General features: G+C 69.8%; 44 protein-coding genes and 2 pseudogenes (2 of these 46 cut by a window edge). 22 read left to right on the top strand and 24 right to left on the bottom strand.

Translation table 11 applies throughout. The annotated features are described in order from the left end of the window. The 3 genes from ABZS66_RS00425 to ABZS66_RS00415 form a co-directional block, all read left to right on the top strand. Nucleotides 1-624, top strand: partial view of an aldo/keto reductase gene (locus ABZS66_RS00425; RefSeq protein WP_354753697.1) — the 3' portion only. 429 nt of this gene lie to the left of the window's left edge; 624 of the gene's 1053 nt are visible here — the last part of the coding sequence; its start codon lies beyond the left edge, outside the window; the stop codon is at nucleotides 622-624. A 117-nt stretch (nucleotides 625-741) separates the two neighbouring features. Further along, the gene (locus ABZS66_RS00420; RefSeq protein ID WP_354753695.1) at nucleotides 742-1947 is read left to right on the top strand and encodes a cytochrome P450; all 1206 of its coding nucleotides are present in this window, start codon (nucleotides 742-744) and stop codon (nucleotides 1945-1947) included. 11 nt (nucleotides 1948-1958) lie between these two features. Further along, complete coding sequence (locus tag ABZS66_RS00415) at nucleotides 1959-2183, top strand: ferredoxin (RefSeq protein WP_238005693.1); 225 nt, start codon at nucleotides 1959-1961, stop codon at nucleotides 2181-2183. A gap of 54 nt (nucleotides 2184-2237) precedes the next feature. Here the strand turns inward: ABZS66_RS00415 and ABZS66_RS00410 are convergent, their stop codons facing one another. The 5 genes from ABZS66_RS00410 to ABZS66_RS00390 form a co-directional block, all read right to left on the bottom strand. Continuing rightward, nucleotides 2238-3860, bottom strand: a complete 1623-nt coding sequence (locus ABZS66_RS00410) for a GMC family oxidoreductase N-terminal domain-containing protein (protein ID WP_354753692.1) — start codon at nucleotides 3858-3860, stop codon at nucleotides 2238-2240. Between the two features lie 24 nt (nucleotides 3861-3884). After that, a complete protein-coding gene (locus ABZS66_RS00405) occupies nucleotides 3885-5066 on the bottom strand; it encodes an epoxide hydrolase family protein (protein ID WP_354753690.1) in 1182 nt (393 codons plus the stop codon). Then, nucleotides 5063-5263 (bottom strand): hypothetical protein, encoded by a 201-nt coding sequence (locus ABZS66_RS00400; protein ID WP_354753689.1) that lies wholly within the window; start codon nucleotides 5261-5263, stop codon nucleotides 5063-5065. The genes ABZS66_RS00405 and ABZS66_RS00400 overlap by 4 nt, the downstream gene beginning before the upstream one ends. Before the next feature lie 143 nt (nucleotides 5264-5406). After that, nucleotides 5407-7059, bottom strand: coding sequence for an NAD(P)/FAD-dependent oxidoreductase (locus ABZS66_RS00395; RefSeq protein ID WP_354753687.1), 1653 nt, complete (start codon nucleotides 7057-7059; stop codon nucleotides 5407-5409). A gap of 48 nt (nucleotides 7060-7107) precedes the next feature. Then, nucleotides 7108-7497, bottom strand: coding sequence for a beta-eliminating lyase-related protein (locus ABZS66_RS00390; protein ID WP_354753686.1), 390 nt, complete (start codon nucleotides 7495-7497; stop codon nucleotides 7108-7110). A 120-nt stretch (nucleotides 7498-7617) separates the two neighbouring features. On the opposite strand from ABZS66_RS00390, the gene ABZS66_RS00385 reads away from it, so the two are divergent. Next, complete coding sequence (locus tag ABZS66_RS00385; RefSeq protein WP_354753684.1) at nucleotides 7618-8484, top strand: methylenetetrahydrofolate reductase; 867 nt, start codon at nucleotides 7618-7620, stop codon at nucleotides 8482-8484. Here the strand turns inward: ABZS66_RS00385 and ABZS66_RS00380 are convergent. From ABZS66_RS00380 to ABZS66_RS00360, 5 genes are read right to left on the bottom strand one after another with little or no spacing between them, the layout of a single operon-like run. After that, complete coding sequence (locus ABZS66_RS00380; protein WP_354753683.1) at nucleotides 8473-9141, bottom strand: DUF1638 domain-containing protein; 669 nt, start codon at nucleotides 9139-9141, stop codon at nucleotides 8473-8475. The genes ABZS66_RS00385 and ABZS66_RS00380 overlap by 12 nt on opposite strands. Next, nucleotides 9074-10939 carry an ASKHA domain-containing protein gene (locus tag ABZS66_RS00375; protein WP_354753682.1) on the bottom strand — a complete coding sequence of 622 codons (1866 nt, stop codon included), beginning with the start codon at nucleotides 10937-10939 and terminating at the stop codon, nucleotides 9074-9076. The genes ABZS66_RS00380 and ABZS66_RS00375 overlap by 68 nt, the downstream gene beginning before the upstream one ends. Next, the gene (locus ABZS66_RS00370) at nucleotides 10936-11808 is read right to left on the bottom strand and encodes a dihydropteroate synthase (RefSeq protein WP_354753680.1); all 873 of its coding nucleotides are present in this window, start codon (nucleotides 11806-11808) and stop codon (nucleotides 10936-10938) included. Before ABZS66_RS00370 ends, ABZS66_RS00375 begins: the two co-directional genes overlap by 4 nt. After that, nucleotides 11805-12485 carry a corrinoid protein gene (locus ABZS66_RS00365; RefSeq protein ID WP_354753678.1) on the bottom strand — a complete coding sequence of 227 codons (681 nt, stop codon included), beginning with the start codon at nucleotides 12483-12485 and terminating at the stop codon, nucleotides 11805-11807. The genes ABZS66_RS00370 and ABZS66_RS00365 overlap by 4 nt, the downstream gene beginning before the upstream one ends. Beyond that, nucleotides 12482-13258 carry an IclR family transcriptional regulator gene (locus tag ABZS66_RS00360; protein ID WP_354753677.1) on the bottom strand — a complete coding sequence of 259 codons (777 nt, stop codon included), beginning with the start codon at nucleotides 13256-13258 and terminating at the stop codon, nucleotides 12482-12484. Before ABZS66_RS00360 ends, ABZS66_RS00365 begins: the two co-directional genes overlap by 4 nt. A 116-nt stretch (nucleotides 13259-13374) precedes the next feature. Here ABZS66_RS00360 and ABZS66_RS00355 point away from each other — a divergent pair, with 116 nt between their 5' ends. Further along, nucleotides 13375-14814, top strand: a complete 1440-nt coding sequence (locus tag ABZS66_RS00355) for a trimethylamine methyltransferase family protein (RefSeq protein WP_354753675.1) — start codon at nucleotides 13375-13377, stop codon at nucleotides 14812-14814. A gap of 71 nt (nucleotides 14815-14885) precedes the next feature. On the opposite strand, the gene purU is transcribed toward ABZS66_RS00355, so the two are convergent. Further along, nucleotides 14886-15737, bottom strand: coding sequence for a formyltetrahydrofolate deformylase (gene purU, locus ABZS66_RS00350; protein WP_354753673.1), 852 nt, complete (start codon nucleotides 15735-15737; stop codon nucleotides 14886-14888). A 187-nt stretch (nucleotides 15738-15924) separates the two neighbouring features. On the opposite strand from purU, the gene betA reads away from it, so the two are divergent. Genes betA through ABZS66_RS00330 form a run of 4 tightly spaced genes read left to right on the top strand, consistent with a single transcriptional unit; the run spans nucleotide 15925 to nucleotide 21727 of the window. Then, entirely contained in the window at nucleotides 15925-17628 is a 1704-nt protein-coding gene (betA, locus tag ABZS66_RS00345) for a choline dehydrogenase (protein ID WP_354753672.1), read from the top strand. 2 nt (nucleotides 17629-17630) lie between these two features. After that, nucleotides 17631-18737: a glycine betaine/L-proline ABC transporter ATP-binding protein gene (locus ABZS66_RS00340; RefSeq protein WP_354753925.1), complete on the top strand. Its 1107-nt coding sequence runs from the start codon at nucleotides 17631-17633 to the stop codon at nucleotides 18735-18737. Continuing rightward, entirely contained in the window at nucleotides 18734-20737 is a 2004-nt protein-coding gene (locus ABZS66_RS00335) for an ABC transporter permease subunit (protein WP_354753671.1), read from the top strand. Before ABZS66_RS00340 ends, ABZS66_RS00335 begins: the two co-directional genes overlap by 4 nt. A gap of 18 nt (nucleotides 20738-20755) precedes the next feature. Then, nucleotides 20756-21727, top strand: a complete 972-nt coding sequence (locus ABZS66_RS00330) for an ABC transporter substrate-binding protein (protein ID WP_354753669.1) — start codon at nucleotides 20756-20758, stop codon at nucleotides 21725-21727. Between the two features lie 84 nt (nucleotides 21728-21811). Here the strand turns inward: ABZS66_RS00330 and ABZS66_RS00325 are convergent, their stop codons facing one another. Then, nucleotides 21812-22618: an IclR family transcriptional regulator gene (locus tag ABZS66_RS00325; RefSeq protein WP_354753667.1), complete on the bottom strand. Its 807-nt coding sequence runs from the start codon at nucleotides 22616-22618 to the stop codon at nucleotides 21812-21814. Nucleotides 22619-22814: 196 nt separating this feature from the next. On the opposite strand from ABZS66_RS00325, the gene ABZS66_RS00320 reads away from it, so the two are divergent. The 10 genes and pseudogenes from ABZS66_RS00320 (at nucleotide 22815) to ABZS66_RS00275 (ending at nucleotide 35334) form a co-directional block, all read left to right on the top strand. Then, nucleotides 22815-25253, top strand: coding sequence for an FAD-dependent oxidoreductase (locus tag ABZS66_RS00320; protein WP_354753665.1), 2439 nt, complete (start codon nucleotides 22815-22817; stop codon nucleotides 25251-25253). Nucleotides 25254-25284: 31 nt separating this feature from the next. Beyond that, nucleotides 25285-25389, top strand: a pseudogene (locus tag ABZS66_RS00315) (bifunctional methylenetetrahydrofolate dehydrogenase/methenyltetrahydrofolate cyclohydrolase); the annotation flags it as partial. Between the two features lie 26 nt (nucleotides 25390-25415). After that, complete coding sequence (locus tag ABZS66_RS00310; RefSeq protein WP_354753663.1) at nucleotides 25416-25757, top strand: bifunctional 3-phenylpropionate/cinnamic acid dioxygenase ferredoxin subunit; 342 nt, start codon at nucleotides 25416-25418, stop codon at nucleotides 25755-25757. Next, nucleotides 25754-26914 carry an FAD-dependent oxidoreductase gene (locus tag ABZS66_RS00305; protein WP_354753661.1) on the top strand — a complete coding sequence of 387 codons (1161 nt, stop codon included), beginning with the start codon at nucleotides 25754-25756 and terminating at the stop codon, nucleotides 26912-26914. Before ABZS66_RS00310 ends, ABZS66_RS00305 begins: the two co-directional genes overlap by 4 nt. Beyond that, nucleotides 26911-28035, top strand: a complete 1125-nt coding sequence (locus tag ABZS66_RS00300) for an aromatic ring-hydroxylating dioxygenase subunit alpha (protein WP_354753660.1) — start codon at nucleotides 26911-26913, stop codon at nucleotides 28033-28035. Before ABZS66_RS00305 ends, ABZS66_RS00300 begins: the two co-directional genes overlap by 4 nt. Next, nucleotides 28035-29252 carry a sarcosine oxidase subunit beta family protein gene (locus ABZS66_RS00295; protein WP_354753658.1) on the top strand — a complete coding sequence of 406 codons (1218 nt, stop codon included), beginning with the start codon at nucleotides 28035-28037 and terminating at the stop codon, nucleotides 29250-29252. The genes ABZS66_RS00300 and ABZS66_RS00295 overlap by 1 nt, the downstream gene beginning before the upstream one ends. Before the next feature lie 21 nt (nucleotides 29253-29273). After that, complete coding sequence (locus ABZS66_RS00290) at nucleotides 29274-29537, top strand: sarcosine oxidase subunit delta (RefSeq protein ID WP_354753656.1); 264 nt, start codon at nucleotides 29274-29276, stop codon at nucleotides 29535-29537. Continuing rightward, the gene (locus ABZS66_RS00285) at nucleotides 29534-32422 is read left to right on the top strand and encodes a 2Fe-2S iron-sulfur cluster-binding protein (RefSeq protein ID WP_354753654.1); all 2889 of its coding nucleotides are present in this window, start codon (nucleotides 29534-29536) and stop codon (nucleotides 32420-32422) included. The genes ABZS66_RS00290 and ABZS66_RS00285 overlap by 4 nt, the downstream gene beginning before the upstream one ends. Continuing rightward, entirely contained in the window at nucleotides 32415-33023 is a 609-nt protein-coding gene (gene soxG / locus ABZS66_RS00280) for a sarcosine oxidase subunit gamma family protein (protein ID WP_354753652.1), read from the top strand. The genes ABZS66_RS00285 and soxG overlap by 8 nt, the downstream gene beginning before the upstream one ends. Before the next feature lie 13 nt (nucleotides 33024-33036). Then, a complete protein-coding gene (locus tag ABZS66_RS00275; RefSeq protein ID WP_354753650.1) occupies nucleotides 33037-35334 on the top strand; it encodes an FdhF/YdeP family oxidoreductase in 2298 nt (765 codons plus the stop codon). 676 nt (nucleotides 35335-36010) lie between these two features. Here ABZS66_RS00275 and ABZS66_RS00270 read toward each other — a convergent pair. The 3 genes and pseudogenes from ABZS66_RS00270 to ABZS66_RS00260 all read right to left on the bottom strand — a co-directional run. Further along, nucleotides 36011-36259: pseudogene (locus tag ABZS66_RS00270) on the bottom strand (transposase); the annotation flags it as partial. Between the two features lie 89 nt (nucleotides 36260-36348). Further along, on the bottom strand, nucleotides 36349-37038 hold the full coding sequence (locus ABZS66_RS00265) for a hypothetical protein (protein WP_354753648.1): 690 nt from the start codon (nucleotides 37036-37038) through the stop codon (nucleotides 36349-36351). Nucleotides 37039-37074: 36 nt separating this feature from the next. Continuing rightward, nucleotides 37075-37584: a SigE family RNA polymerase sigma factor gene (locus ABZS66_RS00260; protein WP_354753646.1), complete on the bottom strand. Its 510-nt coding sequence runs from the start codon at nucleotides 37582-37584 to the stop codon at nucleotides 37075-37077. 219 nt (nucleotides 37585-37803) lie between these two features. Between ABZS66_RS00260 and ABZS66_RS00255 the strand changes: the two genes are divergently transcribed. Further along, nucleotides 37804-38631 carry a polysaccharide deacetylase family protein gene (locus ABZS66_RS00255; protein WP_354753644.1) on the top strand — a complete coding sequence of 276 codons (828 nt, stop codon included), beginning with the start codon at nucleotides 37804-37806 and terminating at the stop codon, nucleotides 38629-38631. A gap of 106 nt (nucleotides 38632-38737) precedes the next feature. Beyond that, nucleotides 38738-39310 carry an IS6 family transposase gene (locus ABZS66_RS00250; protein ID WP_354753642.1) on the top strand — a complete coding sequence of 191 codons (573 nt, stop codon included), beginning with the start codon at nucleotides 38738-38740 and terminating at the stop codon, nucleotides 39308-39310. 308 nt (nucleotides 39311-39618) lie between these two features. Here ABZS66_RS00250 and ABZS66_RS00245 read toward each other — a convergent pair whose 3' ends face one another. Together ABZS66_RS00245 and ABZS66_RS00240 are read right to left on the bottom strand one after the other, a co-directional pair. Next, entirely contained in the window at nucleotides 39619-40143 is a 525-nt protein-coding gene (locus ABZS66_RS00245; protein ID WP_354753640.1) for a DUF6308 family protein, read from the bottom strand. A gap of 490 nt (nucleotides 40144-40633) precedes the next feature. Then, complete coding sequence (locus ABZS66_RS00240) at nucleotides 40634-40891, bottom strand: hypothetical protein (protein ID WP_354753638.1); 258 nt, start codon at nucleotides 40889-40891, stop codon at nucleotides 40634-40636. A gap of 183 nt (nucleotides 40892-41074) precedes the next feature. Between ABZS66_RS00240 and ABZS66_RS00235 the strand changes: the two genes are divergently transcribed. Continuing rightward, a complete protein-coding gene (locus ABZS66_RS00235) occupies nucleotides 41075-41485 on the top strand; it encodes a hypothetical protein (RefSeq protein WP_354753637.1) in 411 nt (136 codons plus the stop codon). A gap of 400 nt (nucleotides 41486-41885) precedes the next feature. Here ABZS66_RS00235 and ABZS66_RS00230 read toward each other — a convergent pair whose 3' ends face one another. From ABZS66_RS00230 to ABZS66_RS00200, 7 genes are all read right to left on the bottom strand, one after another. Continuing rightward, nucleotides 41886-42530: a hypothetical protein gene (locus tag ABZS66_RS00230; RefSeq protein ID WP_354753635.1), complete on the bottom strand. Its 645-nt coding sequence runs from the start codon at nucleotides 42528-42530 to the stop codon at nucleotides 41886-41888. 334 nt (nucleotides 42531-42864) lie between these two features. Beyond that, nucleotides 42865-44259 (bottom strand): hypothetical protein, encoded by a 1395-nt coding sequence (locus ABZS66_RS00225; RefSeq protein WP_354753633.1) that lies wholly within the window; start codon nucleotides 44257-44259, stop codon nucleotides 42865-42867. Then, the gene (locus ABZS66_RS00220) at nucleotides 44240-47677 is read right to left on the bottom strand and encodes an AAA domain-containing protein (protein WP_354753631.1); all 3438 of its coding nucleotides are present in this window, start codon (nucleotides 47675-47677) and stop codon (nucleotides 44240-44242) included. The genes ABZS66_RS00225 and ABZS66_RS00220 overlap by 20 nt, the downstream gene beginning before the upstream one ends. Nucleotides 47678-47968: 291 nt before the next feature. Then, nucleotides 47969-50089: a DEAD/DEAH box helicase gene (locus tag ABZS66_RS00215; RefSeq protein WP_354753629.1), complete on the bottom strand. Its 2121-nt coding sequence runs from the start codon at nucleotides 50087-50089 to the stop codon at nucleotides 47969-47971. After that, a complete protein-coding gene (brxD, locus tag ABZS66_RS00210; protein WP_354753627.1) occupies nucleotides 50086-51402 on the bottom strand; it encodes a BREX system ATP-binding protein BrxD in 1317 nt (438 codons plus the stop codon). The genes ABZS66_RS00215 and brxD overlap by 4 nt, the downstream gene beginning before the upstream one ends. Continuing rightward, nucleotides 51399-54197 (bottom strand): BREX-2 system phosphatase PglZ, encoded by a 2799-nt coding sequence (gene pglZ / locus ABZS66_RS00205; RefSeq protein ID WP_354753625.1) that lies wholly within the window; start codon nucleotides 54195-54197, stop codon nucleotides 51399-51401. The genes brxD and pglZ overlap by 4 nt, the downstream gene beginning before the upstream one ends. After that, on the bottom strand, nucleotides 54194-57671 hold the 3' portion of the coding sequence (locus tag ABZS66_RS00200) for a hypothetical protein (RefSeq protein WP_354753624.1). The gene runs 191 nt beyond the window's last position; 3478 of the gene's 3669 nt are visible here — the last part of the coding sequence; its start codon lies off the right edge, out of view; it ends in the stop codon at nucleotides 54194-54196. Before ABZS66_RS00200 ends, pglZ begins: the two co-directional genes overlap by 4 nt.

Genomic DNA, 57671 nt, shown 5'->3' with positions numbered 1-57671 from the left:
CTGGTCCGCGCGGGCAAGGTGCTGCACGTCGGGGTCTCCAACACGCCGGCCTGGGTGGTCGCCCAGGCCAACACGATGGCTGAGCTTCGCGGCTGGTCCCGCTACGTAGGCCTGCAGATCGAGTACAGCCTGCTCGGCCGCAGCGCCGAGGCGGAGTTCTTCCCGATGGCCCAGGAGTTCGGCTTGTCCGTGCTGGCCTGGTCGCCGCTCAAGAACGGCCTGCTCACCGGCAAGTATGCCGCGGGTGGGGGTGTGGGCTCACGCCTGTCCGCCGAGGTCTGGAGCTCGCCCACCATGGCCTGGAGCGGCCAGCACGGCGCCAGCGTCGAGACCGTGCTCGACGCGCTGGGCGCGCTGGCCGTCGAGCTCGACGTCACACCCGCTCAGCTCGCCCTCGCCTGGTTGCGGCATCGACCGGTCCACGTCATCCCGATCCTCGGCGCGACCAGCGTCGCCCAACTGGCCGAGAACCTCCGCAGCGCCGAGCTCGAGCTCACCGCCGGGCAGGTCGCCCGCCTCGACGAGGCCAGCGCCGTACCGCTCGCCTACCCGCACCCGTACCTGGCCAGCCCGATGGCTCGGTCGTTCCGCTCCGGTGGCATGTTCGAGCGGATCGCTCGCTGATGGCCTGCGTCGCGACCGGGATCGGCCAGAGCACCCCCAATGCGATAGCAAATGATGCTCATTGCGTCATACTCTGATGTTAGAATCCGTTGGGCAGTGGATGGAGAAGGTTCGGACATGACAACGATGCAGGAGCGCGCCGAGGCCCACGGCCTCCCGATCCACAAGCTGGACCTCGAGGGGGACGAGCGGCTCGGCGTCGACCCGTTCGCGGTGTGGGACGAGATGACCGATGTCGGCGGGTTGTTCTACAGCCCGGTCAACCGGGGCTATCTGGTGGCGGCCGACTACGACACGGTCAAGCACGTCCTGCAGGACCCGCACACCTGGTCCAACCTGCCGAGCTCGATCGTGTACACCAAGCAGGAGGTCATCCTCGACGTCCCGCCGATCACGATGGACCCGCCCGTGCACACCAAGTACCGCAGGGCCCTGGCACCGTTGTTCGGCCCGAAGGCCGTGGCCCACCTGGAGCCGCGGATCGGCGAGATCTGCCACGAGCTCATCGACGGAATCCTGGAGAAGGGCACCTGCGACTTCGCCAAGGACTTCGCGGCGAAGCTGCCGGCCTTGTTCTTCCTGGAATGGCTGGGGATCGGCACCGAGGACGTCGACCGGATGTTCCACCTGGCCGAGCGGGCCACCTTCGACTTCCCGACCCAGGAGGAGCGCAACGACATCGAGCGGCAGATCGACACGATCGTCCGCGGCGCGATGACCGACCGGCGGACCAACCCCAACCCGGGCGACCTGGCCACGGCATTCGTCACCATGGAGGTCGACGGCGAGCCGATTCCGGAGGACCTGCTGGTCGGCATGGCCAAGCTCGCCTTCATCGCCGGCCAGGAGACGACCTCGAGCCAGCTCGGGTTCATCATGTGGCACCTCGCCCGCAACAGGGACGACCGTCAGTTCCTGATCGAGGACACCAGCCGCATCCCCGGCGCGATCGAGGAGCTGATGCGCTTCTACAACACCGGTGGCTCGGCCGGACGCGTGGCCAGGCAGGACACCGAGCTCAACGGCTTCCCGGTGAAGGCCGGCGACCGGATCTTCATCGCCCGCTGCGGCGCCGACCGCCGGCTCGCCCCCGAAGTGCAGCTGTCGCGCACCGGCGTCCCGCACTCGGCGTTCGGCCTGGGGGTCCACCGCTGCCTGGGCTCACACGTCGCCCGGCTGGAGATGCGGATCGGCCTCGAGGTCTGGCACGAGCGGATCGCGCAGTACCGGATCCCCGACGACTTCGTCGAGAAGTACCGCTACGGCAGCTTCATGCAGCAGCTCTTCCACCTGCCGCTCGAGATCGAGCCCGCCGCCCGCTGAGAGGAACCACCATGTCCGAGAGCACCGAGCAGAAGACCGGGCTGCACTTCAAGATCGACACCGCCGTGTGTGTCGGCCACGGACGCTGCTACAGCCTTGCTTCGCAGTGGTTCGATTGCGACGACGTCGGCTACCCCGAGGTCAAGGACGTCGCGATCGGCGATGACGAGCGCGCCCACGCCGAGGACGTCGCCACCGCCTGCCCGGAGGGCGCGATCAGCCTGCTGCAGGGCTGAGCCCCGAACACGAGAAGAGGCCCCGGCGCCGCGGCGCCGGGGCCTCTCGCGTGCTCAGCTGCGCTCGGCCAGGATGATGTCGGCCGCGATCCAGGCCAGGGCCATGGTGGGGGCGTTGTTGTTGCCCGAGGGCTGGTCGCGGAACACCGAGGCGTCGACCACCCGGAGGCCCTGGGTGCCGCGGACCCGCAGCGAGGCGTCGACGACGTCGTCCGCGTCCGGTCCCATGGCGCAGGTACCCAGTCCGTGGGCGCCGGCGTTGCCCTTGTTGATCCCGTACTCGATGATGTCGTCGTCCTCGGCGATCTGCGGCCCGGGCTGCAGCTCCTCGACGACGAACTTCGTGAACGGCTCGGTGGCGACGATCTCCCGGGCTCGGCGCAGCACCTTGACCAGCATCTGGCGGTCCTCCTCGGTACTGAGGAAGTTCGGCTCCAGGCGCGGGGCGTCATCGAGGCTTGGGCCGGTGATGTGCAACGAGCCCTGGCTGGTCGGGTACATGGGCAGGGCGACGTACTTCGCGCCCGGGAACTTGTCGACCACCATCCGCCCGGTCATGGGATTCACCGCCGATGTCGAGATCGGTGTGAAGAAGCACTGGGTGTCCGGGAACTCCGAGGCCGGGTCGGACTTGTAGATACCGCTGACGGCGTACCCACCGTGAGCGACCATCCCGCTGCGGCTGAACAGGTACTTGAACCCGGTCCACAGGTAGCGCGGGGTTGAGGCGGCTTCGGGGTTGTAGCCCTTCACCCCGGCCAGCCGGTATTGCAGCAGGATGCCCCGGTGCTCCTTGAAGTTCGCGCCGACCCTGGGGCTGGCCACCCGGACGGGGACGCCGGCCGCGGCCAGCACATCGGGGTTGCCGATCCCGGAGCGCTCCAGCAGGAGCGGGGAGTCGAATGCGCCGCCGCAGACCAGCACCTCGCGGGTGGCGGCGTAGGTGACCCGCCCGCCCGGCGTCCGGCACAGGACTCCGGTCACGCGCGTGCCGTCCAGGGTCAGCCGCTCGGCCTCGGTGTGGGTGACGACGGTCAGGTTGCGGCGCCGCCGGGCCGGGCGCAGGTAGGCGCGGGCGGCGCTCATCCGGGTGCCCTTGCGGGTGTTGGACGCGACGTAGGACGCGCGCTCGCCGCCGCTGGCGTTCATGTCCCGCTCGAACGGGATACCGTGTGCCGCGAACGAGGCGATCAGGGCGTCGCAGGCCTCCTCGGGCGGGCCGGCGATCTCGACGTCGACCGCGCCGCTGCCCCCGCGGACCTCGTTGCCGCCCAGCTGGTGGCGCTCGATGTGCTTGAACGCGTCGAGGAAGCGGGCCCAGTTCCAGCCGATGTTGCCGGCCTTCTCCCAGCCGTCGTAGTAGTTGGCCCAGCCGCGGTTCCAGACCATGCCGTTGATGGTCGTCGAGCCGCCGACCACCTTGCCGCGGGGGAGCCGCTCGACGTGGCCGTCCGGGAACGCCACGGTGGCGAAGGTCTTGGCGTACCTGGGGTTGACCAGCGTGAAGTAGAAGCCCTTGGGCACCAGGTGCATGGGGTGGGCGTCGCCGCCGCCGGCCTCGATCAGCAGGACCTTCGTGTGCGGGTCGGCCGAGAGCCGGTTGGCCAGCACACAGCCGGCGGCACCGGCCCCGACGATGACGTAGTCGAAGGTCGTGTGCTTCGGGGTTCGGGCCATGCTCGTCGTTCCTTTCGGTGCGCTTCAGCGCAGGCTGCGGAAGGTGGCGCGGAGATCGGCCACCACGTCGTCCGGGCGCTCCATGGCGCCGAAATGGCCACCGACCTTGTGTTCGGCCTGGTACACGATGTCGGCGTACATCGCGGGCAGCCAGTCGAAGCGGGCCCCGGGCGGGTTGTCGTCGAGGAACACAGAGAGCCCGGCCGGGGCCTGGATCACGGGTGTCCGGTCATGCGAGGGTCGCCACGGGTGGGTGGCCGCCTCGGCGTAGTACCGCGCCGCGCTCGGGTAGGTCTGCGTGAACCAGTAGAGCGCCGCCGTCGTGATCAGGAAGTCTGGTGGGAAGATGTCGTCGACCGGCTGCTGGTGGTCCATCCAGGCCAGCCGCCGCTCCGTGAGCCAGGCCAGGAGTCCGGCCGGGGAGTCGTTAAGGCCGTGGGAGAGCGTCTGCGGGTGCACGATCTGCGGCACCAGGTGCCCGACGCGCCGCTTCTCCCACGCGACGACGGCGGCCCGGTTCTCGGGGCTCGCGGCGTCGGCCGCCTTCTGCAGCAGGTTCCACGGCCGGTCGGAGTTCCACCCCGCCGGGAACGAGATCAGACTGGTCAGGTGGATGCCGAGCAGGCGGTCGGCATACTTGTGGCCGAGCTGAGCGGTGACCTGCGCGCCCCAGTCCCCGCCGTGTGCGGCGAACCGGTCGTAGCCCAGCACCTCGGTCATCAGTCTGACCCACACGTCCGCCGTGGTCAGGAAGTTGACGCCTGAGCGCGGCAACGGCGAGGAGAAGCCGAATCCCGGCAGGGACGGGACGACGACGTCGAACGCGTCGGCCGGGTCACCGCCGTACGCCGCCGGGTCGGTGAGCGGCCCGATCACGCGGTGGAAATCCCAGAACGTCCACGGGAATCCGTGGCTGAGCACCAGCGGCGCCGGCGCCGGCCCCTTCCCCCGTATGTGGACGTAGTGGATCGGCAGCCCGTCGATCTCCACGGTGAACATCGTCAGGGCGCTGATCGCCCGCTCCTGCGCCCGCCAGTCGAAGTCGTGCCGCCAGTACTCGACGAGCCCGCGCAACCGCTCGGTGGAGACGCCGTAGCGTCCGTCGGCGTTGTCGACGTCGAGCGGGAACCGCGTCTGCGCCAGCCGACGATCAAGGTCCTCCAGGTCCGCCTCGGGCACCTTGAGGATGAACGGCTCCGGCTTCATTCGGGTACCTCCAGATCGGGCGCGGCCGCCCAGTTGGCGATCACGCAGGACAGCGCGTCGGGCCGGCTCCAGAACGGCGAGTTCGAGGCGGTCGGCCGGTCTCGCCGCCCGGTCAGCCCGGCGGCGTAGCCCTCCTGCGCCTCGTCGGCCAGCGCCTGGTCCTCGCCGCAGAACAGGTGGCGACGTCGTCGTCCCACGAGGTATGTCGTCGTCCCACGAGGTATGTGGGAGCTCGGCCGCGACGGCCGTGACGCCGAGGGCCGACAAGCGGGGCACGACGCGTTCCCAGCAGCGGCGGCCGTGGAACGCGCCGTGCACGAGTACGACGGAACGCGTCGCGTCAGCTCAGGATGAAGCCGCGGTAGCCGGCCTGGCGGGCGTCGTAGAGCTTGTCGACGAACTCGGGCAGGGCTCCGAGGTAGGCGACGTAGACGCGCGGCTTGCCCTCGATATTGTCGCCGAAGAAGATCGACTTGGCCGAGGCCTGGAGCGTGCCGGCGGCGGTGGAGACCACGCTGTCGGTCCACTCCTTCTCGGTTTCGGGATCGGCCTCCACGCGGCGCCACGCGTGGGTGAAGATGTCGTCGATGACGTGGGCGACCCACTCGACGACGGGCTCGGAGCATCGGGGGCCGTTGCCGTGGCCGCCCTTGCCGTGCGGGCCGCCGACGACGAACATGTTCGGGAACCCGGAGACCTGCATGCCCAGGTAGGTAAGCGGGCCGTCCTTCCACTTGTCGCGCAGGGTCTGGCCGCCCAGTCCGTGAATGTCGATCTTGTTCAGGGCGCCGGTGAAGGCGTCGAACCCGGTGGCCAGGATGATCATGTCCACCTCGACCTCACCCTCGGCGGTGAGAATGCCCTGCTCGGTGAACTTCTTGATCGGGTTCTCCTTGAGCAGGACGAGATCGACGTTGTCGCGGTTGTAGGTCTCGTAATAGTTGGTCTCGCAGGGGACCCGCTTGGTGCCGAAGTAGTGGTCGTTCGGGATCAGCTTCTCGGCCGTCTCCGGGTCGTTGACCCGCTGACGGACCTTCGAGGCGAGGAAGTCGCAGTAGATCTTGTTCGCCTCGGCGTCGTAGGCGAGGTCGTTGTAGAGCCCGATCCACTTGGTGAACCCGGGGGAGTTGAACGCCTCCTCGTAGCGAGCATCCCGCTCCTCGGGGGTGACCTCGGTGGACTTGGTCTTGTCCCAGGTGTGCAGGAAGCCGCTGAACGAGTTGCGAAGGAACGGGAACATCTCCGGGTAACCCGCGCGGATCTTGTCCATGTCCTGCTCGGACAGGGGACGGTTGCGCAGCGGGACGGCCCAGTTGGCGGTGCGCTGGAACACGGTCAGGTGCCCGGCGGTCTTGGCCACCTCGGGGATCACCTGGACTCCTGTGGCGCCGGTACCGATGACGGCGACCCGCTTCCCGGCGAAGTCGATCTTTTCGTTGGGCCAGAGCGAGGTGTGGTACCACTCGCCCTTGAAGTTCTCGAGCCCGGGGATCTTCGGGAAGTTCGGGTCGGAGAGGATGCCGCTGGCCATCACGACCACGTGAGCGTGGTAGATCCGGCCGTCGGTGGAGCGCAACGTCCAGTCGTCGGTCTCCTCGTCGAAGGCCATGCTCTCGACCCGCGTACCGAAGTCGATGTCCTTGCGCAGGTCGTGCTTGTCGGCGACCCGGTTGTAGTACGCCTCCAGCTCGGGCTGGCCGGCGAACATCTCCTTCCATTTCCATTCCTGCAGCAGCTCCTCGTCCCACGAGTACTGGTACGAGTACGACTCCGAGTCGAGCCGTGCGCCGGGGTAGCGATTCCAGAACCATGTGCCGCCGACACCGTCCCCGGCCTCCAGGACCCGGACGGACAGGCCGAGTTCCCGGACCAGCTTGAGCTGGTACATGCCGGTCAGTCCCGCGCCCACGATCACGACGTCGTACGAGCGGACCCCGCTCTTGTCTTCCGGGTTGCCGGCTGCCGTCTCGGGCCTGGACGCGGTCTCGGTCATGGTTCCTCCAGTCAAGGTCAGGCTTCGCGATCCTACCTTCGAACGCGACTACAACACCATAGTAAAACGACTATCAGCATAGTTTGAACGCCAGTGTTCGCTGCTCGAGTCGTGCGACCTGGGTGACGTGACGCCACCCAAAGCGGGTCGACAGTGATGTACACCGATGTTCTGGCGTTGAAGCGGTGGAGATCGACCGTGAGAGTGGGCGGAGTTGGAGGAGTCGGCGAAGATGTGCGCGGACCCGGCGCACAGCACCGTCTCGACGGAGCGCGCGAGCGCCGCGAGGGCGATGACGTTGGCGGCGGTGCCGGTGACCGTGAAGACGGTCTCGGCGTGCGCGTCGAAGTGCTCGCGGAACAGCGCCTCGGCGTGGGCCGTGACCGGGTCGGCGCTGTAGGAGCGGGCGTGCCCGTCGTTTGCGGCCGCGATCGCCATTGACAACGGCCGACAGAGGCACCATGGTTGCGGTAGATGCAATGAGTCGCAACATGCGAAACAGATCGTCGAGTGGGAGCACCGTCCGGAGACCAGCATCGGCGCCGAGAGGAGACCGCCATGCGCAGAGGTGAGCGTGCCGCCGTCCTGCACCGGCTGCTGACGAACGCCCGCTACGAGGTGCTGCCCACGGCCAGGATCGAGGCCGTCGTCGCCGAGCACCTCCCGCCGGGGCGCACCGTGACCGTGACGGCGTCGCCCGCCAAGGGCCTCGAGGCGACGCTCGGTCTCACCGAGCGCCTCGCCGCGCAGGGATACGACGCGGTGCCACATCTCGCGGCGCGGATGATCTCCGGCCGGGCCGAGCTGGCCGACATCGTCCAGCGCCTGCGGGCGGCCGGGGTCCGCACCGTGTTCGTTCCGGCGGGCGACGCCGACCCGCCGGCGGGGCCCTACGAGGGGGCGCTCGCCCTGCTGGAGGACCTCATCGACCTCGGTAACCCCTTCGCCGAGGTCGGCATCACCGGCTACCCCGAGTCGCACCCGTCGATCCACGACGACGTGACGATCCAGGCCATGTGGGACAAGCGCCGGCATGCCACGCAGGTGGTCAGCAACCTGACCTTCGACCCGGCGGTGCTGACGGGCTGGGTGCGCCGCCTGCGCGCGCGAGGCGTCACCACGCCGGTGCTCGTCGGGCTGCCGGGACCGGTTGAGCGGACCAAGCTGCTCGCCATGGCGACCAAGATCGGGGTCGGCGCGTCGACGAAGTTCCTGGCCAAGAACCGCGGCGTGTTCGCCCGGATCGCGGCGCCCGGCGGCTACGACCCGATGCGCCTGCTGGGCAAGGCCGCCGCCGTGCTCGGCGACCCGGCGATGTCGGTCCAGGGCCTGCACGTCTTCACGTTCAACCAGGTCGCCGAGACCGAGGCGTGGCGCACCGAGCAGCTCGGCCGCCTGGCGGAGTCCGCGGCCTCAGCTCTCTAGCGCCTGCACCAGGTCGCGCAGGGCGCGCTCGAGGCCCGTGCGCCCCGTCGGTACGACGGTCAGCGGCAGACCGAGCGCGGCGGCGGCGCGGCCGGCCCGCTCGCGCAGCTGCGGGTCCTCGGACTGGGCCAGCCACACGACCCTCGTGTAGTGGCGGAAGTAGTCGTCGCGGAGCTCGGGGTGCCGGTCGAGACCGAGCTCCTGGAGCACTGTGCGTGCGAACGAGCCCACCAGGAAGTCGGTGAGCAGATAGGTGCCGGGCTGCTCCGCGAAGATCGCCCGGATGCGCTCCGCGCCGGCGTAGAGGTCGTAGCAGTGCAGCCCGGGCAGGCGGCGCAGCCCGAGCCGGTCGCAGACCTCGTCGAGCGCGCCGTAGGTGCCGCAGTCGGCGTATCCGACGGCCACAGTCGCGTACGTGGAGCCGAGCCGCTGCGCGAGCGACTCGACCTCGCCGGCGATCCGCTGCGGCTGGTTGTGCAGCAACGGCGGCAGCGGGTGCACGTCGACCGGCCAGCCGTTGGCCGCGACGAGCTCCGCGGCGGGCTGCGCGAGCGCGCCGCAGGCGATCAGGGCGACCGCCGCGCCGGGGTCACGGCGGGAAGGCGAGCTGCTCGACGAACTTGTCGTTGAAGTCGGAGCGGTCGGAGAGCTCGACATAGCGCACCTCCTCCAGCAGGGTCCGGGCTCCGGTGCGCTCGCGCAGGCTGAGCAGGGCCATCTTCGCGCCCTCGCCGGCGACGTTGCCCGCGGAAACGATCCGCAGCACCGGCAGCTTCGGCACCAGGCCGATGCGCACCGCGGAGGCGGGCGAGAGGTAGCTGCCGAAGGAGCCGGCGAGCAGCACCTGCTGCACATCCCGGGGACCCACCTGCAGCTCCTCCAGCAGGAGCGACCAGCCCGTCGCGATGGCGGCCTTGGCGAACTGGAGCTCGCGCACGTCGCGCTGTGACAGGTAGACCGTGTCGGCGGTGTCGACCGACCCGGCGGGGCGGTGCAGCACGAACACGCGCTCCTCGCCCACCAGGGTGAGCCGGTCCGCGAGGGTGGGCGCGATCTCCTTCGCGGCGTCGTTGGTGACGAACCGCCCGCTGGCGTCCAGCAGCCCGACCTTGACCAGCTCCGCCACCGCGTCGACGAGGCCGGAGCCGCACAACCCCCGCGGCTCGACGTCGCCGATGACCTGCAGCGTGACGTCGTCGCCGAGCCGCACCACCTCGATCGCGCCCTCGGCCGCGCGCATCCCGCAGCGGATGGCGCCGCCCTCGAAGGCCGGTCCCGCCGGGGCGGCCGTGGACACGATCCGGTCCCCGTCGCCCAGCACGATCTCGCAGTTCGTGCCGACGTCGATGAACAGGCGCAGCCGCTTGTCGCGGTCCATCCCGGTGGCCAGCATGCCCGCGACGATGTCGCCCCCGACGTAGGCACCCAGCGCCGGGAACAGCGTCGCCCGCGCCCCCGGGTGCAGACCGAGCCCCAGGTCCGCGGCCCGCAGGCCCTCGGGGGTCGCGGTGGCCATCACGAACGGCGCGACGCCGAGCGGCTCGGGGTCGATGCCGAGCAGCAGGGCGGTCATCGTGGCGTTGCCGGCCAGCGCGACCTCGTAGACCTCCGCCGGCTCGACCCCGCCGTCGGCGCACACGGCGGCGGCCAGCTCGGCCAGCGTCTCCTGGGCCAGCCGCTGGAGCCGGCCGAGGGCCTCGGGGTCCATCATCGTGCTGCTGATGCGCGTGATGACGTCGCCGCCGAACGGCTGCTGCCGGTTGAGCATCGACTGCACGGCCACCGGCGTGCCGGTCGTGAGGTCGAGGAGGGTGGCCACCACCGTCGTCGTGCCGAGGTCGAAGGCGATCGCGAAGCGGCGCCCGGTCGTGTCGCCGGGCTCCACGTCGATCAGCGCCTCGTCGACGATGACCGCGGTGACCTTGAAGTCGGACTGCCGCAGCACCGTGGGCAGCCGGCGCAGCGCGTGCAGGTCGGGCGTCAGCTCGAGGTCGTCGATGCCGTCCCGCAGGCGCGCGAGGTCGGTGCGCTGGTCGGCGAGGGACGGCTCGTCGAGCTCGACGTAGCGCTTCTGCACGGCGGGGCGCAGGATCACCTGCCGGCCCACGCCGACGGTCGCGGCCTTGGGCCGGGTCACCAGGGGCGGGACCTCGACGGTCAGATCCCCGGCGGCCTGCGCGAGGCAGGCCAGCCGCCAGCCCTCCCGCAGCTGCTCGGGCGTGAAGGAGCGCACGTCGAGCCGGGAGACCGGGACGCTGCCGTCGACGATGCGGATGCGGCATTTCTTGCAGGTGCCGTGCCCGCCGCAGGTCGAGTCGATGGCGATCCCGTTCCAGCTGGCCGCGTCGAAGACCGACACGCCCGGGGGCACCCGCACCGACCGGCCCGAGGGCGTGAACGCGAGCTCGACCCGGCCGGTGCCGTCCTCGTTGCCCACCTCGGCACCTGCGCTCACGCCGTTTGCGCCTGTTTCGCGCGGTGGGCCGCGATCCAGCTCATGCCCCACTCGTCGTGGCCTAGCAGTAGATCGGCCGCCTTGACCGCCTCGACGATCTGCGGGGTCCGGGCGTCCATGATCGCGCTGGTCAGGCCGCTGGCCATCGCCATGGGCAGGAACGCCGCGCCGAGGCCGTGCCGGCCGGGCATGCCGAACGAGACGTTGGACGCGCCGCACGTCATGTTCAGCCCGAGCTCGTCGCGGATCCGCCGCATGGTCTCGAACGCCGTGACGCCGACCGTGGTGTCCGCCCCGATGGGCATGGCCAAGGGGTCGATGACGATGTCCGCGGCCGCGATACCGTATTCCCCGGTGGCCACACGGACGATCTTGTGCGTGAGCTCGACGCGCTTGTCGACCTCCATCGGGATCTCGTCGTGGTCGTTGGGCAGCGCGATGATCGCGGCGTCGTAGCGCTTCACGAGCGGGAGGATCCACTCGAGCCGGTCGTCCTCGGCGGTTACCGAGTTGACCAGGGCCCGCCCCTCGTAGACTGCCAGGCCGGCCTCGAGCGCCTCGACCACCGAGGAGTCGATGCAGATCGGCAGGTCGGTCAGCGACTGGACGAGCTTGATCGCCTTGGCCAGCAGGTCCGGCTCGTCGGTCAGCGGGACGCCCATGTTGACGTCCAGCACGTCGGCGCCGCCGTCCACCTGGGCCTTGACGTCGCGCTCGATCGCCGACAGGTCGCCCGCGCGCAACTGCTCCTGGAAGATGCGCCGGCCGGTCGGGTTGATCCGCTCGCCGATCACGCAGAACGGCCGGTCGTGACCGATCACGACCTCTTTCGTCGCCGAACGCAGCCGCGTCTCGTGCCGGGCCGTCATGCCGACACCAGGGCCCGGCGCTTGTTGAGCAGGTCCTTGGCGCGCTTGACGGTCGCGGAGGCGTCGGCGGCGTAGCCGTCGGCACCGACGGCGTCGGCGTATTCCTGGGTGACCGGCGCGCCGCCGACCATGACGATGACCTCGTCGCGGAGGCCGGCCTTCTGCAGCGCGTTGATGTTGGCCTTGAACATCGGCATCGTGGTGGTCAGGAACGCCGAGAAGCCGAGGATGTCCGGCTTGTGCTGCCGCACCGCCTCGACGAACTTCTCCGGTGCCACCTGCACGCCGAGGTCGATCACCTCGAAGCCGGCGCCCTCGAGCATGATGTTGACCAGGTTCTTGCCGATGTCGTGGACGTCGCCCTTGACCGTGCCCATCACGAACTTGCCGATGGTCGCCACGCCCGTGTCCGCGAGCAGGGGGCGCAGCACCGCCATCGCGCCCGCCATCGCCCGACCGGCGATCAGCATCTCCGGCACGAAGAAGTCGCCGCGCTCGAACCGGGCGCCGACCTCCTCGAGGGCGGGGATGAGGGCGTCGAAGAGCAGGCTCTGCGGCTCCATCTCCTGCCCGAGCGCCTGGTGGGTGAGCTCGAGCACCCGGGGACCGTTGCCCACCAACGTCTGGTCGTAGAGCCCCTGAAGGATCTCCTCGGGCCTCATCGGGGGTGAGTTCATGCGACGCCCTCCTCGAGCATCCGGTTCCGGAGCAGGCCCGAGAGAGCCTCGGCCTGCTGCAGCAAGAGCCGACCGAACTGGTCGACCCGTCCTTCGAGTCGCACGGTGGGGCCGGAGACGCCCAGGGCCGCGACCGTGTTGCCGGCCCGGTCACGGACGGGGACGGCGACCGCGGAGAGCCCGATCTCCAACTCCTCGCTCGTGGTCGCGTAGCCGAGGCGCCGCACCCGGCGGATGTCCTGCTCCAGGCGGTCCAGGGAGTCGATCGAGTGCTGGGTCGGGGTCTCCAGCGGCGCGCGGGGCAGCGAGAGCCCGTCGAAGGCGTACATCGCCTTGCCGAGCGCCGAGCAGTGCGCCGGGACGTCGACGCCGACCCAGTCCCGGGCGCCGAGCACGTAGCGGGTGGTCTCCTGCGCGATCTGCACGACGGTGTCGCCGCGCGGAATGCCCAGGTTGACGGTCTCGCCGGTGTCGCGCTGCAGCTTGCGCAGCGTCGGGCGGGCCAGCCGCACCACGTCGCTCCACTGGTCGTGCCGGGCCGAGTAGAGCGCGAACAGCGCCCCCGGGACGTAGGCCCCGGACTCGTCGCGCTCCAGCAGGCGCGTGCGTTCCAGGGCGGACAGGAGCCGGGAGGTCGTGGAGCGGGCCAGGCCGGAGGCCTCGGCGAGTTCGGTGAAGGTGATCGGCTCGTCCGCCTGGACGACCATCGCGACCAGCGCCGCGGCGCGGTCGACCGCCTGGGTGCCCTGCTGGGCCTGGTTGCGCTCCGTCACCTCTGATCCGCCACCTGTTCTCCGTGATCGATGGGATGAGTTCCATAATATGAAACTCAACTCCCATATCATGAGGTTAGAATCTCGTGCACGTGGGGGTCAAGTAAGGAGGACCGATGTTCCGCAACTCGATGCCTCGCTACGAGGTGCTGTCCGCCGACGCGATGGCCGCGCTGGACCAGGGCTGGCGCCGGCTCGTGTCCGAGATCGGCGTGGAGTTCATGAGCGACCGCGCCCTGGACCTGTTCCGCGCCGCCGGCCAGAGGGTCGAGGACAACGCCGTCTTCTTCGACCCCGACTTCGTGCTCGAGCAGCTGGCCAAGGCGCCCCGCGAGTTCGACGTCGCGGCCCGCAATCCCGAGCACTCGATTCACATCGGCGGTGACGCGATGGCGTTCGGCGCCGTCTACGGCCCGCCGTTCGTCCGGCAGGGCGAGGTCCGCCGGGACGCCACCATGGAGGACTTCCGGGCCTTCACCAAGCTGGCCCAGTCGTTCCCGGTGCTGGACTCGGCCGGCGGCGTGATCTGCGAGCCCAACGACACCCCGCTCGACTCCCGCCACCTCGACATGACACTGGCGTTGCAGACGCTGACCGACAAGGTGTACATGGGCAACGTCGTGTCGGGGGTCAACGCCCGCGACACGATCGAGATGAGCGCGATCCTGTTCGGCGGCCGCGACGTCATCGAGCGGACGCCGGTGACGATCTCTCTGATCAACTGCAACTCGCCGCTGCGCTGGGACGACCGGATGCTCGAGGCGCAGTTCGAATACAGCGCGGCCAACCAGCCCGTCGTGCTGACCCCGTTTCTGCTGATGGGGGCGATGTCGCCGGTGACCGTGCCGGCGGCCCTGGTCCAGCAGATGGCCGAGGCGTTCACCGGGATCGCGCTCTCGCAGCTGATCCGGCCGGGCTGCCCCGTGATCTTCGGGTCGTTCCTGTCCAACATCAACATGCAGTCCGGCTCGCCGACGTTCGGCACCCCCGAGTCCGGCCTGGGCCTGCTCTGCACCGGCCAGATCGCGCGGCACTTCGGCCTGCCGTTCCGCTCGGGCGGGGCCATGACCTCCTCGCAGGTGCCCGACGCGCAGGCCGGCTACGAGGCGCTGATGACCATGTTGCCGACGTTCCTCGCCGGCACCAACTGGGTGATGCACGCCGCGGGCTGGCTCGACGGCGGCCTGGTGGCCTCCTACGAGAAGTTCGTGATCGACGTCGAGCTGGTGCAGATGCTGCAGGCCCAGTTCAAGCCGCTGGAGATCGACGAGGCGTCGCTGGCCTTCGATGCCCACCAGGAGGTCGGGCACGGCGGGCACTTCCTCGGCGCCGCGCACACGATGGAGCGTTTCCGCACCTGCTTCTACCGCCCGCTGCTGTCCTCGTCGGACAACTATGAGCGCTGGATGCGGGGCGGCGGCGTGGATGCCGCGGGCCGGGCCACGAAGATCTACCAGCAGCGGCTGGCGGAGTACGAGCGGCCGCCGCTGGACGACGCGGTCCGCGCGGAGCTGGAGGACTACGTGCAGCGCCGGCGCAAGGAGCTGGGCGACTGACGGCGGGTCCGGCGTGACGATGCCGTCGGCCCGGATCGGGGCGAGGGCATCGTCGGGCGGGCGGGACCGCGTCAGCGGAACACCACGGTCCGGTGGCCGTTGAGCAGAATCCGGGTCTGCGCGTGCCAGGCGACCGCCCGCGAGAGCACCTGGCACTCGACGTCGCGGCCGGCGGCCACCAGGTCGGGCGCGGTCGCGCGGTGGTCGACGCGGACCACGTCCTGCTCGATGATCGGCCCCTCGTCCAGGTCGGCCGTGACGTAGTGCGCGGTGGCCCCGACCAGCTTCACGCCGCGGTCGAACGCCTGGTGGTAGGGCTTGGCGCCCTTGAAGCTGGGCAGGAACGAGTGGTGGATGTTGATCGCCCGGCCCTCCAGTGACTTGCACAGGTCGTCGGAGAGCACCTGCATGTAGCGGGCCAGCACGACCAGGTGGATGCCGAGCGAGTCGACGAGCCCCATCAGCTCCTCCTCGGCGGCGGCCTTGGTGTCGGGGGTCACCGGGATGAGGCGGAAGTCCACGCCGTAGGCGTTCGCCAGGGGCTCCATGTCGCGGTGGTTGGAGACGATCAGTGGTATCTCCACCTGCAGCGCGCCGGTCTGCCACCGGAAGAGCAGGTCGTTCAGGCAGTGGCCGAACTTCGACACCATGATCAGCGTCCGGTACGGCGCGTGGGCGTCCCAGAGCTGCCAGTTCATGGAGTGCCGCGCGGCCAGCTGGTGGAACTCGCGACGCAGCCCTTCGAGGGTGACGGCCGGGTCCGTCACCTCGAAGACGAGGCGGAGGAAGAACCGGCCGCTGAGCAGGTCGTCGTACTGCTGGCTCTCCCGGATGTCGCCGGCGTTGTGGGCCACGAACCGCGAGACGGCGTACACCAGACCGGGCGCGTCGGGGCAGTCGACCGTCAGGACGTAGTCGCTCATTGGTGCAGTGTGCATCCGCGATGCATGACATGCAACCAGTCGCACAATGCGCAACAGTAACGCTCGTGTTTCGGATAGATGATCTTCGCCGAGGCCTTGACGTGGCGCAGATCGCATGGCGATGCTGTTGCGCATACCACATTTGGTTGCGATATGGGCAACTGCTCGGCGAGGCGGAGGCGTGTTGATGCCGGAGATCCTCAAGCACTACGACTTCGTCATCGTCGGTGGCGGCTCGGCGGGCAGCGTGCTGGCGAACCGGCTGAGCGCGGACCCGAAGGTCTCCGTCCTGGTGCTCGAGGCGGGACGCTCGGACAGCAAGCTGGACCCGTTCATCCACATGCCGGCGGCGCTGACGATCCCCATCGGCAACCGGTTCTACGACTGGAAGTACGAGTCGGAGCCGGAGCCGATGATGCGCGACCGGCGGATCTACCACGCGCGGGGCAAGGTGCTCGGCGGATCGAGCAGCATCAACGGGATGATCTTCCAGCGTGGCAACCCGCTGGACTACGAGCGGTGGGCGGCCGACCCGGGCATGCAGACCTGGAGCTACGCGCACTGCCTGCCGTACTTCAAGCGGATGGAGCACTGCCTCGCCGGCGCCGACCAGTGGCGCGGCGGCTCCGGCCCGCTGCTCCTCGAGCGCGGCCCGGCGACCAACCCGCTGTTCGGCGCGTTCCTGGAGGCGGCTCAGCAGGCCGGCTACCCGCTGACCGACGACGTCAACGGCTACCGGCAGGAGGGCTTCGGCCGGTTCGACCGCAACATCCACCGCGGCCGCCGGCTCAGTGCGGCCCGGGCGTACCTGCACCCGGTGATGTCGCGCAAGAACCTCACGGTGTACACCCGCGCGATGACCACCCGGGTCCGCTTCGAGGGCAACCGGGCCGTCGGCGTGGACTTCCAGCACTTCGGCCGCAAGCGTTCGGTGCGGGCCGGCGAGGTCGTGCTGTGCGGCGGCGCGATCAACTCACCGCAGCTGCTCATGCTCTCGGGGGTGGGCAACGCCGAGGAACTCAAGCACCTCGGGATCGACGTCGTCGCCGACGTCCCCGGAGTGGGGGAACACCTCCAGGACCATCTCGAGGTCTACATCCAGTACGCCTCCAAACTCCCGGTGTCCATAGCCCCCGGACTCAGGTGGCGCAGCCGGCCTCGGATCGGGGCGGAGTGGCTCTTCTTCCGCAAGGGCCTGGGCGCCTCGAACCACTTCGAGGCGGGCGGGTTCGTGCGCAGCAACGAGGATGTGGACTACCCGAACCTGATGTTCCACTTCCTGCCGATCGCGATCCGCTACGACGGCTCCGCGCCCACCGAGGGCCACGGCTATCAGGTGCACATCGGGCCGATGTACTCCGACGCGCGCGGGACGGTCAAGCTGAAGTCGGCCGACCCGTTCGAACACCCCGCCCTGCGGTTCAACTACCTGTCCACGGACCAGGACCGCCGCGAGTGGGTCGAGGCCGTCCACGTGGCGCGCAACATCCTGAACCAGCCGGCGTTCGCGCCGTTCAACAACGGTGAGCTGTCGCCGGGCCGGTCGGTGGAGACACCCGAGGAGATCCTCGACTGGGTCGCCCGCGACGCCGAGACCGCCCTGCACCCCTCCTGCACGGCCCGCATGGGCGTCGACGACCTGTCGGTGCTCGACCCGATGAGCATGCGGGTGCGCGAGGTCGAGGGCCTGCGCGTCGTCGACGCGTCCTCCATGCCCTACGTCACCAACGGCAACATCTACGCCCCGGTGGTCATGCTCGCCGAGAAGTCGGCGGACCTGATCCTCGGCAACACCCAGCTGGCGCCGTCCGACGCGCCGTTCTACCGCTGCCGCGACGGCAGCCCGCTGTATCCCGACCGTTCACGGCCCACCCCCGCAGAGAGGGCATGACCATGACCGCGGAACAGACGATCACCGAGCGGCCGCGGGATCGGACCTCGGGGGAGCCGGCGCTCAGGGTCGACTCGCTCTGGAAGATCTTCGGCCCCCGGGCCGACAAGATCATCGGCACGCCGGACGCCACGCTGTCACGCAAGGACCTGCTCGCCAGGACGGGGTGCGTCGCCGCGGTCAAGGACGTCTCGTTCGAGGTCGCCCCCGGCGAGGTGTTCGTGGTCATGGGCCTGTCGGGGTCGGGCAAGTCCACGCTGAGCCGGCTGCTCACCCGGCTGATCGAGCCGACCTCCGGCACCGTGACGATGAACGGCGAGCAGGTCACGAGCGCCTCGGCCGCCAGGGTGCGCGAGCTGCGCCGCCGGCACGTGGCGATGGTTTTCCAGCACTTCGGCCTGCTGCCGCACCGCAAGGTCATCGACAACGTCGCCTACGGGCTGGAGATCCGCGGCGAGGGCAAGGCGGAACGGCGCCGGCGGGCCCAGGAGATGATCGACCTGGTGGGCCTGTCCGGATATGAGGGCTCCTTCCCCGACCAGCTCTCCGGCGGCATGCAGCAGCGTGTCGGCCTGGCGCGCGCGCTCGCGGTGGACCCGCAGGTGCTGCTGTTCGACGAGCCGTTCTCGGCCCTCGACCCGCTGATCCGCCGCGATATGCAGAACGAGGTCATCCGGCTGCACCACGAGGTCGGCAAGACGATGGTGTTCATCACCCACGACCTGAGCGAGGCGCTCAAGCTGGGCGACCGGATCCTCATCATGCGCGACGGCGAGGTCGTCCAGATCGGCACACCCGACGAGGTGGTCGGCGCCCCGGCCGACGACTACGTCCGCGACTTCACCTCCGAGGTGCCGCGCTCCCACGTGCTCACGCTGCGCTGGGTGATGCGCGAGCCGCGGCCCGACGACACCGCCGAGGGCCCGGTCATGCCCCCGGACACCATCGTGCGCAAGGCTGCCAAGGCCGCGCTCGCCTCCGAGCACCCGGTGCGGGTGGTCGAGGACGGCAAGTTGATCGGCATCGTCGACGACGACGCGATCTTGCGGGTCGTCGTCGCCGAGGAGCAGCCCCACCCCGCCGACCGCGGTATCGGGACGCCCGCATGAGCACCGCGGTCGGCGCGCCCGCGACCCGGCCGCCAGCGAGGGAGGCCCCGCCCGCGCCGGTGCCGCGCACCGGTGTCCCTCGCTGGGCGTGGGCGCTGGGCGTCGTCGCGGCGTGGATCGTCGTGTGGCTGTTCACGAAGGGCACGGACACTCTGGCGCTGCCCGGTCGCGAGCACACCGAGCTGCACGGCACGCTCACCGGCTTCCGCGACAGCGTGCTCGCCAGCCGCGACACTAACCCGGTCGTGCGGCTCACGTTCGCGCTCGGCGACGGGTTCGTCGCCGCCGTCGACTGGCTGCAGCGGATGCTGTCCATCCCGAACTTCCCGCGGCCGGTGCCCGAGGTCGGCTGGCTCGGCGTCACCGCGGTGGCCGCCTGGGTCGGCTACGCCCTGGCCGGATGGCGGATCGCGTTGCTCGTCGGGGCGTCCTTCGTCTCGTTCGGAGCGTTCGGCTTCTGGTCGGAGTCGATCGATCTGCTGATCGTCACGTTCGTTGCCGTCGCCGTCTCCGTCGCCGTCGGCATGCCGCTCGCCGTGCTGGTCGGCACCAGCCGGCGGGCCGACACCGTGATGTCCGCGCTGCTGGATCTCATGCAGACGATGCCGACCTTCGTCTACCTGCTGCCGATCGTGCTGTTCTTCGGCATCGGCGCCTCCGGGGCCGTGGTGTGCACGCTGATCTATGCGCTCCCGCCGATCATCCGGATCGCGGGCCACGGCATCCGTTCGGTGCCGGCCGACACGATCGAGGCGACCGACTCGGCGGGGCAGACCCGGTGGCAGCGGCTGGTCAAGGTGCAGCTCCCGATGGCCCGCAAGACCATCGTGGTCGGGCTCAACCAGACCATCATGGCCGCGCTGGCGATGGCCACGGTCGCGGCCTACATCGACGGTCCCGGCCTCGGCGTACCCGTCCTCCAGGCGCTCTTCCGCGACGACGTGGGCCGGGCCTTCGTCCCCGGCATGCTCATCGTGGTCATGGCCGTGATGCTCGACCGGACCACCACGGCCGCCAGCGAGCGTGGCGAGCTCGTGGCGCGCGGGCGCGGCGGCAGCCGGCGGGCGCACCGCATCGGGCTCGCGGCCGGCGGCGGCGCGGCCCTCGTCGCCGTCTGGCTCTCCCGCTACTACCTCTGGGCCGCGGACTTTCCGGACAACACGGCCGGGGCGTCGGTCGCGGACGCGGTCAACTCCCTCGTCGGGTGGGTGACCGACGTGTTCGGTGGCCTCACGGCGGCGATCAAGGACGGCATCACCTACGGCCTGCTCAACCCGATGCAGTCCCTGCTGGCGGACTCGCCGTGGTGGCTCTCCGCCCTGGCGATCCTGCTCCTGGCCGTCGTCGTCGGCGGGACGCGGGCGCTCGTGCCGACGCTCGTCTGCGTGGCCGGGATGTGGTACTTCGACCTGTGGCACGACGCGATGATCACGCTCAACATGACGCTCGTCGCGACCATCCTGGTGATGCTCCTGGCGCTGGTCTTCGGGGTCTGGATGGCCCGGCGGCGCGCCGTCGACCTCGTCCTGCGGCCGCTGCTGGACGCCGGCCAGACCATTCCCTCGTTCGTCTACCTGATTCCCGCCCTGGCGTTGTTCGGACCCACCCGGTTCACGGCGATTGTCGCCGGGGTCATCTACGCGGCCCCGGCCGCGATCAAGCTGGTCGCCGACGGCGTCAAGGGCGTGTCGCCGACCACGCTCGAGGCGGCGCGATCGGCCGGGTCGACCACCTGGCAGGAAATCACGAAGGTGCAGCTGCCGATGGCGAGGGGCTCGCTAGTGCTGGCGGCCAACCAGGGCCTGCTCTACGTGCTGGCGATGGCGGTGATCGGCGGCATGGTCGGCGCCGGGGCCCTCGGCTACGACGTCGTCCTCGGCTTCTCCCGCTCCGAGGAGTGGGGCAAGGGTGCCGCCGCCGGCATCACGATCGTGCTGCTCGGGATCATGCTCGATCGGATCGCTCGAGCCGCCGGTGGGCGGTCGCGACAACAGGTGTGACAACCAAGGAGGAATCAGATGAAGACACGGCTGACGCGCTTCCGACTCCTCGGGGTGGCGGCGTGCGCGGTGCTGATGCTCGTCGCCTGCGGCAAGGGCGAGATCGAGCAGCAGACCCAGCAGACCCAGCAGGCGGGCAAGTGCGGCGAGCTGAAGATGGCCGTGAACCCCTGGGTGGGGTACGAGGCCAGCGCCTACGTCGTCGGCTACCTGGCGCAGACCAAGCTCGGGTGCAAGGTCACCTACAAGAACCTCAAGGAAGACGTCTCCTGGCAGGGGTTCGGCACCAACGAGGTGGACGTCGTGATCGAGGACTGGGGGCACCCCGACCTGGAGAAGAAGTTCTTCGCGGGGTCGGGTGACGGCAGCGCCGTGGACTTCGGGCCGACCGGCAACGTCGGCATCATCGGGTGGTACGTCCCGGGCTGGCTGGCCGAGGCGCACCCGGACATCACCGACTGGCAGAACCTCAACAAGTACGCCAGCGAGTTCGCCACCTCCGAGTCCGGCGGCAAGGGACAGTTCCTGGGCTCCGACCCGTCGTACGTCCAGTTCGACGAGGCGATCGTGAGCAACCTGAAGCTGAACTTCAAGGTCGTCTTCTCCGGCGGCGAGGCGGCCACGATCACGGCGTTCCAGCAGGCCGAGAAGAACCGGAAGCCGCTCATCGGCTACTTCTGGGAGCCGCAGTACATCCACGCGGAGCTCAAGCTGGTCAAGGTGAAGCTCCCGGCGTACAAGGACGGCTGCCAGGGCGATCCGGCGAAGGTGGCCTGCGACTACCCGGAGACCCCGCTGAAGAAGGTCGTGTCGACCAAGTGGTCCAAGTCCGACTCGACCGCGGTCGCCCTGGTGAAGAAGTTCCAGTGGACCAATGCCGACCAGAACCTGGTCGCGAAGTACATCACCGTCGACAAGCTGTCCGCCGAGGCCGCCGCCAAGAAGTGGGTGGAGGCCAACCCGGACAAGGTCGCGGCCTGGCTGGGCTGATGCACGTCCGCCGCGGTCCGGGATCGCCCGGGCCGCGGCGCCGGTCGGTCCGGTGCGGCCCGGTGCGGTCCGGTGCGGCCCGGCTCAGTCGCCTCGGGGGCCGATGTAGCCGAGGCGGCGGCTGACCTCCAGCCCCGCCTCCTTCATGGTCGGCACCAGGTCCTCCATGCGGTCCGCCGTCAGGCGGTAGGACGGGCCCGAGGCGCTGAGGGCGGCGACGACGGTGCCGTCGGCGTCCCGGACCGGCACGGCGACGGCGTTCAGCCCGTCCTCGTACTCCCCGATGGTGGTGGCGTAGCCGTTCTCCAGGATCTTGTGCAGCTCCTTGTCGAGCTCGCCGGGCGAGGTGATGGTCTCCGCCGTGAACGCGGGCAGGCCACCTGCCTTGACCAGGCGGCCGCGCTCCGGACCGTCGACGTGCGCGAGCAGCACCTTGCCGCTCGACGTGGCGTGCAGGGGGGTGAGCTGGCCGACCCAGTTCTGCGTGGTCACCGAGGCGGGGCCGAGGGCCTGGTCGACGTTGATCGCGTAGTGCTCCCGCAGCACGGCGATGTTCACCGTCTCGCCGATCGCGTTGGCGAGCCGCTCCGCCACCGGCCGGGCCTGCTTGGTGATGTCCATCCGGCCCGAGACCGCGCCGGCCAGCCGGACCAGGCCGAACCCGAGGCGGTACTTGCCGCGCTCCTCGGTCTGCTCGACCAGCCCGTGCGACTCCAGCGCGCCGAGCAGGCGGAACGCCGTCGACTTGTGCACGTCGAGCTCCGCGGCCAGCTCGGAGACACCCCCGTTGCCCCAGCGGGCGAGCAGCTCCAGGACGTTGAGCGCACGGTCGACCGACTGGAGCCCGCCCGGACCCTTGTCTGCGGCTTCGGTCCCGGTCGAGTTGCTCATCGTGGAACAGTCTGCTGAGAGTGCATACAAAGGAGCGTAGCCGACCGCCTTTTGTGGCGGCATCCGGGCGACTGGCGCTCCTGGATTCGTTGCCGCGAAATCCCGTTCTCCAAGTCTCTTGACGGGCTGGCCCCGAACGAGGCACCGTTGCGTGTAGCGCAATGAGATGCAGATAACGCAACAGGGGGGCGCGCCCATGACCGGACCACGAACCGTCATCATCGGGGCCGGCGTGGTCGGCGCCGCGCTGGCCGACGAGCTCTCCGCACGGGGATGGACCGACGTCACCGTCGTGGACCAGGGCGACCTCCCGGCGACCGGGGGCTCCTCGTCGCACGCCCCCGGGCTGGTGTTCCAGACCAACGGCTCCAGGACGATGACCCAGATGGCGCGCTACACCGTGGAGAAGTTCGTGCGCCTGCGCCACGAGGGCCGGTCCTGCTTCCTGCAGGTCGGCGGCCTCGAGGTGGCGACCACCGCGGAGCGGCTCGCCGAGCTGCACCGCCGGCACGGCTGGGTGACGGCGTGGGGGGTGGACGCCCGGCTCGTCGACCCCGACGAGTGCGTGCGCCTGTACCCGTTGCTCGACCGCGACCGGGTGCTCGGCGGGCTCTTCGTGCCGACGGACGGGCTGGCCAAGGCGCTGTGGGCGGTCGAGGCGCAGATCGAGCTGGCCAAGGCCCGCGGCGTGCGGTTCCTCGCCCGGCACGAGGTGCTCGACATCAGGGCCGAGGCGGGCCGGGTCGCCGGCGTCGTCACCGACCGCGGTGAGCTCCCCGCCGACGTGGTCGTGTGCTGCGCCGGGATCTGGGGGCCCAAGGTCGCCGCGCTGGCGGGGATGAACCTGCCGCTGACCCCCCTGGCCCACCAGCTCGCCTGGACCGGACCGGTCCCCGGCCTCGAGGGCCAGGCCGAGGAGGCGGTGCGCCCGATCCTGCGCCACCAGGACGCCGACCTGTATTACCGGGACCGCTACGACCGGCTCGGGATCGGCTACTACGGCCACCGGCCGCTGCCGCTCGACGCCCGCGACCTGCTCCCCGTGGACGAGGCCGAGGTCATGCCCTCGGTGCTGACGTTCACGCCGGACGACTTCGCGCCGGCCTGGGAGGAGACCCGGTCGCTGCTGCCCGCGACCGCCGAGGCCAAGGTCGAGGAGGGCATCAACGGCGTCTTCTCGTTCACGCCCGACGGCCTGCCGCTGCTCGGCGAGTCGCCCGGCCTGTCCGGCTTCTGGGTCGCCGAGGCCGTCTGGGTCACCCACTCGGCGGGCGTCGGCCGGGCCATGGCCGAGTGGCTCGTGGACGGGTACTGCTCGAGCTTCGACCTGCACGAGTGCGACGTGAACCGGTTCGAGGAGTTCCAGCGCAGCCCGGCATACGTGCTCGAGCGCGACTGCCAGAACTACGTCGAGGTGTACGACGTCCTGCACCCGCTGCAGCCGATGGAGTCCCCGCGGCCGCTGCGCACCTCGCCGTTCTACGCGCGCCAGCAGGAGCTCGGCGCCTTCTTCCTGGAGGCGACCGGCTGGGAGCGTCCGCAGTGGTACGACGCCAACCGCGCGCTGCTGCCGGGCCGCGACATCCCCCGGCCCGGCCCGTGGGCCGCCCGGTACTGGTCGCCCGTCGTGGGCGCCGAGGCGCTGGCCACCCGCGAGGGCGTCGCGATGTACGACATGACCGCGCTCAAGCGGATCACTGTCACCGGACCCGGCGCCACCGCCTTCCTGCAGCGCCTCACCACCGCCGACGTGGACAAGTCGGTGGGCTCGGTGAGCTACTGCCTGCTGCTGGACGTCGATGGCGGCATCCGCAGTGACGTCACCGTCGCGCGGCTCGACGCCGAGCACTACCAGGTCGGCGCCAACGGCAACCTCGACCTCGACTGGTTCCGCCGGCACCTGCCCGCCGACGGGTCGGTGCAGGTCGGCGACCTCACGCCGGGCACCTGCTGCATCGGCCTGTGGGGCCCGGCGGCGCGCGAGGTGCTGGGCCCGCTCGCCGATGCGGACCTGACCAACGACGGCCTGAAGTACTTCCGCGCCCGCCGGCTGCACGTCGGCCACGTGCCGGTGACCGCGCTGCGGCTGTCCTACGTCGGTGAGCTCGGCTGGGAGCTGTACACCACCGCCGACCTCGGGCTGCGGCTCTGGGACACCATCTGGCGGGCCGGGCGGGACCACGGGATCATCGCCGCCGGCCGCGGCGCCTTCGTCAGCCTCCGGCTCGAGAAGGGCTACCGGTCGTTCGGGGCGGACATGACCTTCGAGCACGACCCCTACGAGGCCGGCCTCGGCTTCGCGGTCAAGCTCGACAAGGGCGACTTCATCGGCCGCGACGCCCTGCTACGGCGCAAGGAGTCCCAGACCCGGAGGCTGACCTGCCTGACGATCGACGACCCCGCCGACACGGTGGTGGGCAAGGAGCCCGTCCTCGTCGACGGCCGCCCGGTCGGATATGTGACGAGCGCCGCCTACGGCTACACGATCGGCAAGGGCATCGCCTACGCCTGGCTGCCGGCCGAGCTGGCCGTCCCCGGCCAGGGGGTGCAGATCCGCTACTTCGACCGGCGCGTCCCCGCGACCGTCACCCCCGAGCCGCTCTTCGACCCGAAGATGACGCGCCTGCGCAGCTGACCGACCACCACCCCCACAAGGAAGGAGCCTCATGTCCGCGCAGCTCCTGGACGGCAAGGCGACGACCGCCGCGATCCGCGCCCGGCTGCGCTCGCGCGTAGCCGCACTGGCCGAGCGCGCCGCCGGGCTCACGCCCGCCCCGGTCCTCGACGAGGTGCCGGCATGACCACACCCCGGAGCATCCCGGCCTGCCCGTTGTCCGCGGTGCCGCGGGGCGCGGCCGTCCGCGTCGAGGCCGAGGTCCCGATCGCGGTGTTCCACACCGAGGACGGGGAGCTCTTCGCGATCGACGACACCTGCACCCATCAGGACGCGTCGCTGGCCGACGGCTGGCTCGAGGGCTGCGAGGTCGAGTGCCCGCTGCACGCGTCCCGCTTCGACCTGCGCACCGGCGCCGTCGACGCGCCGCCGGCGAAGCGGCCGGTGCGCATCCACCGGGTCCACGTCGAGGACGACATGGTCTATGTGACCCTCTCCGAGGGCGCCGTGGGGGGTACCAGGTGAAGCGGATCGTCGTCGTCGGCGCCTCCCTCGCCGGGCTCGCGACCGCCCGGGCGCTGCGCGCCGAGGGGTTCGCCGGTGAGCTCGTCATGGTGGGGGACGAGCCGCACCGGCCCTACGACCGGCCGCCGCTGTCCAAGGAGTTCCTGGCGGCCCGCGACGGCCCGGCGCAGCTGAGCCTGGCGGCGGAGGGCGAGGACCTGGGCCTGCGGTGGCGGCTGGGCACCCGGGCCGTCGGCCTGGCCGGTCACACGGTCCTCCTCGACGTCGGCGCCGCGCTGGCCTTCGACGGGCTGGTCGTCGCCACCGGCGCCCGGGCCCGCGACGACCTGCCCGGCGCCCGCCTGCCCGGCGTACACCTGCTCCGCACCCTCGACGACGCCGTCGCGCTCCGCGAGGACCTGCGCCGCGGAGGCCGGGTCGCGGTCGTCGGCGCCGGCTTCATCGGCTCCGAGGTGGCGTCGACGGCCCGCGCGCTCGGCTGCGACGTCACGCTCGTCGTCGCCAGCGACGCGCCGCTGCGGGCCGCGCTCGGGCGGTTCGCCGGCGCCGTCGCCGACCTGCACGACCGCCACCACGTCGAGGTGCTGACCGGCGGGCGGGCCACCGAGGTACGCCGCGACGGCCCGCGGCCGGCAGTCCACCTGGCCGACGGCCGTCGCGTCCCGGCCGACACCGTGGTGCTGGGGCTCGGCGCGGTGCCCGCGGTCTCCTGGCTGCGGGGATCGGGGGTCCGCATCGGCGACGGCGTGCTCTGCGACGCGGCGGGGGCGACCTCGCGGCCCGGCGTGGTCGCGGTCGGCGACTGCAGCGCCTGGTTCGACCCGGCCCTGGGGCGCCACCACCGGGTGGAGCACTGGACCAGCGCCCGCGAGCGGGGCGCGGTCGCCGCCCGCACGCTGCTGTCCGGGGGCCGCGCCGAGCCGCGCCCGCAGCGCCCGCCGTACCTCTGGTCCGACATCCACGGCCGCCGCATCCAGCTCGCCGGTCACGCCCGGCTGGCCGACGGCGTCACGGTCGAGGCGGGTTCGGTCGCCGAGGGCTCGTTCGTCGCGGTCTACCGGCGCGGCGGCGAGCCGGTGGCCGTGCTCGGCATCGACCAGCCGAAGCAGTTCATGTCCGTCCGCCGGCGACTCGTCGTCCAAGGAGTACCCGCGTGACCGTCAACCTCGTTCCGGGCAGCCTGCTCAAGACGCTGCCCGGCTCCTACTACTCCGACCCGGAGATCTTCGCGCTGGAGCAGGCGCGCATCTTCGAGGCGATGTGGATCTGCGCGGTCAGGTCCGCCGACGTCGGCACGCCGGGCGCCTTCCGGACGGTCCGGGTCGGCCGCGAGAGCGTGCTGGTCACCCGGAACCGCACCGGCGAGGCGCGGGCCTTCTTCAACGTCTGCCGGCACCGCGGGGCGCGGCTGTGCACCGAGCCGGCGGGCGAGGTGCGGCGCGCCTTCCAGTGCTCCTACCACGCCTGGACCTACGACCTCGACGGCAGGCTGGTCGCGGCGCCCAACCTGACCAAGATGCCGGACGTCGACCGCGTCGAATACGGCCTGCGCAGGGTCCACGTCCGCGAGTGGCTCGGCTACGTCTGGGTCTGCCTCGCCGGCGAGGCCCCCTCGTTCGAGGACACGGTGATGGGTGCGGTCCGCACGCGGCTCGGCGACATCGAGTCGATCGAGGCCTACGCCGTCGACCGGCTCGAGTTCGGCCGCCGGATCACCTACGACGTGCGGGCGAACTGGAAGCTCATCGTCGAGAACTTCATGGAGTGCTACCACTGCGCGACCATCCATCCGGAGCTGACCGAGGTGCTGCCCGAGTTCGCCGACGGCTTTGCGGCGCAGTTCTTCGTCGGCCACGGCGCGCTGTTCGGCGACGACGTCAAGGGCTTCACCGTCGACGGGTCGGAGGGCTTCGAACGGATCCCGGGCGTCACCGCCGAGCAGGACCGCCGCTACTACGCGGTGACCATCCGGCCGCAGGTCTTCGTCAACCTGGTCCCCGACCACGTGATCCTGCACCGCATGTTCCCGGTGGCCCCCGACCGCACGATCGTGGAGTGCGACTGGCTGTACCTGCCCGAGGTCGTCGCGGCCGGCCGGGACCTCACGAAGTCCGTCGAGCTCTTCCACCGGGTCAACCAGCAGGACTTCGAGGCCTGCGAGCGCTGCCAGGAAGCCACAAACTCCCGGGTGTACGCCGAGGGCGGCGTCCTGGTGCCCAGCGAGCACCACCTCGCCGAGTTCCACACCTGGGTCCTCGACGCGCTTGAGGAGGGCTGATGGCCGAGCCGCTGCCGGAGCACCCCGCCTGGTTGTGGCGGGACCCCGACCCCGAGCCGTGCTACGACGCCGTCGTCGTCGGTGGCGGCGGTCACGGCCTCGCCACGGCCTACTACCTGGCGAAGAACCACGGCCTGACCAACATCGCCGTGCTCGAGAAGGGCTGGCTGGCGGGCGGCAACATGGCCCGCAACACCACGATCATCCGGTCCAACTACCTGTGGGACGAGAGCGCGGCGATCTACGAGTTCGCGCTCAAGCTGTGGGAGGGGCTGCCCGCCGAGCTGGACTACGACTTCCTGTTCAGCCAGCGCGGCGTGCTCAACCTGGCGCACACCCTGCAGGACGCGCGGGAGGGTGTGCGGCGGGTCAACGCCAACCGGCTCAACGGCGTCGACGCCGAGTGGCTCGAGCCCGAGGACGTCGCCAAGGTCTGCCCGATCGTCAACGTCTCGCCCGACGTCCGATACCCGGTGCTCGGCGCCACGTTCCAGCCGCGGGCCGGCATCGCCAAGCACGACCACGTCGCCTGGGCGTTCGCGCGGGCGTGCGACGCGATGGGGGTCGACCTGATCCAGAACTGCCGCGTCACCGGCTTCGTCAAGGACGGCGGCCGGGTCGTCGGCGTCGAGACGACCCGCGGCCGGATCGCCGCCGGCGTCGTCGGGCTGGCGGCCGCCGGGCACAGCAGCGTGCTCGCGGAGCAGGCCGGATTCCGCCTGCCGATCCAGTCGCACCCGCTGCAGGCGCTCGTGTCCGAACTCTACGAGCCGGTCCACCCGACAGTGGTGATGTCCAACCACGTGCACGTGTACGTCTCCCAGGCGCACAAGGGCGAGCTGGTGATGGGGGCGGGCGTGGACGCGTACAACGGCTATGGCCAGCGCGGGTCGTTCCACATCATCGAGCACCAGATGGCCGCGGTGCTGGAGCTCTTCCCGATCTTCGGCCGGGCGCACCTGCTGCGCACCTGGGGCGGCATCGTCGACGTCAGCCCCGACGCCTCGCCGATCATCGGGGCGACCCCGGTGGAGAACCTCTACGTCAACTGCGGCTGGGGGACCGGCGGCTTCAAGGCGACGCCGTCCGCCGGTTGGGTGATGGCCCACACGATGGCGACCGGCGAGCCCCACGAGCTCAACCGCCCGTTCGGGCTGGAGCGGTTCACCACCGGCGCCCTCATCGACGAGCACGGCGCGGCCGCGGTCGCCCACTGACCAGGCGAGAGGAGCAACCGGATGCTGCAGATCAACTGCCCCTGGTGCGGTCCCCGGGACGAGACCGAATACCGCTACGGCGGCCAGGCGCACGTGCCCTACCCCGAGGACCCGGCCGCCCTCTCCGACCGGGAATGGGCGGAGTACCTCTTCTACCGGGACAACCCCAAGGGCGCCTTCGCGGAGCGGTGGGTGCACAGCACGGGATGCCGCCGCTGGTTCAACGTCGTCCGCGACACCCGCACCTACGAGGTCCTCACCGTCTACACCGGAGGCCCCCGATGAGCGGGCGGCAAAGCCACCGCCTGCCCGCGGGCGGCCGGATCGACCGCGGCACCTCGCTGACGTTCACTGTCGACGACGTCGAATACGTCGGTCACCCCGGCGACACCGTCGCCTCGGCGCTGCTGGCCAACGGCCGCATCCGCGTCGCCGACTCGATCTACCGCGGCCGGCCCCGCGGGATCGTCGCCGCGGGCGTGGAGGAGCCCAACGCGCTGCTGCAGCTCGGCGGCCCCTTCCCGGAGCCGATGGTGCTCGCCACCACGCGGCCCCTGGTCGGCGGGCTGACCGCCCGCACGCTCTCCGGGCTGGGCCGGCTCGACCCGACCCCGGACGAGGCCGAGTACGACAAATGCTTCGTGCACACCGACGTCCTGGTGGTCGGCGCCGGGCCGGCGGGCCTGGCGGCGGCGCTGTCCGCGGCGCGCTCCGGCGCGCGCGTGACGCTCGTCGACGAGCAGGCCGAGCTCGGCGGCTCGCTGCTGTCGGGCCGGCACGAGACGGTCAACGGGGGTCCCGCCCTGGACTGGGTCGCCGACGCCGCCGCCACGCTGGCCGCGGCCCCTGAGGTGACCGTGCTGGTCCGCACCACGGCGTTCGGCTCGTACGACGACAACTACGTGCTCGCCGTCGAGCACCGCACTGCGCCGCACCTCTCCCGGCAACGGGTCTGGCACATCCGCGCCCGGCAGGTGGTGCTGGCCACCGGGGCGCACGAGCGACCGCTCGTCTTCGCCGGCAACGACCGGCCCGGCGTGATGCTGGCGGGCGCGGTGCGCACCTACCTGAACCGCTACGCGGTCCGTCCCGGCGACGCGGCCATCGTGGCGACCACCAACGACAGCGCCTACGACACGGCCGAGGACCTGCTCGCCGCGGGTGTCGACCTGGTCGCGGTGCTCGACGCGCGCGAGATCATGTCCGCGCGGGCCGCCGAGCTCGCCGCGCGCGGCGTCCGGGTGCTCACCTGCAGCACCGTGCAGGGCACCGAGGGCGAGGACCGGGTCTCGGCCGTGCGCGTCGGCACGCTCGGCGTCGGGGACGACGCCCGGTCGTGGGCGTCGTCGTGGGACACCTCGTGGGAGACGCTGCGGTGCGACCTGCTCGCGGTGTCCGGCGGCTGGAGCCCGGTCGTGCACCTGCACAGCCAGCGGCAGGGCCGGCTGCGCTGGGACGACCGGCTCGTCGCCTTCGTGCCCGACGGAGCGGTGCCGGGCCAGCAGGTGGTCGGCGCCGCGGCGGGCGCCGCGATCCTCGACGCCTGCCTGCGCGACGGTGCCGCCGCCGGCGCCGAGGCCGCGACCCGGGCCGGCTTCCCGGCCGGGCCGGTGTCCGTGGTCGGCTCCGGGTCGCTCGCCGAGGCCGGCGAGATCCGGCCGCTGTGGCTGGTGCCCGGCGGCGACGCCCGGCCCGGCTACTGGGACGAGCACTTCGTCGACCTGCAGCGGGACCAGTCGGTCGCGGACGTCTGGCGCGCCACCGGGGCCGGCCTGCGCAGCGTCGAGCACGTCAAGCGGTACACCTCCATCGGGACCGCCCACGACCAGGGCAAGACCTCCGGGGTCAGCGCGATCGGCGTGATCGCGGCGGCGCTCGGCGGCCCCGGGGTCGCCGAGCTCGGCACGACGACCTACCGGGCGCCGTACACGCCGGTGTCGTTCGCGGCGCTGGCCGGCCGCGAGCGCGGTGACCTCTTCGACGTCGCGCGCACCACCCCCATCCACCCGTGGCACGTCGAGCACGGCGCCGCCTTCGAGATCGTCGGCCAGTGGCTGCGCCCGCGCCACTACCCACGACCGGGCGAGGACCTGGACGCCGCCGTCCTGCGGGAGTGCCGGCAGGCCCGCACCGGGGTGGCGATGATGGACGCGTCGACGCTGGGCAAGATCGAGGTCGCCGGGCCCGACGCCGGCGAGTTCCTCAACCGCGTGTACACAAACGCGTTCAAGAAGCTGCCGGTGGGGTCCGCGCGCTACGGCGTGATGTGCAAGCCCGACGGGATGATCTTCGACGACGGCGTCGCCATCCGCCTCGCCGAGGACCGCTACCTCCTGACCACCACCACCGGCGGCGCGGCCGCGGTGCTCGACTGGCTGGAGGAGTGGCTGCAGACCGAGTGGCCGCAGCTCGAGGTCTACTGCACCTCCGTCACCGAGCAGTGGTCGACGATCGCCGTGGTCGGCCCGCAGTCGCGGCGGCTGCTCGCGCGGATCGCCCCCGACCTCGACGTGAGCAACGAGGCCTTCCCGTTCATGACCTTCCGGGAGACGACGCTCGCGTCCGGGATCCCGGCCCGGATCTGCCGGATCTCCTTCTCCGGGGAGCTGGCCTTCGAGGTCAACGTGTCCGGCTGGTTCGGCCTCGCCGGGTGGCAGGAGGTGTACGCCGCGGGCGTGGACCTCGGCGTGACGCCCTACGGCACCGAGACCATGCACGTGCTCCGCGCCGAGAAGGGCTACCCGATCGTCGGGCAGGACACCGACGGCACGGTCACCCCGCAGGACGCCGGCATGGAGTGGATCGTGTCCAAGCAGAAGGACTTCATCGGCCGCCGGTCCTACTCGCGCGCGGACACGTCACGGCCCGACCGCAAGCAGCTGGTCGGCGTACTCCCGGTCGACCGGACGACCCGGCTGCCGGAGGGCACCCAGCTCCTCGCCGCCGGGACCGCCCTCGGGCCGGCCCTCGGACCGGTGCCGATGCTCGGCCACGTCACCTCGAGCTATCACAGCGCGGCCCTGGGCCGGCCGTTCGGCCTGGCGCTGGTCGCCGGCGGGCGGGACCGGATCGGCGAGGTGCTCGTGGCGCCGGTCGGTGACCGGCTGGTCGAGGTCGAGGTGACCTCCAGCGTGCTCTACGACCCCGAAGGGACGAAGCGGAATGGCTGACCTGACCGCACTGCGCCACGCCCCGCTGGCGCATCTGGCGGGCCGGATGCTCATGGGGGGCGGCCCGGTCATGGAGGGCGGCCGGGTCCGCCTGGAGGAGCGGCCGTTCCTGGCGATGGCGAGCATCCGCGTCGACCCGGCGTCCGAGGCGGCCGGGCGGATCTGCGCCGCCCTGGGCGCGCCGCTCCCGGCCGGCTGCGGGGAGACCGCCGCGAGCGGCCCGCACACCGCGCTGTGGCTCGGCCCCGACGAGTGGCTCGTGGTCTCCGAGACGGACCCCGACGTGCTCACCCGGCCGCTCGTCGAGGCGCTCGGCCCCGACCACGGCGCCGTCGTCGACGTCTCCGCGAACCGCACGGTGCTCGAGCTGAGCGGTGCCGCGGCCCGGGCGGTGCTGCAGAAGGGCTGTCCGGTCGACCTGCATCCGCGGGCGTTCGGTGCGGGCCGGGCGGTCGCCACGACGCTCGCCCGCGTGCCGCTCGTCCTGTGGCAGTCAGGCCCGGCGACATATCGGTTGCTGCCGCGCTCGTCGTTCGCCGACTACGTGGCCCGCTGGCTGCTCGACGCGATGCGGGAGTTTCGCGTCCCGCCGTCGACGTGATCGACTGTCGACCATGGGCGAGAACTTCCTGGGGACGGCCGACGAGTCGGGCCTGCACGTCGAGCCGTCGCCGGACCACGCCGCGGGCCTGACCGCGGTCGGCGTGGCGATGCGGCGCGCGGTGTCCCAGATGGGGCCGGTGCGCACGGCGCGGACGCTGCTGCGGCTCAACCAGACCGACGGCTTCGACTGCATGAGCTGCGCGTGGCCGGACCCCGACCCGGAGCACCGGCACCGCGCCGAGTTCTGCGAGAACGGCGCGAAGGCCGTCGCCGAGGAGGCCACCAGGGCGCGGGTCACACCGGCCTTCTTCGCGGAGTACACCATCCAAGATCTTCTCGCCCGCACCGAGCACTGGCTGGGGCAGCAGGGCCGGCTCACCCATCCGATGGTCAGGTGGCCCGGCGCCGACCGCTACGAGCCCGTCTCGTGGGAGCGGGCCTTCGCCGTCGTCGCCGAGCACCTCGACGCGCTGACGACCCCGGACGAGGCGGTCTTCTACACCTCCGGCCGCGCGTCGAACGAGGCGGCGTTCGTCTACCAGCTGTTCGTGCGCGCGTTCGGGACCAACAACCTGCCCGACTGCTCGAATATGTGCCACGAGTCCAGCGGCGTCGCCCTCATCGACACCATCGGGATCGGCAAGGGCAGCGTCAGCCTCGAGGACCTGCACCGGGCCGAACTCATCGTGATCGCCGGCCAGAACCCGGGCACGAACCACCCGCGGATGCTGTCGGCGCTGGAGACCGCCAAGGCCCGCGGCGCCCGGATCATCTCGGTCAACCCGCTGCGCGAGGCCGGGCTGGTGAACTTCCGCAACCCGCAGAAGCCGCGCGGCATGCTGGGCCGGGGCACCGACCTCACCGACCTGCACCTGCAGATCCGGCTCAACGGCGACCAGGCGCTGTTCCAGGCGCTCGGATCGCTGCTCGTGCAGTGGGACGCGATCGACCACGACTTCGTCGCGACCCACACCGCCGGGTTCGAGGCCTGGCGCGACCACGTCGCACGGGTCGACTGGGACGCGGTGGTGGCGGCCACCGGCCTGTCGGTGGAGCAGATCACCGCGGCCGCGCGGATGATCGCCGAGTCGGACGCGACCGTCTACTGCTGGGCGATGGGGCTGACCCAGCACCGCAACGCCGTGGCGACCATCAAGGAGGTGGTCAACCTGGCACTGGCGCGCGGCGACATTGGCAAGCCCGGGGCCGGCCTGTGCCCGGTGCGCGGCCACTCCAACGTGCAGGGCGACCGCACCATGGGCATCTGGGAGCGGCCGCAAGCCCGGTTCCTCGACGCCCTGGCCGACACGTACGACTTCCAGCCGCCGCGGCACCACGGGTACGACACGGTGGAGTCCATCCACGCCATGCTCGCGGGCAAGGCCAAGGTCTTCGTCGCGCTGGGCGGCAACTTCCTGCACGCCGCACCGGACACCGAGCTCACCGCGGAGGCACTGCGTCGCACGGCGCTGACCGTGCAGGTCTCCACCAAGCTGAACCGCTCCCACCTGGTGACCGGGCGGACCGCGCTCATCCTGCCGACCCTGGGCCGGACCGAGCGCGACGAGCAGGAGAGCGGGCCGCAGCACGTCACGGTGGAGGACTCGATGTCGGTCGTCCACGCCTCGCGCGGACGCCTGGACCCGGCCAGCGAGCACCTGCTGTCGGAGGTGGCAATCGTGACCCGCCTGGCCGAGGCCACCGCGGGCAGCCGCTCCGCCGTGGACTGGGCCGCGCTGCGTGCCGACTACCGGCGGGTCCGGGCCGGCATCGAACGCGTGGTGCCCGGGTTCCAGGACTACGAGCAGCGGGTCGCCCGGCCGGGCGGCTTCGTCCTCCCACACCCGCCGCGCGACAGCCGCACGTTCACCACACCGTCCGGGAAAGCCGAGTTCACGGTGTCGCCGCTGGACGCCGTCGTGGTGCCGCCCGGTCACCTGCTCCTGCAGACGCTGCGCAGCCACGACCAGTTCAACACGACCATCTACGGGCTGAGCGACCGCTACCGGGGCATCGAGGGCGGCCGGAACGTGGTCATGGTCAACCGTGCCGACGTCGAGCGGCTCGGCCTGCGGGCCGGCGACCTGGTCGACGTCGTGGCCCACTGGGCCGGGGACGATGTCGAGCGTCGGGTTCGGGGGTTCCGGGTTGTGGAGTACGACACGCCGGTCGGCACCGCGGCGGCGTACTATCCGGAGACCAATCCGCTCGTGCCGCTGGGGTCGGTGGCCGAGCGCAGCAACACGCCGACGTCGAAGTCGGTGGCGGTGCGGCTCGAGCCACACCTGGGCGGGCCGGTGGTTGGTTGAGTGTGCTTCCGGCGTTCATGAGCGTGCTTCCGGCCCTCAGGTCGGGCGTTTTGGTGCCGAACAGTTGCCTGTGGGTCTCGACGCGGTCCTCGGCCTTGCCGTCGGCTTTGCGGTCGCGCTGAAGCCGGGCGACCGCCTGGAGACCGAGATCGGCAGGCTCATCGTCTTCAATGAGCGGTGGAGTGACTTGGTCCCCGACGATCCGAAGTGGGATCGGATCTTCGTTGATGTCACGGTGCCCAACCCGGCTCGGTGCCGGCGCCCAGCCAAGAGTCCAGCGGACCCTGGCTCTCACCCGAGCACTGAATGATGAGGAGGTTTCATGAACCGACCTGCAACAAGGCCCGCTGGGATGTAAGACCTGTGGGCGAGCTTGCTCGCTCACCCACAGCCTTGGACGTCCGCAGTACTTGTAGCCCTGATCGGAACCCTTGCCGGCATGGGTCGCCTCGGCTACATGGTCCTAGACAGAGTGCTTCTCCATAAGGAGCGAATGAAGTCCCTGGAAGAGGGGTTCAACCCTCTGACGGAGGCCAAGACTGACGACCAGCTAAGTCAAAGCACTCGAAAAAGGAAGAAAGCAGATCATTAGGTACCCCTACGGGCCACACGCCTTGACCAAAGACGGGACTGTCGAGAAACGGCTCTGGCGCAAATACGGTGGTGGTTTCGGCGCTCATGCGAGCAGGATTCTGTGTCGTAGCAATGGGAAGCCGGCTCTGCCGTACATCTGGCGTTTCAGAAGTTTGACCTTGGTGTTGGCGCCTTCGATCGGGCCGTTGCTGTAGGGCAGGGTCAGGCCGGCCACGACGGCGGGTAGGTCCTTGCGCAGGCCGTGGCAGAAGGCGTGCAGCGCTGGCAGGTCATCTCGGTCCACAGTGTCCAGCCAGGTATGCAGGTCGTGGCCGCGACGGCGGGTGAGCAACCCACGTTGACATCGAGCGTCGAACCGATGCCGCTTCCTTGCAGGTACAAGCGTTGCAGTCTCCGGCCTCGAGTCGCGCATTCCAGAAGCTACCGTCGCCAGGACTTCGCGGTTTCCGGATCGTAGTAGCGGGTGAAGCCGCACGGCCAGGCGATGGCGGCGTCGAGCGGAGCACCACCCCAGCGGGGGCCGCCGCTGACCAGCAGTCTCGACCCGATCGCCCACGCCACCTCACCCTCGATGTCCACAGCCGGATACATGTCGACCGTGACGCTCGGCCCCGAGCCACCAGCAAACCACTCACCGACCGTGAACGTGACCGCCACAAGGTCCAGCTGGCCCATGCCAGGGCGGTTGGAGCGAGCCGGGCCGATCGCGACAACGACGCCGTCGAACGCGAACGCCCGCCTCGCGACGGCATCCGGGGAGTAGCCTTCCACGCAGTCGATCATGCCGCCTTCCGGCAGCGCCCCGGTCCGGTCCGTGGCCGGCTTGTCCGGCGTCGCCGTCGCGCTGGTCGCTGCCGTGCCCGGTGGTGCGGTGCTCGGTGTCGCGGGCGGCGCCTGGCCGACGTCACCGCTCCCACTCCGCAGACCCTGGGCCGCGGCACCGCCGCCCAGCACCACGGCGACCGCGGCGGTCGCGGCGAAGACGCTCAGACGGCGTCGCCGGCGTCGCGCGGCCCTGCCCTGGCGGAGCAACGTTTCCGTCGGTACTGGACGGACGGGCACGTGGTCGGCGAGTCGTTCGAGGAGGTGGCTTGCTTCCTCGTCGTTCATGAACGGGCTCCCAGGCTTGGACGGGTCATGATCGGATCACGCATGGCCGGCACCGCCGTTCAGGTCGGCCAGGTTGGCGTCGGCAGCGAGCTGGGTCAGTGCGCGGGCGGCCCGGCTCTTCACGGTGCCGTGGGCGATGCCGAGCGCCTCGGCGATCTGCCGGTCGCTGAGATGCGCGTAGTACCGCAGCACGACGACCTCTCGATTGACGCGGCTGAGGCCGCCGAGAGCGCGACGCACCGCGTCCGCCGCATCGACACTCCCGGTGACGTCCGCCGTCGCCCTCTCCGGCACGTCGGCGGCGGGCTTCTCGCCCCACCATCGGCGTCGCCGGCTGTCGTGATAAGCGTTCAGCAAGATGCGGTACACGTAGGAGTCCCGGTCATCCGCCTGCACGACCCTGGCCCACGACACGTAACAGCGCATGAGGGCCGTCTGCGCCAGGTCCTCGGCGTCCTGCACCGCACAGCCCAGCAGCACGGCCGAGCGGACGAGCGCGGGCCAGCGCGCACTCGCGTACGCGGAGAAGTCCTCGTCCCGTTCCACTGATTCCTCATCTCGAAGTCCCGCCACCAATCCTTAGACGGGTTACCGGTGCGATTCGGGTCCATGCCTTAGGGTCGGCCCATCCGCACCTGCGGAGCGCTGGCCTTCGGCGTGGGCGCACGTCTCGGCGTCTCCTTGGCAACCGAAAGGGCTCCGGCATCCGTCTGTTCTGTAGCATCGTCGAGCCCTGACGGGGCCGGACCCGAACTGGAGCGCTCCGTGCCGTTGCGCCGCATCGCCGTACTCGGGTCGACCATCCTGGTCCTGACGCTCGGCGGCAGCCGCGGCACCAGCGGCCCGCCCGCGCCTCCTCTTGCCGCGCCGGTCGCGGCGGTACCGGTGGTCGCCGAGCATCAGGAGCCGACGGTCCAACCGGGCGTGCCGAGCCCCATGGCCTCGCCGTCCGCGTCGTCGCCGGTTGTCGTGACCGGCGACGGCCCGGCTGGAACGGTGCGCAAGACCGGGTCGGACGCGGTCGCGCTGACCTTCGACGACGGCCCGTGGGACGACACCCCCGCCGTGCTGGACCTGCTGGCCCAGCACCACGTCAAGGCGACCTTCTGCATGGTCGGCCGGCAGGTCGCCGCGCGCGCCGAGATGGTCCGGCGGATGGTCGCCGAGGGGCATACGCTGTGCAACCACTCGTGGAGCCACGACGAGATGCTGCGCACCCGTACGCCCGATCAGATCAGATCCGACATGCAACGCACCAACGACGCGATCCGGGCGGTCGCACCCGGCGCGGAGATCGGCTACTTCCGCGCCCCCGGCGGCAACTGGTCGCCCGACATCGTGAGCATCGCGGCCGGCCTGGGCATGACGTCGATCTCGTGGACCGTCGACCCGCGGGACTGGAGCGGCCCGGGGGTCCAGTCGATCGTCCACACCGTACTGACGAAAACTCGTCCCGGCGGGATCGTGCTCCTGCACGACGGCGCGGGGCCGCAGACGGTCGCCGCGCTGCGAACGATCCTGCCCGACCTGGCAGGCCGGTTCACCCTGATCGCCCTCCCGGCGCCGAGCAGCGTGGCCCGAAGCTCGCGATAGGCCCTCGGGCCAGGCCGTGCCCGATCAGTTCGAACGTAGGCCCCGGGAGGGATTCCCGGGGGCTCTGTTGCGTTGACCGTGGGCAAGATCGAGACAGGCTTGAGCGATGAAGGTTGCTACCCACCAACGCCCGATGATGCCGCCGACGTCAGCGTTCGCCGGGTTCCGATTTCCGCCTGAGGTGATCGTGGTCGCGGTCCGCTGGTACCTGCGATTCGGCCTGTCCTACCGTGACGTTGAGGAACTGCTGCTCGAGCGTGGTGTCGAAGTCGACCACGTCACGATCTTCCGGTGGGTGCAGCGGTTCGTGCCGCTGCTGGCCGACGCGGCCAGGTTCTGTCGGCATTCGCCAGGCGACCGGTGGTTCGTCGACGAGACGTACGTGAAGGTCAACAGCGTATGCCGGTACGTGTACCCCGCCGTCGACCAGCACGGCCAGGTTATCGACGTGCTCGTCTCGGTCCGCCGCGACGCAGACGCGGCCCGGCGGTTCTTCCGCCGGGCGCCTTCATGCAGAACCTACGACGCGGGCACTACGAACTCGGACTCGACGCCCCACGCAGCCTCGGCGTCGCTGCGACGCTCGGTGAACTGGCCACCGCCATCTGAAAACCGACCGGAGCTTGCTTCAACGCGCCCTCCGATCGGCAAACGCAACAACGGCGGCGTGGCTCGTTGATCCCGCCAGCAGTGTCAATGCATCGCTTGAACACCGTCGACCGTTACGGCTGCTGCAGCTGAGTGTTCAAGCGGATGCTTAGACACTCAAGAACCGGACATTTTGTATCAAACTGGTGTCGAAGGGGGGACTTGAACCCCCATGTGTTGCACACCTGCCAAAAACAGGTGTGCATGCGCTGAGCCTAGCCAAGCCAGCGCGATGGTTCAACGGGACTTATGCCGGTGTAACAGCCAATGGCGCGGCGGGTTCGGGGATGTCCACGGCCTTGCGGGCGGCCCGGGCGTTGCCCGATCGGCTGTTGCGCATCAGGAGAGCGACGTCGAGCAAGCGCAGCAGGGAGACGGCGTGACGCCCGCCGGGCGGAGCGTCTCGATCTGGTCGCGGAGTACCCGGTCGGTGAGTGCGCCGGCCAGGGTGACCCAGAACTGCCCATCGGGCGGGGTCAGAGCACGCCGCACGACGGTGTCGTCGATGGGTACCAGCCGGGGCCGTTTGCGGGCCAGGAGTTTGCTGGCGATCACCGGGCCGACGCCGGGCAGTGCGTCGAGCCAATGGTGCAGGGCGGTGGCCGCATCCAGGTCGGCCGGGTTGGCGGTCCACAGGTCGAGGTTGGTAGGGATGCCGGCTAGTGCTGCGGCGATGCGGTCGCCCTCAGCGAGGAGTTGCCGGACCGCGAGGGGGCGCCAGGAGATGTCGAGCAGAGTGGTGGCGAGCAGGTCGTCGCGGGTGAGTGCGTTGGGCGGGTTCTCGCCGAGCAGATCGAACGACGCACCGGCGAACGGGCCGCCCGGATCGAAGTAGGTGACTACGAGGTCGTCGATGCGAGGCACAGCGAGGACGGCACGGATCTGGTCACGGATGAGGGCCTGAGGGTGCAACGCGGGAGCATGTCACACCGCCACCACTGCCGCGGACGTGTAGGCGACCGGAGCGGCGGCTGACAGCGGTTGCACCGCTTGTCGTTGATCCCACTCTCGGGTTCCGCGTGGTGGGGATCACGGTCTGACTCTGGCCAGCACCTCAAGAATCACAGTCATCGTCAAGCGCGCGAAGGAGGCGCTGGCCCGGTGAGAAAATCGATGAGGGCTCCAGCCGCACTGTCTGAAGCTGGCCAAGCGCGGCGCCAGGCTGCACCATCGACCTTGCTTTCGCCCTGTCGCCGCGGTCCTTTGCGTACAGGCCTGTGGCCGCGCCATCGAGGACGGCGCCCTCACCCCGCCCCGCCGGCGGCACCGGTGGTCTTCATCGCGACGGCCGCGGCGGGCTGATCAAGGACCGGCTCGCTCGCTACCGCCCGGATCTGACCAGCCGGGCGCGTGGTCACTCGGCTTCGAACAACTCTCGGAAGCGGATGTCGTCCATGACGAGAAGCTTGCCGCCGACCTCGATGACCCATTGTCCGGCGGTCACCCGCAGGTCGGAACCTCCGCCGCGAATGTAGTGGAAGTGCAGCGTTCCCGTGGGCACATTCTCGAAGCTGATCCCAGGCGGCGATGCCGCCTTGACGAAGCCAATCGCCTCGGCGTCGTTCTCACCGGTGTACTGGACCGCGTTGACCGGTGTCCGAAGTCGGTACATGTTTGACTCTTCTCCTCTTCTCGAATTGGTGATGCAGCCTAGCGTGGGCACCGATGGAGTGATCTTCAAGTCAATCCACGGCGTGTCGTAGCTCAACCCTCGCCCGGCGAACCGTGGCGGCTGCCGCCGGCGCGGCTTGACCCGGACGGCTGGAGCCGCCTGCGTGAGGAGCTCGACCTGCCGATGGAGCCGGTCGATGCCAGCCCGGCGCTGATGGCGCACCTCGGCGGGGCCCCGGCCAACGTCGACTGGCCGGGGTCACCACGCGGCTCGGCAGCCCGCTGCCCGCCGCTACCGGCGCCTGGTCGACGGGGCGTCGCCGGGCGGATCAGGGCGGCCCGGCTCGCCACCCCTGGCGGGGACCCAGACCTCGTCGACCTGGCGAAGCAGGTGTACGAACGGATGCGGGCGGCGATGGAGGAGCGCGGTGGTCTGCACGGCCCGTACCATCCCGAGCCGGACGGTCTGATGCCGTTCGCGGTGCACGACAACGGCTCGATGCTGTGCTGGATCCCGCTGGACGCCGACCCCCGGACCGGTGGCCGGTCACCGTCGTCAACGCCGGCTTCACGGCGATGGCCAACCGTCGGATGACCGCAACCGAGCTGCTCACCGTCGTGTGGCGGACCGAGCGGCTCGACCAACAGGCGGCGTTTGCCGCCGCCGCGGCCTTCCTGGTCGAGGACCATCGGCAGTGGTCCGAACCGGGGGAGCCGATGACGGTCCGGACCGCGCCGCAGCACGCGTTCACCGACGGACGGCTGCTCATCGTCCTGTACAACTCGATCGATCTGCTCGACCACGGCATCCGGGACGCCGAACTGGCCGCAACCTGCCGATCGTGGTCGACCTCGACACCGGCGAGTGCCGGTTCATGGACTTTGATGAAATCCTCGAGTATCGGCGCCGCCGGTCGGCCATCTGATCGCGGCGCCAGCGGCATGGGGCGTCGCGTCCGGACAAAGCGCCCCCGGATCAGGGGACGGCCTGCGGATTACGTATCGGGAACCCATCGCTGCCACCTGACGTGCATGTCAACGATCTGCGATGCCGCGGCGATCGTCCAGGACGGCTGCCCGCAGCCGTGCGACGCGATCCACCCGGCGCTACCCTCGGCCGCCTCGGTGATCGGGATCAAATCTGGCGTCGCGACCACCTGCACTCTGACCTGTTCCTCACCGAGGACCCGCCATCGCACGAAGAACTGCTGCTGGGCGCAGCCGTTCATCGTCGCCGGGAACCCGTCGACGACAGCAGGACCCTGACCGCCGAAGATCCGCACCGATGCAGACCCTTCGCTGTCGTACCGGTAGCCGGGGCAACTGGCCGGCCAACCCGGCAGCTCATCAAGACGACCAGTTCCTGTTACCACGTCTCCAGATCCCCACCGGTTATCTGCCGCCGCGCCCGGAGTGGCGGCAGGGTCGGCCCGCCGTCGATGAAGCCAGCCGAGCCCGGAGGTGACGGCCATCAGCAGCCCGAGAACCACAGCGGTGACGCTGCTGATCTTGTCGGCGCGGTCAAGGCCCGCGCTGATCAGCAGCCATGCGAACCCGGCACCGGCGACGAGCATCCCGCCGGCGGCCGCCGGCAGCAGCCAACGCGGATGAGTACCAGCCTGCGATGCGCTGTCGGGCACGAAATCCTCCCGCCGGATTTGTCGGAGGTGCGTACCGCAGTGTACGACCGGGGGCGCCGAACCGGGCCGGACTGCCCGGCGAACGCTACGCTTACCTCGGCCGGGAGCTTGAGCGCCTTGCCCTGGCCCTACACACAGGTTCGAGGATCGCCAACGATCAGGCGGTGAGAGTGAGCATGAGCTGAATGGGTTGCCGGCCACGCTTGCGGTACGGCCGGGCCGGCGGCACAGTGTCGTGGAGGACGCACGACTCTGACGGTGCGGATCATCCGATTCGGTGTCGATGCCACCGCCGAAATGCAACGGCCCCTCGGTCCCGAAGGCCGGTAGTGTCCTATGCAGCTTCCTGCGCGATCAGCGCGACGTATCGCTCGTACTGCTGATCGACTCGCCCAGCGCCCCGCACGAGAGTCCCCTCCTCCATCCGATAGGTCCGGTCTCGGGAACCCCGAAACGACAGCCAGTTGAAGCTGGTCGCGATCCAGACGTCATCGTAGATGAGGATCTTTGCGTGTGAACTCTTAAGGCGAGAGAACGTGAACCTCTCGGGGAAACGCTTGGAGAGGTTGCCAAGCCGGCGGACGGCAAGCGCGTCGGAGTCGTCGGTGTCTCGTTCGTACCCGTACGCGATGTGGACCGCGACGTTCCGTCGGAGCCTACTCTCTAGCGCACCGAGAAATTCTGTGTTGACGACGGCATTCTTGATCCAGGGCGAGATGAGCAGTATGCGGCGCCGAGCCTGGGCAAGGGCATCGCGGAGCAATTCGGGATGTTCGAACACACTGATCGCTCGGACCTCGTCCTCGACGGCTTGTACTTCTGGGGCCGGGTCGGCGAGCACGGGCACGGGCGACGCGAGTCGGGGTGCAGCCGCCTCTGTGCGCATTCGCGTCGCTTCGTCGAGCGGGATGCGTAGCTGTTCAAGTTCGGGCCCGAGACTAGGACGCGGCTCCGGCTGGCCGGCGCGTATTCCCAGCGATTCGGCACCGCCGAGGTTGAGCAGAGCGGTCTCGTGGTCTGCGCTGAGGTCCTCGTCGATAACCAAAGCGAGTTGTACCTCGGTACGTGCGGCGTCGGCGTACACCAGCAACTTGGCGGGCATAACACGCCGGGCTCGCCCGGACACTACACGTCTTACCGCGAGGACCTGCCTATTGACGGTGCCCTGGTCGCGTAACAGCGCGTTGATCTCAGGTGCAGCGATGTCGGCGGGCTCGACGACGTCCGTACGTGGTGCGGGCAGGAGCAGCATGCCTTCCTCGTCAGCCTGCCCACGGCTCATGAGCGCGCTGGTGTCGTATGGACGGATCTTCCACAGCAGGCGGTCGAACACCAGCGGCAGTTCTACTTGTACCGGAGTAATGGAGGCTAGGTCATCCGCTGTACGGCGACCGCGTGCGGTGAGCTGCAGTTCCTGTATCTGGGGACCTCGCCGGAGGTAGGTGAGGTGGTCAGCTGAAAACTGACTCGCGACCGCCTCCTTGACCATGTCCTCGGGCACACCGAGAGCTCCGGCGAGCGACAGTGTCGACTTCACGCCGGTGCTCACCATGCGGAGGACGAACTCGGCCAGAAGTGGGAGTTGCTTGCGGTCCTGCGCTAGGACGTCGACGGTCAGGGTTGAGACTGGGATGGCCGCGTCGACGACGGCGATGAGGTTCAGCCCTGGACGGGCGTTGCGGAAGCGTAGGGCCAGCAGGCCGTCGGGACTAATGGCGGTCGGCGACACGGATTTCGCACTCCTCGCGGTGTTCCATCATGTATTGCAGGACGTTGCGCAAGGCGCCTTGCTGGCCGCGGCAGAATTCGGCGTCTCCGATGATGATCAGAGCCAAGCGTGCACGGGAAAGCGCGACGTTGATTCGCCGCCAGTACGGCTCGCCGAGGAATCCGAGCTCTGATCGTGCGTTGCTGCGGGTGACCGAGAAGATTGCCAGGTCACACTCGCGCCCCTGCACTGCGTCTACCGACAGGACCTCGCAGCGCATGTGAGCCAAGTTGAGCGGATTGAGTTTCCGCCTGAGCTCTTCCACCTGCCGCGCGTAGGGCGCGATTAACAGCACGTCGAGTTTGCGTCCGTCCGGGGGCCGGATGATCTTGTGGCTGATCGCATTGTCAATGCTGGTGAGCTGGTGGATAGCCTGACGCACCTCGGCTCGGTTGGCGATGCTCGGGTTGCCAACGCTGCGGTCGGTTTCGCGTCGCTCGTCTCCCAGGCTGGACGTGTCGATCCACGTGACGGGCTTGTGCAGGTGCTGGTATCCCGGCAATTCTTGTCTGGCTGGCGACACCAACTCCTCATTGTAGAAGCACGTGGAAATCAGGTTACCGATCTCGGGTGTCATGCGGTACTGCTCGGTCAGCATGTGTCGCACTGGCCGCTCGGTGCGGTCCACGAGGTATTGGAATAGCGTTGTCTTCACCAGTTCCGGTGTAAGCTGGTGCTCCTCCATGATGCGCTGGTCGCGCAGCAGATCCTCGTCCACGGGTGGCAACTGTCGGGTGTCACCGACGAGGATCCAACGCCTCGCTCGAGCGAGGGGAACGAGCGCCTCGGTGGCTGTGGCTTTCGATGCCTCGTCGAAGATGCACACGTCGAATTCGAGGTCGCGGACTGCGGGCTGGCTGAGGAAGCCGAGTGCGGTACCACCGACCACTCGGCAGTTGCGCAAATATGCGGCGATCAGATCGCGGTCCGTTTCGATGCGCTGCAACCACTCGCCCTGAAGTCGGAGCACCTGCATCAACTGCTCGCCCGAGGTAGTAGCACCTACCAGGGCGCCGACGGCGGCTCGAGCCTCGGAAGCACTCAGCTCCGCACGCAAAGTGAGATCGTCCCCGACCAGTTGTTGTGCTCGCTTGAGTAGTTCCGTTCTGATTTCGGCTAGCTCCTCAAGGCGGTCACGCGACGCCACCAGATCGGCGGCGACATTGCGGGTAGCCGTCGTTCGGTCCTCGTGTGATTGCTCCGAGAGTTCCTCGACCCGTGATTGTACGTGATTGATATCCGAAAGGACTGAAGCGAGTTCCTCCAACGCGAGGGCAGCCTTAAGATGCCGCGCATTCATGCCCTGTTGCTTTGCCACGGTTTCCAGATGTGCGGCTGCCCGCGTATGGACCTCCTTCGACCAGCGTCGAACTTGTTTGTCCAGCAGCAGGTGCTGGACCTGGTTCGCGACGCGTGGGTCGTCAGGACGTCCGAGGCGTACGAGCCCGCTGATCCCGGCTTGTTCGAGCCGCTGCAGTGCGTTGTCGATGGCAATGTGTGTCTGGCTGACAATCAGTATTCGGGCTCGACGGTTGCGGCTGAGCGTTTGACTCACGATCTCTGCGATCACTGTGGTCTTGCCGGTCCCTGGAGGGCCCTCGACCAGAAGCAGGTCTTGCGAGCCGAGTGCATGCCGCACCACCTCACGCTTGCTTCGGTCGAGATCGGCTCGCAACCAGGAAGAGATCTCGGCCGGCTCCCCAACGGTGAGGGACGTTGGGTTCTCGATGATCCGGTGGAGAGCTGGATTGACGGTCTGTTCGGAGTTGACGTTGACGAGCGCATCCTGCTGCCGCTGCAATGCGGTTCTACTCGGACCCAGGTATGGAACGAGTACGCCGGCCTTCGGAAGTTTGAGATCTTGACGTCGGAACCGGATCTCGATGGTCTCGTCCGATTGCCCCACGACTTCGCCGCGCTCGAATGGGATACCGTGCGCGGACTCGGCCACCTCCCAGTCCTCACCCAGCAGGGATGTGTCCCATGGCTGTGTAAGTTGGAACGTCACTGTTCGTCCGCGCCGCAAGTGGCTCTCGAACGCAATTGGCTTGCGTTGTCCGCGCGCTACATCCTCGCGCGCCGCGAGAAGGCGGCGCCAGCCGTCGAAGAGATTGCCGAAACCGGGCGCGTCGTTGGTCTGCTTCACTTCCTCGCCACGCCGGTCCGCGTGCTCATCGAGAGCGTCGAGCAAGTAGTCGAGCCCGCGGAAGGCGACCTCGTCCGACGGTTCATCGAAAGTCCAGGTGATTGCTGGACCGATGAGGCAAGCCTTGTTGCGCCATCCGGCGAGCCAGTCCTCGTCCCGACGAGTCGCGTGGACCACGGTGACACGCTGTCGGAACTCGTCGCCTGGCCTGAACTTCAGCTGGATGGACCGGCCGACGACAACGATGGTGTCTTCATCGACCACCTTGGCCTTGCGATCGAAGCCGTAGTCAGCGTGGACGCTGCCGTCGAGCTCGGAGAGCGCCACTGCTTTGGCTCGGGCGAAGTCGACGTCTCCTTCCGGCGGTACGTCCAATAGGGCTGCCGCGGCCCTGCGGGTCAGTTTCATCCACAGGGCGTTGGTCTTCCGTGCTTGGCGGTTGCCGTACATCCGGTCGACCTCAAGCAGTTGCTGCTCGAGCACGGCGCCATTCGCCGGGCGGTCCTTGGGATCTAGCGCGACACACCTACGCAGGATCTCGCGGAACTCGTGTGGCACGCCTTGTAGAGCGTCGATGGTCGGAGGGAGGTCGGCGTACTCCTGGGCCTGATTCCCCGAGAGGACTTGCGCAGCAAGCACACCGTACGCGAACACATCGCGAACGTACGGCAGGGTGTCGTCCAATTCGGGTGGAGCGTACAAGCCGGACCGGTACATGGCGACCGTTTGCGTCGGGTCGGTAACCTTGGAGCGAATCTTCGCGATGCCAAAGTCTGCCAGCTTCAAGCCTTGCGCTGCATCGATCAGGATGTTACCCGGCTTGATGTCGCGGTGCTCGACTTGGTTCGCGTGGGCATAGGCGAGCGCACTGGCCAGTGGTCGTCCGATTTCATCGAAATACTTCGACCAGTCGTAGGTGTTACCGTCGTCCAGCTCGTTCTTCAAGCTGTGGTCAATCCACTCCAACACCATGAAGTGGCGCTCCAGGTCCGCTGACCAGCCAGCGTCGAGCATCCGTACGATGTTGGGATGACGGAGTGCCTTCAAGGTTTCGGTCTCCCGTTCGAAGAAGACCAGGATCGTGTCATCATCGAGCGGTTTGAGTAGTTTGACCGCCACGAAGTCGCCATGGGGACTGGACAGGTCTATGGCCTTCCTGACGTCGGACAACCCACCCTGGATGGGCGCCTGTCCCAGGAGAGCGAACCGATCACTAATCATCGGTGCCGCCACGGCAACTCCTTTCTCTCGCCGGACCTGGGACGCTCAGGAGTGCGCCGAGCCAGCCCCGCGCCGACTGTATCTCTACTGGAGCCACATAGCCTGACCCACCCATAGTCTTGATTCGACGGGTCATGACATGGCGCAGTACGTAGTCACTCATGGTCATCGACGCCAGATGGGGATCCAATTGCCCGAATCGGCTTGACTCCCGCGCCCGAGACGCAGCTGGCTCTCAAGCGCTGGCATCGCGTATCGGTGCCCATGATGCGGCGGATGGGTGTGTCGTGGCGGCATGGTTGTTCAGTTGCCTTCCGACACGACGAACGTCGTTCGCTCGTGGAGGACCTCTGCAGCCGTTGGTATGTCGGCGAGACGCGCTGACAGGGTGGCGATGGCGAGCCGTTCCGGTAGGGCCGCGTTGAACTTGAGTCCAGAGAGTGCCCTTGGATCGATTTCCGGTAGGCAGAGTCGCTGCGCGATGTCCTGGGTGGCGACGTGCCAATCGTCCGGAGTCAGGTTTGCGCGAAGCCGGATGTGTTGGTCGTCGAAGTAGCCGGCTGGGTCTACCAGTTCGTTGAGCGTGGTGGCGAGTGTGGCGTTCGCCCTGTAGCCGGCCCACGTCCACCAGCGCAGCTGGCCCCGGTTGCGGTGCACGATTGTGCTGCCTGGATACACGAGCGACGACATGCGCAGGCGGGTCTCTTCGAGGCGGCCGTGAGCCCGGCGGGTCAGCCGTACAGGCGGATTGGCGCCGAGCAGCACGCCCCGCATGGCTCGGACCAGCTCGAAGCTTAGCCCGGCGGCTCCGCCGCCGGTGTTCCAGCGTGCCTTTCCGCCGCTGTCGGCGGGTTCGACGAAGCAGCGTCGCCGCATCCAGTCGACGTAGGTAACCCGCCAGCTGCGCCCGGCGAGCAGGAGGAGCCGGGGCCCGCGGACTCCTTCGGTGAGCAGCGCGGGGTCGGTCCGGCCGATCTCGGTGCGTCCGGTCAGGACGGTGAACTGCGGCGGTGCGGTGAAGACGGCGGTCATGTCCATGAAGTGGCGTCGGCCGAAGCGCAGCTCTGCCTGAGGTCCGATGTGGAGCATGCCGCCGTCTCGGTCCAAGTAGCCCTGTTCGAGCAGGTACCGCTGGATGACCTCGGCGGTCTTGTCAAACGGCGGTAGCCCGTTCCAGGCTTCTGGCCAAAGATTCTCGCCAACCTGCTGTTCCTGCAGGCACAGCGCGAGCAGTTGCTGCGCGACGATGTGTCTCGGTTCCGGTGGCGGCGTGACGGGCTCGACCCATCCGCTGCTCCAGAGGGTCAGCAGGCCCGCGGCCTGCAGCAGTCCCGGCTCGTCGAGGGCGAGGAAGAGGCAGTTCCGTATGCTGCCGGGCCGCCGCCCGCTGCGTCCGAGGCGCTGGAGAAACGACGCGACAGTGCGTGGCGCGTTGATCTGCAGGACGCGGTCGAGGTCGCCGACGTCGATGCCGAGTTCCAGTGTGCTGGTGGAGACGATGACGCAGTCACGCGCCTCGGCGAACGCCTCCTCGGCGCGCCGACGCTCGTCGACGGAGAGCGAGGCGTGTGACACGAACGTCGTGACACCCCGGCCGCGTAGCGCCGCACCGAGCTCCTCCACGAGCTGGCGGGAGTCGCAGAAGACGAGCCGTTTTTCCCCGGCGTGGAGGGCGGCGATGACGGTGGCGGCGTTCGGGACGGAGCCGACGTAGTCCAGCTCGATGTCGCCGGGAGGAACGCTTTCGCCCACAACGACCGGCGTGGGGATGTCGGGCGCGATGACCGATCCGGGTCGTTGCCCGCGCTGGGAACCTTGCAGCCAGTGCAGCAACTCGTCGGGGTTGCCGACGGTGGCGGAGAGCCCGACCCGTTGGATCGGACGCCCGGCCACCCGGCTCAGCCGCTCCAGTACCGCGAGGAGGTGCCAGCCGCGATCGTCGCCGGCGAACGCGTGGACCTCGTCCACGACGACCGCTTGTATGCCGCCGAGGAATGAGCGATGGTCGACGTTGACGCTGACCAGCATCGCTTCCAGCGATTCCGGTGTGGTGATCAGGACATCGGGGCGGTTGCGCAGAATTTGCCGACGCCGCGGCGCGTTGACGTCGCCGTGCCAGAGGGCCACGGTGTGTCCGATCCAGCCGGCGTACTGTTCGAGGCGCGGCAGGAGGTTGTTGAGCAGCGCTTTCAGCGGGCAGAGGTACAGCAGCGACGGTCCGCGCCACTGTTCGGCCGCCATCCGCGACAGCAGTGGCAGGGCTGCGGCCTCGGTCTTCCCGCCCGCGGTCGGGGCGAGCAGCAGTGCGTCGTCACCGGCCAGCAGTGGTGCGATGGCGGCCTCCTGCAGCGGGCGCAGCGCCGACCAACCCAGCGTGTTGACGACGTGATGCTGGATGGACGGGTGCAGCGCCGATAGTGTCACGGCACCTCGAGGTCGATATCGTCGGCGCCAGCCGCGTTGCGCTCCACGTCGGACAGCTCACTGCTGGCGACGGTCAGGGCGTAGTCCCTGCGCGGATCGAAGTCGGCGTGGAGCTCGACGGGGTCGAGGACGCCCGCGACGAGCTTCTTCAGGAACAGCCGGGGTGCGATGCCGACCTGGCCGCCGAGCCGCCCGGCGACAGCGTTGGCGAGGTCGCGGAGGTATTGGTCGTCGACCGCACTGGTGATTCGGGCTGGATCTGTGGTGCCGGCGGCGAAAAGGTCCCGCACCTTGGCGCCGAGTTCGACGAGCGCGTCGATGGTGAAGCCGGGCAGCCGCAGTTGTACCGCTCGGGGATTGTCCCAGCGCGGGTCGGCGGGGAAGTCGGTGGCGAGCCGCTGTGCGAGCGGGGCGAGCCGCTGGGCGCCCTGCTGGCCGTCGAAGAATGGTGGCGTGCCGGTGATGAGCAGGTACAGGCCGGGGAACCGGCCGGAGTAGACCTCGTCGATGAGCTGGCGCAGGGCGTTGAGTGCCTTGTCGCGGGCGTCGGAGCGGACTCGTTGCAGGGTTTCGACCTCGTCGAGGACGAGGAGTAGTCCCGGGTGGCCGGAGTCGCGCAGTACCGTCAACAGCCCTTGGAGGAATCCGAGCGCGCCGAAGTGGTCGAGGTCGCCGCGGACACCGGCGATCCGGCGGGCCGCGGCGGCGACGTGTGGCTGGCCGCCGAGCCAGGCGAGGATCGCGGCCGCCGTCGTGGTGTCACCGTTCAACGTGGACGCCCGGTAGGCGCCGAGCGCGGCGGCGAACGTCGGCGCGGTCCGGCCCACCACGGCGAGGCGCTGCCGTAGCAGGTCGGCGACGGCACGTTCGAGGGCCTCCGTGTCGTCGGCGGAGGTACCGGCGGCGAGCGCGTCCTCTTCGAGGGCGTAGAACCATGAGTCCACGACGGGCCGCAGCGCGCTCGGCGGGAACGCGGACGTGGTCAGGCGCTCGGTGAGCCGCCGATACACGGTTTCCAGCTTGTGCAGTGGCGTCTCGGTCTCCGAGATCTGCACCTCGGCGGTGGCCATGTTCCGCTTCCGAGCCCGATCCGCGAGCCATCGCGTGAAGAAGGTCTTGCCGGCACCGTACTCGCCACGAACGGCCTTGAAGACCGCCCCACCGCCGGTGACGACATCGAGGTCTTCGTCGAGGCTGCCCGCGAACCGGTCGAGGCCGACCGCAAGGAGATCGAGCCCGGTCTCGGGGACGGCGCCGCGCCGCAGCGCGTCGATCACCTGCCGGCGCCGTGCGGCGCTGACCGCCGCGGTCATCGGGCGTTGTCCGGCAGGTCGAACTGGGTGCGCAGCAGCGCGACGTTGAGCCGGACGGTCTGCCCGGCGTCGATCAGCTGCAGGACTTCGAAGTTATCGACGTTGAGGATGCGGGCCAGGGTGGTGGCGAACCCGTTGGCCCGCGCCGGTACCTCGCCGGCGCGTTGGGCGAGCACCAGCAGCGGCAGCGTGTTGTTCGCCGCGAGCAGCGCTTCGAGGGCCGCTCGGACCTTCGGCTTCGGCATCCGGCGGGCGGTGGATGCGTGCTGTGCCTCGAACATCTCGCTGGCGAAGAGCGCGTCGACCAGAGCCGGTGCGGTCGCCTCGTTCGCCGTCGGCAGTTCGAACAGCGGATCGAGCGCCTGGTGTTCGTGCTGTATCTGACGGCGCGCGGTCTTGCGTGGGACGGCGGCCGGCGGGTGCGCCGCGACCGGTTGTGGTGCCGGCATGGTCGCTGCCCACCAGTCCGGGCGCTGGTCGGGTAGTGCCGCCCAGCCGTTGGGGATGTCGGCACCACGGGACAGGAAGGCCAGCAGGGGAATGGTGACCTCGGCGAGCGCGGCACCGCCGTGGTAGCCGGCGTTCTTCGGCCCGTACCGCAGATCGGGATCCCACAGCGCGACGATCCGCTGCTCGTCGGCCACCACCCGGGGGCCGCTGAGCAGCACCTCGCCGGGGCCGACCGGCGTTGCGCCGGGACGCCGGTGCCGGCCCGACTCAGCGGCGTCGACCGATCGGTGGCTGCCGTCGCGGTGCAGCACGTGACCGTGGTCGCTGGTCAGGATGATGGCCCGGCCCGCGCTGCGGGCGTGGTCGAGTAGTACCCGGAGCGGTCCGAGGTTGTCGAGCCGCCACGAGACGTCGGCGGATTCGCGGCCGCGGTCGAGCGTGTCGTCGACCGTGTTGATCACCACGCTCACGAGGATGTCCGGATCGCCGAGCGCCTGCACGAGCTCGGCGCCGAGTACCTCACCCGCTCCGCCTTGCAGCGAACCTTTGTGGAACAGGCGTGCCCGTCGGCCGGCCCAGAGGGCGTGGGACTCGAAGGCGCCCCGCTCGTCGTCCTGCCCGCCGCTGCGCAGCTTGCCGTTCAACAGCGACGCACGGGACACGGTGGTGAGTGTGGGCAGCGCCGCGACGACGCCGCGGCGGTGCGGCTGGGTGTCCTTGTGGGCGCCAGCCAGAGGGTCGAACTCGACCAAGCCGTGGTCGAGTAGCTCCTGCGCCAGCTCGGCGGCGACGGCGGCGCTCATGCCGTCGAGTACCACCAGCAGCACCGGCGGCCCGGCGTCGCGCACGATGGGTGCGACGACCCGCTCGAGCACCTTCTCCACCACCAGGGCCGGATCGGATCTACCGGCGGCCGTCCAGTGTGCCAGCCGACCGGCGAACGCCTCGTCGAGCGAGCGGCGTCGTGTGGCCACCAGCTGGTAGAGGCTGCGGTACGCGGCCTGGAGTCCAGGGTGTGCCTCTTCACCGGCCCAGACGTACGTGAGTGCCAGGTCCACCCAGCCCCATTCCGTGATCTGCCGGTCGATCGCGTCGGCGACACCCTGCGGTGGCGTCGCGTCGCCGCCGTCGAGCCAGCGCGCCAAGCGCAGCGCCATCCGGGCCCGCTCGACCCGCGGCGCATGACCACGCGCCAGGCGGTGGCCGCCCAGCGCGGCCACCGATGCGTCGAGGGCCGGCAACGACGCCGGTCCGGGCTTGCCGAGCATCTGGTTCAGGCTGTCGGCGACAACGCCGACCAGGTGGTCGAAGCCCGACCGCAGGATGTGACTGGACACGGCCGCGCTTTGGGCGCCGAGCTGGATGACGAGTTCCTCCGCCCGGTCGAGCACCTGCCGCAGGCGCAGCCTGGTGGCGGCACCCTGCACGTCTTCCCGCTCCGCCTCGGCGAACAGCTCGGTGACGACCTGTTCCGCCACCCGGCCGAGCGCCACCAGCTCCCAGTCGCCGACTGCCGGATCGTTGAGGTACTGGTCGACCCTGCCCTTGGCGCGGGCGGCGTCGGCGCCGCCGTCGGACCACAGCGGTGCGCATACCAGGCCGAGCGGCAGGCTGTCGTCGACCCGGCTGGCGGCCATCAGCGCGAAGACCGGCCGCGCCGCCGCGCCGGTGCGCTCCACCAGCCACGCCTGCAGCCCGGCCCGTTCGTCGGCCGGCAGGTTGGTGAGCGCGGCGGAGGCTTCGGGCCGCAGCGTCCACCGCAGCAACGCGGCATCGTCGAGGTTTTCGGCGTCACCATCCGCGGCGCTCAGGCCGAGCCGCGCGATGGCGAGGCAGCTCAGCGCCACGTCCCGGGTGAGCAGCGTGCCGGACAGCTTCGGCCATCCGGTGCTCGGCATCGCATCGATCAGGGCCACGCCCGCCCACCGTTCGTTGGCCAGTCGCGGGTCGATCCGCTGCGCGCCGAAGCAGTCGGCGATCAACGACCACGGCTCGACCTCGATGCCCCTGTTGCGGAACACCTGGCTGAGGATGCCGGGCCCGAGCTCGGTGTCGGACAGGTCGGTCAACACCACCAGCGGGTCGGTGGCCCCGGTGGTGAGATGCCTGACGAGGTGGTCCCAGACCGCGAGGGTCGAGTTCGCCGTCGTCACGCCGATCCGGGTGCCGTCGGCGAGCGTTAGCACCGTTTCGGCGGTCCACTGTGGCTCGGCGCGCAGCAGGATCACCGGGGCGGGGCCGTCGGTGCCTCGGCGGTGCCGGGCGAACTGCTGCTCGATCTTGCGGGTGAGCGCCGCCGAGGTGACGTGCATGACGCGGGTGCGGGTTGTGTGCGCAGCCGTCATCCGGTCTCCTGCCAGGTCACTGTGAACCGCTTGCCCGGCTTCGCCATGATAGCCGTGCGCAGCTCCTCGCTGACCTGGAGCACGTTGTCGGTGGTGACGGAGTCGTGCCTGGTGATTTTCCCGCCCGGCGGCGGTGGCGGTGGCGGCGTGACGATGGCGCGCTTGAGCAGGGCCGACGCCTTGGACTTGGCGGTGGCGAGTGCCGGCGCGAGTTTCACCCGCATGGTCAGCTCGTCCGCGCGCGCGACGGTCCGCAGCTCGTCGACGATCTCCCGGCCTTCCTGACCGAACGGCGCGGGCAGTTGCTCGATCAGCTCCAGCGAGCTCCAGTCCATCTGGTCCAGGGCCTGCGCGTTGACGGTGGCCGACTTGATGCTCGCGCCGCACCGGTCGGCGGGCCCGCCGAGATCCGCGGTCGCCAGGTGCGTGATGACCTCGACGGTGCTCGCCCGGGAGTGCAGCCCGTCGACCAGATCGGCCGCGACCTGGGCGGTGTGCAGGCGTCCCTCGCCCGGGGAGAGGCCGAGCCGCTCCTGGTGCGCCTCCAATCGGTCGAGGAGCCGGTGGGCGCTGTCGCGGTACCGCGCCGCCTCGGCGGAGACGTCCCGGACGAGCAACGCCACGAGCCGGCCCCGTCGTGGGCCGGGCGTCGTCACCCCGAACAGATCCATCGACCGGCGAACCGCCGCCTGCCAGTGCTCGTCGGACGGCAGCGCCTGCTCCCGTAGCGTGTAGTGCCTGCGGATGCTGGTGAGGTCCGGCGGGGGGTTGAGCACTCCACCTTGCTGCAGCCACGCCCGGTCGGTCTGCTCGGCGAAGCACATGAGGACCAGGCCGGCGACGTTCTGCTCCAGCCCGTACGGGTGCGGCTCGTCCAACCACTGGAGCAAATCGTCGACCTTGAGGTCGCCGGTAGTGTTCGCCTGGGCCGCCTTCTGGTGGAAGTGCTGCACCCAGTGCCGTCCGATCACGAACGCCGACTCGTGCATCTCACCCAGCCGCAGCGGGTTGGCGATCCGGCGGACCGTGAGGCGGTCCTTGCGCTCCACCTCGACCCGGCCTTCGGGGGAGTCGATCGCCTGCCGGACGACCTCGAGGACCAGCTTCAGGTCCGCGGGCTTGACGACCGTGCCGTTGCGATCGGGGTCGAAGTCGGGATGGGCCGGGAACTGGTTAGCCAGCATCTGGTCGGCCAGCGCGTGTAACGCCTGCTTGAACGCCGCGCCGACCGGCAACGTCGGCATGAGGTCTGGCCTAAGGGACAGCACGTGGTCGTGGTACGCGACGCCCACGTCGGTCGGCTGCTTGGCTGCCAGCCCGTATGCCTGACGCAGCAGGGTTCGCATGCGGCTCATCAGCGCGTCCCGCTGGCTGCGCAGGGTGTCGAACGCCCGGCGCCGGTCGTCCTTGCTCAGGTGCTGGGCGTGGCTGTCGAATCGCTGGCCGCTGAGGACCGCGTCGATGATGACCAGCCGGCCCAGGTCGTTGAGGCGGTCGGTGGTGAACGCCGACGGGATCCAGCAGACCGTCCGCGGCTGGATGCGGTCGCCGAGGCGGCGCACCCGGTCGCGGTCGTCGGCCGGGCTGTGGTTGCCCTCGTCGAACGGGTAATCGACGATCAACCGCCACGCGTTCGGGTCCAGCGGGTGAAAGGCGTCGTCGCGGATGTTGTTCTCGTCCCGCACGTTGCCGAAGATCACTTCGAGCTGCCGCCGGCTGCCGCGCCAGGTCAGGTCGGCCGTGTCGACGTATTGGCCGGACTCGGTGATGCCCAGCTCCTCCCAGAGCAGCCGTTTCACCATCGAGCGGCGGTTGCCCAGGTTGTCGAAGTGGTGCGCGGACTGCAGCACGCTGTCCACGTCGACACCGACGAGCTCGAGCGACACGACGGGATCGTCCACGCCGATCTTCTTGATCTCGCCGAAATGGCCCGCCCAGTCGTCGATCTTGCGCATGACCTGCGCAACCTCGCCACCGGGGATCGGGCTGGTGATACTGCCGTGGTTCAGCGCGGACAGCCGCCGGGCGGTGAGGTTCCGCAGCGCTGGCACGGTCGGCGCCAGCGCCGACAGCAACAGCGTCTTGACGATGCGGTCGTCGCCGGTGAAGACCCGGACCCGGCCGGCCAGGTCCGCCGGCACGTCCGCGCCGCGGCGGACCCGCTCCACGTCGTCCTCGCCGATCCCATAAACGCTCAGCAGGTACGGGCGGAGCCGCCCCTGGTACAACCGCTGCGCCGTCTCGAACTCGATCTTCAACTTCTCGGTGAACGGCTGGTCGCCGCCCCGGCTGATCACCTCGTACAGGTCACCGAGTGGCACGAGTTGCCCGAGCCGCAGGTCGTCGCGGCGCTCGACCAGCAGGTCCCGCATGAGCTTCAACGCGGTCCGCGACCGCTGCAGGGCGCTGGAGACGTGCACGAGTGTGCTGATGAACGCCGGGCTGAACGGGTACGTGGCCCGGAACGCCGCGATGTCCGCGCCATCGGCACCCATGAGCGTGTCGAAGACGTCGCGGCGCACCTCCTTCGTGGTGCGCTCGAACGCAGTACCGATCTGGGCGCCGGCGTCGTCGGTGAGCGGCTTGAGCAGCCGCTGCCGGGCGATGTCCGGCAGGTTGCGGTCCTCGAGCGTGATCACCTCGAACCGGCCACTGGCCAGGTTGAGCGTGTCCATGAACCCCAGCTCGGTCGCGCCGGTCACGTCGTTGCCGACCAGCTCCCGCAGGTCGCGCTGCCGGGCGATGAAGCTGACGATCGGGATCGGGCGCCGGGCGTCGCCACCCTCGACGAAGTTCGTGATTTTCTGGATCTCCCGGGCGACGAACTTCTCGTCGGCTATGGAGTTGGCCAGCCACAGGATCAGCTCGTCGAGGAAGAGCACCAGCCCGTCATAGCCCAGCGCCTTGGCGTGCCGACTGATCTCGGTCAGGCCCCGGTCGAGTGAGACGAAGCCCTCGGCATCCTCCTGCGCGTTGGTGAAGAACCCCCGGTTCCACGTCATCAGCAGGTCGTTGACGAGCTTCTGACGGTCCTCGTCGTCCGCCGGCGCGGCGAACGCCGCGTCGAGCCGGTCGGGCGTCCAAGTCTCCTCGTCGCCCCACTCGTCGTCGCCGCCGGGCAGGCCGTTGATGAACGCTGCGTCGCCCATCGTCTTGCGCTGGTACCGGGCGCTGTCCAGCAACGCATCGGTGCGGTGGACGGCCGGAATGGGCGCATCCGGGTGCAACCGCCGGACGTGCTCGACATAGCCACCGAGCACCCGCTGCTCCAGCGACTTCGCGCCGAGCAGGTGGAACGGCACGAGCAGGAAGTTCTTCCCCGAAAGCCACGCGTCGTGCCTGCCCAGCAGCCGGGCGAACTCGTCGCGCCCCCGAGCGGCCGGCTCGCCCCGCAGCAGCGCGTGCAGCACCGCCATGAAGTGCGACTTACCGGCACCGAACGAGCCGTGCAGGTACGCGGCCTTTGACCCGCCG

Origin of the sequence: Dactylosporangium sp. NPDC005572 (assembly GCF_040605515.1) — a bacterium.
In the GTDB taxonomy this organism is placed as follows: Bacteria; Actinomycetota; Actinomycetes; order Mycobacteriales; family Micromonosporaceae; genus Dactylosporangium.
The sequence above is the reverse complement of the archived record's forward strand: the minus strand, read 5'-3'. Positions and strand labels throughout refer to the sequence as shown.

Bases quoted from the DNA above. Each gene is read 5' to 3' on its own strand.
- ABZS66_RS00420 (WP_354753695.1), top strand. From the start codon at position 742: ATGACAACGATGCAGGAGCGCGCCGAGGCCCACGGCCTCCCGATCCAC.
- ABZS66_RS00415 (WP_238005693.1), top strand. From the start codon at position 1,959: ATGTCCGAGAGCACCGAGCAGAAGACCGGGCTGCACTTCAAGATCGAC.
- ABZS66_RS00410 (WP_354753692.1), bottom strand. From the start codon at position 3,860: ATGGCCCGAACCCCGAAGCACACGACCTTCGACTACGTCATCGTCGGG.
- ABZS66_RS00405 (WP_354753690.1), bottom strand. From the start codon at position 5,066: ATGAAGCCGGAGCCGTTCATCCTCAAGGTGCCCGAGGCGGACCTGGAG.
- ABZS66_RS00395 (WP_354753687.1), bottom strand. From the start codon at position 7,059: ATGACCGAGACCGCGTCCAGGCCCGAGACGGCAGCCGGCAACCCGGAA.
- ABZS66_RS00390 (WP_354753686.1), bottom strand. From the start codon at position 7,497: ATGGCGATCGCGGCCGCAAACGACGGGCACGCCCGCTCCTACAGCGCC.
- ABZS66_RS00385 (WP_354753684.1), top strand. From the start codon at position 7,618: ATGCGCAGAGGTGAGCGTGCCGCCGTCCTGCACCGGCTGCTGACGAAC.
- ABZS66_RS00380 (WP_354753683.1), bottom strand. From the start codon at position 9,141: ATGTCGAGCTCTCCGACCGCTCCGACTTCAACGACAAGTTCGTCGAGC.
- ABZS66_RS00370 (WP_354753680.1), bottom strand. From the start codon at position 11,808: ATGACGGCCCGGCACGAGACGCGGCTGCGTTCGGCGACGAAAGAGGTC.
- ABZS66_RS00365 (WP_354753678.1), bottom strand. From the start codon at position 12,485: ATGAACTCACCCCCGATGAGGCCCGAGGAGATCCTTCAGGGGCTCTAC.
- ABZS66_RS00355 (WP_354753675.1), top strand. From the start codon at position 13,375: ATGTTCCGCAACTCGATGCCTCGCTACGAGGTGCTGTCCGCCGACGCG.
- purU (WP_354753673.1), bottom strand. From the start codon at position 15,737: ATGAGCGACTACGTCCTGACGGTCGACTGCCCCGACGCGCCCGGTCTG.
- betA (WP_354753672.1), top strand. From the start codon at position 15,925: ATGCCGGAGATCCTCAAGCACTACGACTTCGTCATCGTCGGTGGCGGC.
- ABZS66_RS00340 (WP_354753925.1), top strand. From the start codon at position 17,631: ATGACCGCGGAACAGACGATCACCGAGCGGCCGCGGGATCGGACCTCG.
- ABZS66_RS00335 (WP_354753671.1), top strand. From the start codon at position 18,734: ATGAGCACCGCGGTCGGCGCGCCCGCGACCCGGCCGCCAGCGAGGGAG.
- ABZS66_RS00330 (WP_354753669.1), top strand. From the start codon at position 20,756: ATGAAGACACGGCTGACGCGCTTCCGACTCCTCGGGGTGGCGGCGTGC.
- ABZS66_RS00325 (WP_354753667.1), bottom strand. From the start codon at position 22,618: ATGAGCAACTCGACCGGGACCGAAGCCGCAGACAAGGGTCCGGGCGGG.
- ABZS66_RS00320 (WP_354753665.1), top strand. From the start codon at position 22,815: ATGACCGGACCACGAACCGTCATCATCGGGGCCGGCGTGGTCGGCGCC.
- ABZS66_RS00310 (WP_354753663.1), top strand. From the start codon at position 25,416: ATGACCACACCCCGGAGCATCCCGGCCTGCCCGTTGTCCGCGGTGCCG.
- ABZS66_RS00295 (WP_354753658.1), top strand. From the start codon at position 28,035: ATGGCCGAGCCGCTGCCGGAGCACCCCGCCTGGTTGTGGCGGGACCCC.
- ABZS66_RS00290 (WP_354753656.1), top strand. From the start codon at position 29,274: ATGCTGCAGATCAACTGCCCCTGGTGCGGTCCCCGGGACGAGACCGAA.
- ABZS66_RS00285 (WP_354753654.1), top strand. From the start codon at position 29,534: ATGAGCGGGCGGCAAAGCCACCGCCTGCCCGCGGGCGGCCGGATCGAC.
- soxG (WP_354753652.1), top strand. From the start codon at position 32,415: ATGGCTGACCTGACCGCACTGCGCCACGCCCCGCTGGCGCATCTGGCG.
- ABZS66_RS00275 (WP_354753650.1), top strand. From the start codon at position 33,037: ATGGGCGAGAACTTCCTGGGGACGGCCGACGAGTCGGGCCTGCACGTC.
- ABZS66_RS00265 (WP_354753648.1), bottom strand. From the start codon at position 37,038: ATGAACGACGAGGAAGCAAGCCACCTCCTCGAACGACTCGCCGACCAC.
- ABZS66_RS00250 (WP_354753642.1), top strand. From the start codon at position 38,738: ATGAAGGTTGCTACCCACCAACGCCCGATGATGCCGCCGACGTCAGCG.
- ABZS66_RS00240 (WP_354753638.1), bottom strand. From the start codon at position 40,891: ATGTACCGACTTCGGACACCGGTCAACGCGGTCCAGTACACCGGTGAG.
- ABZS66_RS00235 (WP_354753637.1), top strand. From the start codon at position 41,075: ATGGAGCCGGTCGATGCCAGCCCGGCGCTGATGGCGCACCTCGGCGGG.
- brxD (WP_354753627.1), bottom strand. From the start codon at position 51,402: ATGACCGCGGCGGTCAGCGCCGCACGGCGCCGGCAGGTGATCGACGCG.
- pglZ (WP_354753625.1), bottom strand. From the start codon at position 54,197: ATGACGGCTGCGCACACAACCCGCACCCGCGTCATGCACGTCACCTCG.